We start from the raw sequence: 57,671 nt of genomic DNA on the forward strand, positions 1-57,671 counted from the left end.
GCCAGAGTATAATGGATATAGCATAGTAATTACTAAAGAAGTGATCAAAGAAGGTGCAAAACCTTTATTTATAAAAAATAAAAAAGTTAAAGGCTGAGAATGATTTTAGATCAAATAATTGGATTTTTTTCAAGTGATATGGGGATTGACTTAGGTACTGCAAATACTTTAGTTTTGGTAAAAGATAAAGGTATAGTGATTGATGAACCTTCGGTTGTTGCAGTAGAGCGTGAAAGATATGGTAGGGTTAAAATTTTAGCTGTTGGAAAAGAAGCTAAGGAAATGGTAGGAAAAACCCCAGGTAATATCGAAGCAATCCGTCCTATGAAAGATGGCGTGATTGCTGATTTTGATATGACTGAAAAAATGATCCGTTATTTTATAGAAAAAACTCATAGAAGAAAATCTTTTTTAAGACCTAGAATTATCATTTCAGTGCCTTATGGTTTGACCCAAGTTGAAAGAAAAGCAGTTAGAGAAAGTGCTTTAAGTGCAGGCGCTAGAGAGGTATTTTTGATAGAAGAACCTATGGCAGCAGCTATTGGTGCAAATTTACCTATTAGAGAGCCTCAAGGGAGCTTGGTGGTAGATATTGGTGGTGGTACAACTGAAATTGGTGTTACTTCTTTGGGCGGGCTTGTGATTTCAAAATCTATCCGCACAGCCGGTGATAAGCTTGATACTAGTATAGTAAATTATGTAAAAGAAAAATATAATCTTGTTATAGGTGAAAGAACTGGCGAGGAAATTAAAATCGCTATTGGTTCAGCAGTTCAGCTTCCAAAAGAGCTTTCTATGGTGGTTAAAGGGCGTGATCAAGTAACAGGCTTGTTAAATAGAATCGAACTAACAAGTGAAGATGTAAGAGAGGCTATGCGTGAACATTTAAAAGAAATCGCTGATGCTTTAAAAATTGTTCTTGAAATGATGCCACCTGATCTTGCAGCAGATATTGTTGAAAATGGTGTTGTTTTAACAGGAGGCGGAGCTTTAATACGCGGGCTTGATAAATATTTATCTGAAATTGTAAAACTTCCAGTATATGTAGCTGATGAGCCACTTTTAGCAGTTGCAAAAGGTACAGGTAAAGCTTTAGAAGAAATTTCATTATTACACCAGCTAACGAATGAAGAGTAAAATTCTTAGCGTTTTAATATTATCTTTTTTAGTATTTATTTCGTTTTATTATGGAGATGTAATAAAACGAAATGTTTTAGATTTAAATATTGCTATTGTTAATCAATTTTCTCAAAGTATTGATCTTTTAAAAAACAAATTCAACGAACATTTTAATCAAGCTGAAGAAATTAGAACTTTAAGAGAAAGAAATGCCGAGCTTGAAAAAAATAATATCTACATGAAAAACTTTGCTAATGAGTTAAATAATATTTTAAGTGATAAAAACTCAAGTTTTTATTATCCTAATGTGAGTTTAGTTAAGGCAACTTCTTATGCGCAAATTAGTGATTATCATAAGGTTTGGCTTGATGTTGATTATAAAGGAAAAATCAAAGGTTTAATTTATAATGGCTATACAGCAGGCATAGTCATAGAAAAAAATGGTAGAGCTTTGGGGCTTTTGCAAGGTGATGAAGAATGTATTTTTTCTGTTTACATAGGTAAAGAACAAGCACCAGGTATAGCTCATGGAAGAAATGATTATATTTTAGTTAAGTATATTCCTAAATGGCTTGAGCTTAAAATGGGCGATAAGGTTTATACAAGTGGTTTGGATGAGATTTTCTTTTCAGGAATTCCGGTGGGAGAAATTTTTAAAATAGAAGAAGAAGGTGCTTATCAAAATGCTTATGTTAAACCTTATGCTAAGATGAAAGTGCCAAGTTATTTTTATATGGTAGAAAATTTATAGTAAAAAATTATTTATTTTAATTAATATAAATTATTATTTAGAATTAAATATTACAATAGCTTCTAAGTTTAAAACTAGGAGCTTTAATGAAAAAATATATCAGCAGTTGTTTGGCTATTTGTTGTTTAAGCGGTGCTATTTATGCAAACGAAGTAGAATATGATGCGCAAAAAATAGCAGATATTTTTTATCAACTTAATGCAGACCCTAAAAATCCAAAAGCAAAAGTTAATCATGCAAAGGGCTTTTGTGCTATGGGAACTTTTGAGCCAGCTTTGTCTATCAATAAGGAAGTTGATGTGCCTTTATTAACACAAAAAAGCTTGCCGATTCAAGTAAGATATTCTTTGGGCGGCGCTTTTAAAGATGATAAAAGTAAAACAAGGGGTATGGCTATTAGAATTATTGATCCTAAAGATTCTGCCTCTTGGACTATGGTTATGCTAAATACAGAAATAAATTTTGCAAAAAATCCTAAAGAGTTTGGTCAGTTTTTTGAAATGAGACTTCCTGTAAATGGCAAAGTTGATCAAGAAAAAATAAGCAAGATGATGAAAGAGGTTGATTCTTATAGAAATTTTGCTGCATATACGGATAAAATTGGTATCAGTAAAAGCGTAGCAAATACTCCATTTTTTAGTATCCATACTTTTTATTTTAAACAAGCAAATGGAGAAAATTATCTACCAGCAAGATGGAAATTAGTTCCAAGCGAAGGTGTGGCGTATTTAAATGAGGCACAAATGAAAAGTGCAAGTAGTGATTTTTTAAAAGAAGATTTTCAAAATCGTATAAAGGCTAATAAGTCAGTTGAGTATAAGATGTATTTAGTATATGCAAATAAAAATGATATTACTAATGATACAACGGCTTTGTGGAGTGGTAAACACAAAGAAAGTTTAGTTGGGACTTTTAAAGTTAATGCTTTGAGCAAGGAAGATTGTAATTTTGATGTATATTTTCCTTCAGATATACCTCAAGGGGTTAATCCACCACAAGATCCTTTATTTGATGTAAGAAATGAAGCTTATGCTATAACTTTTGGTAAGCGTCAATAAAATTTAGCTCTTTAAGAGCTAAATTCTTTATTAATTTCAACTTCTAAAAAACTTATATTTGTTATAATTTGGCTAAAAATTCAGCTTAGGAAAATACATGCCAAAAAGAACAGATATAAAAAATATATTATTAATAGGCAGTGGGCCTATCGTTATAGGTCAAGCTTGCGAGTTTGATTACTCAGGAACTCAAGCAGCAAAAACCTTAAAAGAGCTAGGTTATAGAGTGGTTTTGATCAATTCTAATCCAGCTACGATTATGACAGATCCTGAATTTGCTGATGCAACTTATATAGAACCAATTACCAAAGAAAGTATTCTAAGTATAATCAAAAAAGAAAAAATCGATGCGATTTTACCTACTATGGGTGGCCAAGTTGCTTTGAATGTTGCTATGGAAGTTTATGAAAGTGGCGAGCTTGCAGATGTCAAGTTTTTAGGTGCAAATCCTGAAGCGATTAAAAAGGGTGAAGATAGACAAGTTTTTAAAGAATGTATGAAAAAAATTGGCATGGATTTGCCAAAATCTATGTATGCGTATAATTATGAAGAGGCTTTAAAAGCTGTTGATGAGATTGGTTTTCCTTTGATGATTAGAGCTTCTTTTACCTTAGGTGGTGCAGGAAGTGGCGTGGTGTATAATATGGATGAGTTTGCAGAACTTGCAAATACTGCTTTAGCGTTAAGTCCTATCCATGAAATTTTAATCGAAGAAAGTTTACTTGGTTGGAAAGAATATGAAATGGAAGTCATTAGAGATAAAAATGATAATTGTATTATCGTTTGCTCTATTGAAAATGTTGATCCTATGGGGGTTCATACGGGCGATTCTATCACTATAGCTCCTGCTTTAACTTTGACTGATAAAGAATATCAAGCAATGCGTAATGCCTCTTTTGCTATTTTAAGAGAAATCGGAGTAGATACAGGCGGATCAAATGTGCAATTTGCTATCAATCCAACTAATGGTAGAATGATAGTTATTGAAATGAATCCTAGGGTTTCAAGATCTTCAGCCCTAGCTAGCAAAGCAACGGGTTATCCTATAGCTAAGGTAGCTACGCTTTTAGCAGTTGGATTTAGTTTAGATGAGATTAAAAATGATATCACAGGAACTCCTGCTTCATTTGAGCCGGTAATTGATTATATCGTAACTAAAATTCCTCGTTTTACTTTTGAAAAATTCCCAAATGCAAGCACAGAGCTAGGTACTGCTATGAAAAGTGTGGGTGAGGTTATGGCTATAGGGAGAACTTTTAAAGAAAGCATTCAAAAAGCACTTTGCTCACTTGAGAGAAATTTAAGTGGATTTGATACTATAGAATGTGATAAAAATGAGCTTTTGGCAAAAATTCGCCAAGCTAATGAAAAACGTTTACTTTATATAGCACAAGCTTTTAGAGAAGGTTTTAGCACACAAGAGCTTTTTGAGCTTTGCAAAATAGATCCTTGGTTTTTAAATCAAATCAAAGAAATAGTGGAATTTGAAAACCAAATAGATATGGATATTTTAAGCAATAAACAACTATTAAGAAAAGCTAAAACCTTAGGTTTTTCAGATAAAAAAATTGCTAGCTTGATTAATCAAAAAGATAATCTTGAGCTAAGCCAAAATGATATTTATTATGCAAGAATTAAACATAAAATCATTGCTCAATATAGCGAAGTAGATACTTGTGCAGGCGAATTTGAAGCACTAACCCCGTATTTATACTCAAGTATTAATGCAAATGAAGCTACACAAGTAAAAGAAAGTAAAGATAAAAAAGATAAAAAAGTGATGATTATAGGTGGTGGACCAAATCGCATAGGACAAGGTATTGAGTTTGATTATGCTTGTGTGCATGCTTCTTTTGCTCTAAAAGATATGGGCGTAAAAACTATAATGTATAATTGTAACCCAGAAACGGTTTCAACAGATTATGATACAAGTGATATTTTATATTTTGAGCCGATTGATTTTGAGCATTTAAGAGCAGTTATTGATAGAGAAAGACCAGATGGGGTGATAGTGCATTTTGGTGGTCAAACTCCGCTTAAATTTGCAAAACGCCTTAGTGCTTTTGGAGCAAAGATTATAGGAACAAGTGCAAGGGTGATAGATTTAGCTGAAGATAGAAAGAAATTTGCGAAATTTATTGAAGATTTAGGCATAAATCAACCTAAAAATGGCACAGCTATAAGCGTTGAAGAAGCGATTATAAAGGCAAATGAGATAGGTTATCCTGTGCTTGTTAGACCAAGCTATGTTTTGGGTGGTCGTGCAATGCGTGTGGTGCATGATGAGAGCGAGCTTAGACTTTATATGCAAGAAGCCGTAGATGTAAGTGATAAATCTCCGGTATTAATCGATCAATTCTTAGACAATGCAACTGAACTTGATGTAGATGCGATAAGTGATGGAAAAGAAGTTTATGTAGCAGGTATTATGGAGCATATTGAAGAAGCAGGAATTCACTCAGGCGATAGTGCTTGCTCTTTACCTGCTGTAAATATTGATGAAGCTATGCTTGAAATGATTGAGCAAAAAACAAAAGATATTGCTTTAAATTTAGGTGTAGTAGGGCTTTTAAATATACAATTTGCCATTCATGATAATAAACTTTATATGATAGAAGTAAATCCAAGAGCTAGTAGAACTGTGCCTTTTGTGAGTAAAGCTACAGGAATTCCTTTAGCTAAGGTTGCAACGCGCGTGATGTGGCAAGGAAATTTAAGAGAAAGTTTGAAATTTTATGATACCTTTAAAGTGGTAGAGGAAAAAAATGGAATTTTAAGAGCTAAAAAACCAAAACATATTAGTGTAAAATCAGTAGTATTTCCTTTTGCCAAACTTAGCGGAAGTGACCTTGAGCTTGGGCCTGAAATGCGCTCAACCGGTGAGGTTATGGGTGTAAGCAAAGACTTTGAAAACTCTTATGCAAAAAGCCAACTTGCTTCTTCAAATTTCTTACCAGAAAGTGGCAATGTATTTTTATCACTAAGAGAACAAGATAAAAAATACGCAGTAGATTTAGCTAATGAATACATTAAGTTAGGATTTAAAATCATTGCCACAAGTGGAACTTATAAAATTTTACAAGAAGCAGGTTTGGAGTGTGAGTTTGTGCATAAAATTTCTGAAGGGCGCCCAAATGTAGAGGATAAGTTAAAAAATTCTCAAATTCAACTTGCTATTAATACAAGCGATGAGCATAGTTTTAAAGGTGATACTAAAAAAATTAGAGCAAATATTTTACGCTTTAAAACCCCATATTTTACAAACCTAAGAGCAGCGTATGCAGGTGCTAAAGCGATTAAAGCTATACAAAATAAATCATGTCTTGAAGTAAAGAGCTTGCAAGAATACTTAAAAGCATGATTTATCTTGCTCAAACTGATACAACAGCGGGGTTTTTAAGCAAGGACTTAAAAGCCCTTAATACTTTAAAAAAAAGGCCTTTAAGCCAAGATTGTTTGATTACCACAGCTAAATTTAGTGAGCTTAAAAAACTTACAAGAGTGCCAAGTCATTTTAAAAACACTATTAGAAAATCCGAAAAAACTACTTTTTTATATCCTAATTCTAAAGCAATACGCGTCGTGAAAGATTGTGCTCATGAGGAATTTTTAAAAGAGTTTGATTGGCTTTATTCTACTTCTGCAAATCTTCATGGAAAAAAATTTGATCTAAATTGGGCTATGCAAAATGCAGATAAAATAGTAGATGAAAAGTTTTTTGAAAGCGGAGCCTCAAAGATTTTTAAACTTCGAGGCGTTAAAAAAGTTAAGTTACGCTAATTATTCTCCAAGTGGCCAAAATACTTTTGGTTCTTCACCGATTTTTGCTTGTCCATGATACATTCCAAGTTTATCTTTAGTCCAAGCATAGCCAACTTTTCCATTTTTATCTATAGAGATGATTCCACCCGTGCCACCAAGTTTAGCTACTTGTTTGATAGTTTCTTCGGCTGCTTTTTGTACTGAAAGTTTTTTGTATTTATATAAAGACGCAACTTCATGAGCCACAGCCACTCTTATATAAATATCACCTGTTCCTGTGCAAGAAATTGCTACTGAGTCATTATTTGCATAATTTCCTGCCCCTATGATAGGAGAATCTCCAATGCGTCCTGTCATTTTATTTGTAGTACCACCTGTGCTTGTGCCCGCTGCTAGGTTGCCATTTTTATCTAAAGCTATCGCACCTACTGTGCCTAAATATGGCTCAGTACTTACACCAAGATGAGCCTTTGCTTTATCGCTATCTAGTAATACTTCTTTGCTTTTTTTAGCTTCTTGAAGTTGTTTGTATCTGTGCTCTGTGAAAAAATATTTTTGTCCTACTATTTCTAAACCATGTTTCTTGGCTAATTTATCAGCACCCTCACCCGCTATTAAAGTGTGGGGTGTTTTTTCCATAACAAGTCTTGCTGCCTCTATAGGATTTTTAATCGTCCTAGCCATAGCAATTGCACCTGCTTTTAAATTTTTTCCATCCATTAATGATGCGTCAAGTTCGTTAAATCCATCAGAAGTAAAAACAGCGCCTTTTCCAGCATTAAATTCAGGACTATCTTCCATTACTTTAATGGCAGCTATAACCGCATCAACCGAGCTTCCACCTTTTTCAAGTATGCTTTGACCTGCTTTTAAGGATTCTTTCATTACTTTTTCTCTTTTAGCAAATTCGTCCTTAGTAAGCCCTAATCCACTTGTGCCACCGTGTATAACGATAATTGGCTCAAAATCTTTTGCAAAAGCATTATTGCTTGTTAAAAATGCTAAACTAGCTAATACTAATAAAGCCTTTTTACTACCTGCTAAAAATTTCATATATTCTCCTTTTTTGTAAGCTGAAAATTTTATAATAATAAAAATTAAATATAAATTAATATTAGAGAAATATTTAAAAATATTTATAAAATACAATAGCTTTTTTTATTAAAATTATTTTTTGCTTAAATTTTTATTTTGTAATTTTAGTTATAATTTGTGCTTTTGAAAAAAAAGGTAGATTATGATAGAAAGAACAAAAATAAGCTCTAATTTTGGTTGGTTTATGGTAATTTTAGGTGGTTTGGTTGAGTGTTTTTGGGTAAGTGGTTTAAAATACTCTACTGAAATTTGGCATTATGCTTTAACAGCCATTGGGGTTTGTATATCTTTTACATGTTTTTTAAAAGCTTGCGAAAGACTTGAAGTAAGTATTGCTTATAGTGTTTTTGTGGGTATTGGTACAGTTGGTGTGGTGCTTAATGAGATGTTTATTTTCAATGAGCCAACTTCCATTACTAAGCTTGCTTTAATAGCCATTTTACTTTTAAGTATCATAGGTCTTAAAATCATTAGCAAGGAAGCTAAATAATGGAATGGTTTTTTTTATTTTTAGCGACTGCTTTTGAAATTTTTGGTGTGATTATCATGAAGCAACTTGTAAGCACTAAAAATAAGCTTTATCTTTTAGCTTTGATAGTGTGTTTTGGTTTTTCGTTTGGGTTTTTAAGCCTTAGTATGCAAAGCATTGCTATGAGTGTGGCTTATTCTATATGGACAGGAGCTGGAACTGCAGGCGGGGTTATCATCGGAGTGCTTTTTTATAAAGAAAGTAAAAGCTTTTTAAAGCTTTTTTTAATTGCTCTTATCATTGCTTGCACTGTGGGTTTAAAAATACTTTCATAGGCTTAAAATGAAAATATACATTAGTGGTATAGACACAGATGTTGGTAAAACTTATCTAAGTGCTAGAATTTGTAAAGAATTGGGTTTTGATTATTTTAAGCTTATCCAAGCAGGCACGCCAAAAGATAGCGAGGTAGTAGCTGAGTTTAGTCCAAAAACTAAGATTTTCAAAGAAGGCGTGTTTTTAAAAATCCCTGCTTCCCCGCACAAAGGTAGGATTTTAGAAAATTTAAGCTATAAAGCCTTTGATATACAAATTCCACAAAGTGATAAACTCATCATCGAGCTAGCTGGTGGGCTTTTTTCGCCCCTTGATGATGAAAAAACAATGATTGATTATATGAGTGTGTTTAAGTACCCTACGATTTTAGTGGCAAAAGACTATCTAGGAAGTATCAATCACACGCTTTTAAGTATAGAAGCACTAAAACAAAGAGATATTAAAATCCTTGCTTTAATCTTAAAAACCCAAGATACTTTTAGCAAGGATTTTATAAGCAATTACGCTAAAATTCCTATCATAGAATTTGATGATAAAGTGTGCGAAAAACTTTCAAAAATCCTTGAAAATCTCTTTTAAAGACTCCACTACATAAGCAATCTCATCTTCATTTATAACATATGGTGGCATGAAGTAAATTGTATTTGCAAGTGGTCTTAAAAGCAAGCCTTTTTCTAAGGCTCTTTGAAAGACTTCAAGTCCTGCTCTTTGGTATTTGCTTTTTTGTATATCAAATGCACTTACCATGCCTAAATTTCTAAAATTTCCTAAAAAGTCAAATTCTTTTAAACTCTCCCATTGAGTTTTTATAAAGGCACTTTTGATTTTATTTTTTGCTATGATATTTTCTTTTTCAAAAATATCCAAAGTCGCATTAGCTGCTACACAAGCTAGGGCATTACCTGTGTAAGAGTGAGAGTGTAAAAAGGCCTTTTGACTCTCATAACTACCATAAAATTTCTCATAAATTTCATCTTTAGTAAGCACCACTGAAAGTGGTAAATACCCACCCGTGATAGCTTTGGAAAGACATATATAATCAATGCTTTGTGAGCAATAATCAAGTGCAAACATTTCCCCTGTGCGTCCAAATCCTGTGGCTATCTCATCAAATATCACTTGCACACCATAATCTTTAGCAAGTTTAACCGCATCATCTAAATACCCAAGCTCATACATATGCATATTGCCCGCACATTGAAGTAAAGGCTCAAGTATAAAAGCACAAATTTCATGATGATGATTTTTTAAAACGCTTTCTAAAATTTCAAGTTCTTTTGTATAGTCTTTGTTTGTTGGCACAGGTGTTGTGATACTTTTTAAAAGTAAAGGCTCGTAGGTTTTTTTATAAAGCGCTACATCACCAACACTTAATGCACCTAAGGTTTCTCCATGGTAAGAATTGCTAAGCGATAGGAATTTATCCTTTTTGGAGCCATTGTTTAAGTGGTATTGAAAACTCATTTTTAAAGCCACTTCTATGGCTGAACTACCATTGTCTGCAAAAAAGCATTTATCAAAAGGTAAAAGCTCACAAAGTCTTTGCGAAAGCTTTATGATAGGCTCATGTGAAAAGCCTGCAAACAAGACATGCTCTAAACTTTGAAGTTGATCTTTGATTTTTTCATTGATATATTCATTACAATGGCCAAAGATATTTACCCACCAAGAGCTAATGCAGTCTATGTAGGATTTTTCATCAAAATCATACAAATACACTCCCTTAGCCTTTTTTATAGGTATTAAAGGTAAAAACTCATGATCGCTCATTTGTGTGCAAGGGTGCCAAATGTGTTTTAAGTCTAGTTCTTTTAAATTCATTTTTACTTCTTTGATTTTTATTACTAATGATACTACAATTTTTACTCAAATTTATGCTTTAAAATGAAAAAGGATTATTTAGAAAATGTTTATATAATTAGCTTTTATCTTAAATTTAAAGGTAAAGTATGAAAAAAGTTTTGATTATCTTAGCGATTTTATTTTTAAATTTTGCATATTCGCAAGAGGATATACTCGAAAAAGGAATTAAAGCCTATGAGAGCGGTGATTATATAAATGCTATGAAGTATTACAAACAGGCTTGTGATTTGAATAGTGGAATCAGTTGCTCTAATCTTGGTGTCATGTATGAAGATGGAAAAGGTGTTGAAAAAGATAATTTCAAAGCAGTAGAATTTTATCAAAAAGCTTGCAAATTGAATGATAATGTAGGTTGCTCTCACCTTGGGTATATGTATGCAAATGGATATGGTGTAAAAAAGGATAATTTTAAAGCAATTAGTTTTTTTCAAAAGGCTTGTGATTTAAACAATGGTTTTGGTTGTAGTGCTACTGGTGTTATGTATGCAAATGGATATGGTGTAAAAAAGGATAATTTTAAAGCAGTAGAACTTTATGTAAAAGCTTGTAATTTAAATGATAACCTGGGTTGCTTTAATCTTGGAGTTATGTATGAAAATGGCAAAGGTATTAGAAAAGACACTTCTAAGGCTTTAGAATATTTTGGCAAGGCTTGTGATTTAAAAAATGATTTAGGTTGTCAAGCTTACGCAAGGCTTAAACAATAATGCAAATTGCACAAATTTTAGATACATTAAAACAACAAGATAATTTTAGAATTCTACGCTCATTAAAACATGAGGGAAAATATGTCGTTTATAATGGGCAAAAATTGCTAAATTTGGCGAGCAATGATTATTTAAATTTAAGCAATGAAAAAGCATTAAAGCAAGATTTTTTAACGCATTTGAAAGAATTTGAATTTTTTAGTTCAAGTTCAAGAAGCTTGAGTGGAAATTATGCGATTTTTGATGAATTTGAAAGCTTTTTAGAAGCTAAATTAGGCAGAAAAATCTTGCATTTTAACAATGGCTATGCCTTAAATGTTAGCTGTTTGCAGGCTTTAGCAAGTATTAAAAATACTTTATTTTTAGCAGATAAGCAAGTGCATGCAAGTATCATCGATGGTTTAAGGCTTGGTGGGGCTAAATTTATAAGGTTTAAACATAATGATATAAAGCATTTGCAAAGCTTAGTGCAAAAACACCATAAAGAATTTGAAAATATCATCATCGTAAGCGAAGCGCTATTTAGTATGGATGGAGATTTTGCTCCTATAAAAGAATTCATAAATTTAAAAAAAGAGTTTAAAAATATCAAAATTTACATTGATGAAGCTCATAGCATAGGGTGTTTTAATGATGATGGTTTGGGTTATGTGAAATTTTTGGGCTTAGAAAAGGAAGTGGATTTTTTAGTTTTTACCTTTGGTAAGGCTATAGCTTCTATGGGTGCTTGCATGATAAGTGATGAAAAAGATTTTTTTATCAACAAAGCAAGAGCCTTTATATACTCAACTGCTATTGCACCTATCAATGTAGCTTGGACTTTGCATGTTTTTAAGCATTTGCATGAATTTAACGCTCAAAGAAAAGAGCTTTTAGAGTTAAGTGCTTGGTTTAAAAATGCTTTAGCAAGTAAAGGTGCAGTTTTAGGCGAGGCTTATGTGATATCTTTTATTTTAGGGCAAAATGCACTAGCTAGTGAAATTTCACAAAAGCTTTTAGAAAATGGTGTTTTTGCACCTGCTATTAAAGAGCCAACCGTAGCTAAAAATACAGCTAGAATTCGCTTTTCTTTGCATGCTGGTTTAGTGAAAAAAGACTTAAAAAAGGTTTTGGAGGCACTTTGAAAACTCATTTTTTACATGAAAATGCAAATTCATCCGAGTTGATTTTATTTTTTTCAGGATTTTGCTCACATTTTAGCCATTTTACACACTTAAAAAGCGATGTAAATGTTTTAATGGTGTATGATTATACGAGTTTTGATTGGGAAATTAATCTTCATAAATTTGAAAAAATCACTCTTATTGGCTTTTCTATGGGAGTTTGTGTAGCGAGTAAAATTTTAAAAGATATAAAATTTGATAAAAAAATAGCCATAAATGGCACAAATTTACCTATAAATGATGAATTTGGGATTAAAAAAGCCATTTTTAAACTTACGATGAAAAGGTTTGCTTTAGAGGATTTTAAAGCAAATTTGCTTGAAAAAAGAATGAGTTTAAGTGATGAGTTTGACTTTGAAAAAAACGAGCATTTAAAAGCAGAACTTTTAAGCTTATATGAGTTTTGTACTAAGGATTTAAATGAAAATTTCACTTGGGATAAAGCCATAATTAGCAAAGAGGATAAAATCTTTCCACCAAAACATGCTTTTAATTTTTTCAAAGAAAAGGCAATGTTTGTTGATGAGCCACATTTTGCATTTTTTAAATACCACACTTGGGAAGAGCTTTGCAAACTTTTATAAGAGCAAAAGATACTTATAGCGCAAATACACCTGTGCAAAAAGACATGGCTAAAGAGCTTTGTAAAATGATTAGTGAGAATGATTTTAGCGATTTTGAAGCGGTGTTTGAGTTTGGCTGTGGGGTAGGGGTTTTTAGTAAGGCTTTGCAAGAATGTATTAAATTTAAGCATTATTTTTTAAATGATATTTATCCTTTTGAAAATCCTTGTAAGTTTGATGAATTTGGTGTTTTTGATATGAATGAGCTTAAAAATCATCATTTTTATACGAAAAAATTTGATCTTATAGCTTCCAATGCTTGTATGCAGTGGCTAAAGATAGATGAGCTTTTAGAAAATCTTGCAAATATGTTAAATAAAAATGGGATTTTGCTTTTTTCTACTTTTGGAGAAAAAAATTTCATTCAAATAAAACAAAGCACTAATTTATCACTAGAATATTTAACTTTAGAGCAAATTGCACAAAAGCTTTCTAAAAAATTTAAGATCATAAAGGCAAAAGAAGAATTAAAAGAGCTAAAATTTGATCATACTTTAGAGCTTTTTAGACATTTGAAATTAAGCGGAGTAAATGCTTTGGGTGAAAAATTTTTCATAGGCAAGGCATTTTTAAAAAACTATGAAAAAGAATTTCAAAATACCTTGACTTATCATCCTTTATTTTTTATGTGCCAAGTTTATTAAATTTGATAGATATTTTTTTGCTAATTCTTCTCTTAGATAAAGTTTGTTAAAATCACTTATATCCATACATAAAGCAAAAGCATAAATTTGATGAGTTTTTTTATCTTTTATAAAACCTACGATTTGTCCGTATTTTTCTTTACCCCAGCCTGTTTTTGCAAAGAACTCATAATGGCTATTTTCGCTAAGTTTTATTATATTTATAATTTCTTTTTGTATATTTTTAGGATAATCTAATTTTAGATTTGCTAGTTCAAAAAGTAAGTTTGCTTGTTCTTTAAGACTAATTTGTAAAGAATCATCTATCCAAAATTCATCGATTTTACTTATTTTTTGATTACCATAATTAAGTTTATTTAAGTTTTTTTGCATTTTTTCTAAGCCGATTTTTCTAGCTAATTCTTTATAAGCAGGTAGTTGGGATCTTTGCATAGCTAGGGCTAAATTTGCGTCATTTTTCCAAGAGGGTAAAAATACTTTTTCGCCTTTGTAATGATAAAAAATTTCATTAGTATCTTTCACAAAGCCTTCATTAAGTGCGATTAGGGCATTGAAAATTTTAAAAGTAGAGGCAGGTAGGATGCGTTTGTTTGCTTTTTTAAAATCATTACTATAATAATCCTTGCCATCGTAAGCTATAAAAACTCCACTTTCGTTGTAATCTTTAAAAAGATTTTCTAAATTTTCATTTGCCAAAGCAAAAGAGCAAAAAAGACTAAAAAGTAAAAGTATTTTTTTCAATTTATTTCCTTTTTCATTAAAAAATTTTTCAATTCTTGTTGATCTATTATAACAATGTTTTCTTTGATGATTTTAAATCCTGCTTTTAAAAAGAAATTTTTAGCACTAAGGCTAGCAAAAGTATAAATTTCACTATAAGGGTAGTTTTTAAGAGTAAATTCTAATAAAGCTTTGCCATAACCTTGATGAGCATAGTTTGCATGAGTAAAGTAAAGATCGAGTGTTTTTTCTTCTAAATTTATACTTATAAAAGATATGATTTGGTCTTTTTCTTCATAAATAAAGCCTAGTTGATTTTGAAATTTTCTTTCCCAAGCTTTTTGGTTTATATTAATCCATGCATGAATTTGTTCTTTTGTGTAATCATTTTTACAAAGAGTGAATACGCTTTGCTTAAAAAGCTTGATGCAAGAAGCTAAGTCTTTTATATCAAGCTTTCTTATCAAGCACTTTCCTTAAAGCTAAAGAAGCTAAAGCAAGTCCAAAAGAGGCTGTCACGCCCATAAATGAGCCAAGATCTTTACAATGGGCTTCTTCATCTGAAAATACCACATCAAAATCTCCTTTAAATCCTGATTTTCTAAGCTCATAACGGAATTTTTTAGCTAGGGCATCGCCATGTGTTTTAAATATACTTGTCGTTTTAATACGCGTTGGATCAAGCTTTCTAGCTCCACCGGTTGATGAGATAAAAATTTGCTTTTTCAAATCAACCAAATTAGCCAAAGCGACCTTAGCAGGTATATCATCAATCGCATCAATGATTAAATCAAACTCTCTTAGATCAAAACTTTTCAAAAAATCATCATCGATTTTACTAACTATACCTTTGGCATTGTAAATGCGTTCAAAGACCTTAGCTTTTTCTGTGCCTATATTTTCACTATGAAGTTGGCGATTTTGATTAGTAGTTTCAAATTTATCTGCATCGATTAAAGTTAGATTGCTAAAGCCACTTCTAAAAAGCGCGTCAACGCAAATTCCACCAACTCCACCTAAACCACAAACTAAAACTTTAGTATTTTGAAATTTAATAAAATTTTCTTCATTAACAAGCCATTTTATACGCGTGTATCTATCCATTTTTCATCCATTTTTTGAGATTTTTCATTTGATTATAAGCTGTTAGATCAAGCATTATAGGTGTTATTGTGGCATAGCCTTGTTTTAAAAGTGCTATGTCTGAGTCTTTTTCATTTTCATGATCAAGATTAGCAGCAGCTAGCCAGTAGTATTCTACACCTCTTGGATTTGTATTTGAGTGTGCTTCATAACTATAAATTCTTTTACCTGCTTTGCAAATTTTTAAGCCTTGAAAGGCTGTTTTGCTAGAAGGAAAGTTGATATTTAAAAATTCTTTTTTATCTAAAGGAAAGCCTTTTTCAAAGATATTTTTGACTATTTTTTTAGTAAGTTTTAAAGCAAGTTTATAATCAAGCTCTTTTTGATCGTCTTTGTAAAATTGTGATAAAGCAATGGCAGGAATTCCATGAAGCACAGCTTCCATAGCACCTGCGCAAGTTCCTGAGTAAGTTATATCCTCGCCTACATTGGCTCCTTTGTTAATCCCACTTATGACAAGATCAGGCAAACGCTTTTTATATAAAGCATGCAAAGCTAGATAAACACAATCTGCAGGTGTGCCATCATCAAGCTTGTAAAATCTTTTACCAACCTTGTGAAATCTCAAAGGTTTGGTTAGTGTTATGGAGTGTGAGCATGCTGATTTTTCACTAGCAGGAGCTACTATGGTGATTTTAGCTTTAAAATGCTTTCTTAGCATTTTAATAAGCTTTTTTAAACCCTCGCTTTCATAGCCATCATCGTTTGTTATTAAAATTTCTTTCATATTTTTCCTTTTTTTAAATTTTAACACAAGTGATAAAATATTTTTTAAAATAAAGAAAAATTATTAGTGGTGTTTTGTATTATAATTTATTTATAATTATGATAGTATATTTAAATTTAATTCAAGGAGGAAAAATGCAAAAAATTAAATTCATAATGATATTTAGTGCATTTGTAGCTTTTTTTATTGGATGTTCTTCTAAAGAGCAATTTAATCCTTTGGCACGTTCTTTGGGCAGTGTAAATGATATTGATCCTTTAAAAATAGGTAAAAATCCAACGCCACCTGCTAAGCAAAAAACACCAGCTTTGGTAGAAGGTAAACATTTTCCTGCTATACCGCTTGTGCCACCGGTAATTACTACAAATACTTTTAAAGGGGATAATCCCATAAAAGGACCCTTGCCAAGGTTAACTTCGGATAATAAATTTGCTTCGAATGCTTTGTATGAAAATTCAGGCATTGCGAGTGATTTTGTAACTATCATGAATCCAAATGGTGCTGCGCTAACTGTTTGGGCGTTAAATCCAGGCAATTGGATATGGGGTTATAATTTATTTGATAGCAAACCTTTTGGTGATGCAAGAGTGTGGCAACTCATTGAATTTCCTAATAATAAAGTCATGATTAAAAACGCAAAAACTAACACTTGTTTAAATGCTTATGGAAATGGCATTGTGCATTATCCTTGTGATCAAAGTAATTTTGCACAATATTGGGGTCTTTTTCCTATGAGTAATGGTGCTTATCAAATTCAAAATTATGCTACCCAACAATGTATACAAACAACGGTTGGAAATGTAATGGAGGAGTTTTATTTTAACTATTATAGTATTTATTTGACACCTTGTTTGAAATCAAAAGAAAAAAATTTAGATAGACAATGGAGTATAAGTGCACCTGCTTTTCAAACAAGATCACCTTATGCTTATACGGGAGAGTAATAATGAGAAAGATAATATTTTTAATTTTTAGTTTTAATTTATTATTTGGAGCTTTAGAAAATTATAATAGCGGAACTTGGAATTTACAAGGCTCATCAGCTTCTACTGAAAGCAAATGGAATATTAGTATAAGACAGCTTGTAACGGGTGCTAATCCTATGGATATATTAGCTGTTCAAGAAGCAGGAGTTTTACCAAGCGCAGCTATAATGACTCCAAGACAAGTTCAACCTGTGGGAGTTGGAATTCCAATTCATGAGTATGAGTGGAATTTGGGCTCATCAAGCCGTCCAAATTCTGTTTTTATATATTATTCAAGAGTTGATGTTGGGGCAAACCGTGTGAATATGGCTATAGTAAGTAGAGTGCAAGCTGATGAGGTTTTTGTTTTACCACCTCCAACCGTTGCTTCAAGACCTATTATAGGAATTCGCATAGGAAATGATGCGTTTTTTAGCATACATGCTTTAGCAAGTGGAGGTAATGATGGTGGAGCTATTGTGAGTGCTGTGGATAGTTTTTTTAGAAATAGACCAGAGATTAATTGGATGATTTTGGGTGATTTTAATAGAGAAGCAGGATCTTTGGTTTCTTTACTTGATCCAGATTTAAGAGCGCGTACGCGTGTGATCCCTCCAAATACTAATACTCAAACTAGCGGAAGGATTATTGACTATGCTATCACAGGAAATTCCAATACAGCTTCTTTGTATAATCCACCGCCAATCATTGCTCTTTTAGCTGTAGCAGGACTTAGGACTTTTTTAGCTTCTGATCATTTTCCTGTGAATTTTAGAAGACCTTAGGAGTAAATGATGAAAAAAATTGGTATTTTATTTTTTATGGTTTTGAGTTTTTTAAGGGCTGAGGTTAGTTTAGATGAATTAGAAGATTTTACACCTATGTTTGCTATAAGATCTTTAGAAACAGGAATTTCACTAAGCCCTTTTAGATATAGCTCTGAAATATTAGAAGAGCAAAATTGGTTTTTAAAAGAAATAATACTTAGCGATGAGTTAAAAGAAAAAGATAGATATGCCGTGCAACGCCCTTTTGGTTATGTGCAGTTTATAAACCCTAGAGGTGCTGATGTGTGTTTGGCTGTTTTAGATGAAAAAACTTTTGGAACAAAATCTTGCAAGCAAGATTTACAAGATGGACAAATGCAAACGGTTTTTTCTATCATGCCTACTACAAGTTCTGCTGTGCAAATTAGGTCTTTAACGCATGGAGGGGTAAAATGTATGAGCACTTTTTATGAAGCACGCGTGCCTATAGAAAATCGCTTTGGTTTAGATGATTGTACCGTAAATCCTTCTGTACCTATAGAATTAAAAGAATTATTTTTCTTTGCCCCTGCTATCGTTGAAGCAACTCCGCTTTATTAAACTAAACCCGCTTTGCGGGTTTAAACTCTAAGTTAAAATTTGTTAAAATGTCTTTGAAAATTGATATAAGGTAGGTTAATGAAAACCTTTTTAGTTTGTGCCTTAGAGCCTTCAGCAAATTTGCATTTAAAAGAAGTTTTAAAAGCTTATAAAAATGAATATAAAGAATTTGATTTAGTAGGAATTTATGATGAGAGTTTATGTAAAGAATTTAGTCTAAATTCCAAGCCACTTTATAGCTCACATGAGTTTAGTGCTATGGGTTTTATAGAGGTTTTGCCACTCATTTTAAAAGCCAAAAGAGCTATAAAAGAGCTGGTAAATTTAAGTCTTACTCAAAAGATTGATGCGATTTTATGTATAGATTCTCCCGCTTTTAACATACCTTTTGCAAAAGCTTTAAAAAAAGCAAATTCTAAAGTAAAAAGAATTTATTATATCTTGCCTCAAGTTTGGGCGTGGAAAAAAGGTCGCATACCTATCATAGAAAGTCATTTTGATGTGCTAGCTTCTATCTTGCCTTTTGATAGTGAGTTTTTTAGTAAAAGCACTTATGTAGGTCATCCGCTTTTAGATGAGATAAAAGAGTTTAAAAACCAAGAAGATATAAATTCTATACTTTCAAAAAAAGATGATGAAAAAACCATCGCTTTCTTACCAGGCTCAAGAAAAAGCGAAATAAAGCGTTTAATGCCTATTTTTAGAGAATTAAGTACTAAATTTAAAGGTAAAAAAATCCTTTGTGTGCCTGAGTTTAATTTAAAAAGATTAGATCTTTATGGGGATATAAATGGCTTTGAAATTCAAACTAACACCCCAAAAGTGCTTAAAAATGCTGATTTTGCTTTTATTTGTAGTGGTACAGCTACGCTTGAAGCAGCTTTGGTTGGCACACCTTTTGTGCTTGCTTATAAGGCTAAAGCTATTGATGTATTTATCGCAAGATGTTTTGTAAAACTCAAACACATAGGCCTTGCAAATATTTTTTTAGATTTTGCAGGAAAAAGCGAGCTTAATCCTGAATTTTTACAAGAGCAAGTGAATGTGGAAAATTTATATCAAGCTTATCTTAAATACGATTATAAGGCATTTTTTGATAAAGTAGATTTTTTAAAAGAATATTTGCAATTTGCAAGTGCAAAAAATTTAGCTAAAATACTTTATGAAATCAAATAAGGATAAATCATGCAAAAAGAACCTATGAGTAAATATGGCTATGAGAAATTAGAAAAAGAATTAGAACATTTAAAAAAAGTTGAACGCCCAAAAGTAGTAGAAGAAATAGACATAGCAAGAAGTCATGGAGATTTAAAAGAAAATGCAGAATATCACGCAGCTAGAGAAAAGCAAGCTTTTATAGAAGGAAAGATAGCTGAACTTGGGGATTTGATCTCAAGAGCGCAAATCATCGATCCATCTTCTTACGAGCATGATAGTGTGAAATTTGGCTCAACTGTTGTTGTAGAGGATTTAGAAAGTGAAAAACAAAGCACTTATACTTTGGTAGGGGTAAATGAGGGAAATTTAGAAAAAGGCTATATTTCCATTAGTTCGCCTATTGCTAAAGCAATGCTTGGTAAAAAAGAAGGGGATAATTTTAAAGTGCGTTTGCCAAAAGGCGAGAGTGAATTTGAAATCATTTCTATAGAATACAAAGCTTTGGAATTTTAATTTTTGCAAAAAATAATTATAAAAGAAAATGCTGTTTTTATCGCTGATGCGCATGAAAATGAAAATAGACGTGGTTTTTGGGAGTTTTTACAAGCCTTAAAAGATAAAAAAATTCAAACTCCACAGCTTTTTTTAATGGGTGATATTTTTGATCTTTTAATTTATGAAGTAAAAGCCACGCATGATTTTGCAAAAGCTTATATAGCCTTACTTGAAGAGCTTGCTGATGAGATTGAAATCATTTATTTAGAAGGTAATCATGATTTTAATTTAGCTAAATTTTTTAAAAAAGTGAAGGTTTTTAATATAAAACAACAGCCTTTGCTTTGCGAATTTCAAGATAAAACCTTAGTAGAATTAGCCCATGGGGATATTTTTTTAAAACCTTTTTTGCAATTTTGCTTAAAAAGTTTGAGAAATCATTATCTACTACTTTTTTTAAATTTTTTAAATGTTATTGGTAAAGAAAAAATTACTCAAAAAATTTTAAAAAATCAAAATAAAAAACAACTTCTTAGAAAAATTCCTCAATTTGCTACTTTAGTAAAAGAGCGTATAAAGCACTACAATGTAAAATTTATAATAGAAGGACATTATCATCAAGATGTATTTTTAGAATTTGAGGATACAAAATATTTAAATTTACCTACTTTTGCATACAAGAAAAGTTTTTTTGTAGTAAAATATGAACCAGAAATCAGATTTCACAAAATAGAACTTAAGGAGGCATAATGTTTGATGAGAATGTCGTTAAAACAGGTTCAAATGAAATGGAGCTTGTTGATTTTCGCATCTTTAAGCAAGGCCACGATAAAGTCTATGAGGGAATTTATGGTGTAAATGTTTCTAAGGTTAGAGAAATCATTAAAATTCCTTTTTTGACTGAAATTCCGGGAGTACCTGACTATGTGGAAGGTATTTTCGATCTTCGTGGTGTGGTGATTCCTGTAATCAACCTAGCAAAATGGATGCAAATTCAAGAACCAGAAATGACAAATATAAAACCTAGGGTAATCATTACTGAATTTAGTAATGTATTAATCGGTTTTATCGTACATGAGGCAAAAAGAATTCGTAGAATTAATTGGAAAAATATCGAGCCAGCTAATTTTGCTACAAGTGCAGGTAGTTTGGATAAAAGCAAAATAACAGGTGTAACTAGAATTGAGGGTGATGAGGTTTTGCTTATCCTAGATTTAGAAAGTATAGTGCAAGAGCTTGGAATTTATACTCCACAAACTGATATTGAAGATGATAAGATTCAAAAAATTGAAGGTATAGCTTTAGCACTTGATGATAGTTCTACTGCAAGAAAACTTGTTAAAGATTTACTTAATAAAATCGGCTTAAAAGTTGTAGAAGCAAAAGATGGTGTTGAAGGTTTACAAAAACTTCAAGAGTTATATGGGGCATATGGTGATGATTTAAATAAACATCTAAAAATCATCGTAAGTGATGTTGAAATGCCTCAAATGGATGGTTTCCACTTTGCAGCTAAAGTAAGAGAAGATGAGAGATTTAAAAATATTCCTATCGTGTTTAACTCTTCTTTATCAAATGAGTTTATGAGTGATAAAGGTGTTAAAGAAGCAGGTGGTGAGGGGTATTTGGTTAAATTTAACGCAAGTGATTTCTTTGCTGAAATTTCTCGTGTTATTAAAAAACATGAAAAAGGTGAGGAGTAAAAATGGAAGATATTCAAGAAATACTTGAGGATTTTTTAGTTGAAGCCTTTGAACTAGTTGAGCAAATTGACCATGATTTGGTTGAATTAGAAGCAAATCCTGAAGACTTAGAACTATTAAATAGAATTTTCCGTGTTGCACATACTGTTAAAGGTTCATCAAGCTTTTTAAATTTTGATGTTTTAACAAAACTTACTCATCACATGGAAGATGTTTTAAATAAAGCAAGACACAATGAGCTTAAAATTACTCCTGAAGTAATGGATGTGGTTTTAGAGTCTATTGATATGATGAAAACCTTATTAAATTCTATTAGAGATAATGGAAATGATACAGCAATAGGACTTGATATAGCTCCAATTTGTACAAGATTAACCGCTATTTCAGAGGGTGAAAGTTTAGAGTCTGTTGCACCGGCTAAAACTGAAGAGTCAAAAGAAGAAGTAAAAGAAGAGCCAAAGGCTGAAGAACCTGAAGTTGATGTAAATAAACTCAGCGATGATGAGGTTGAGGCTGAAATTGAAAGACTTTTAAAAGTAAGAAAAGCTGAAGACCAAGCAAGACGTGCTGAAAAGAAAAAAACACAAGAAGCTAATCCAGCTCCAAGTAAACCAGCTGCTCAAGCACAAAATGCAACTGCTGAGAAAAAAGTTCCTGCAGCAGGTGGTGGAAGCAGTGGTGCAAATATGGATCAAACCATTAGAGTTGAAGTAAAAAGACTTGATCATTTGATGAACTTAATTGGGGAACTTGTTCTTGGTAAAAACCGCTTATTAAAAATTTATGATGATGTTGAAGAAAGATATGATGGGGAAAAATTCTTAGAAGAATTAAACCAAGTAGTATCGCAACTTAGCATTGTTACTACAGATATTCAATTAGCAGTTATGAAAACAAGAATGCAGCCTATTGCAAAAGTTTTCAACAAATTCCCAAGAGTTGTACGTGATTTGGGTCGTGAACTTGGCAAGCAAATGGAGCTTGAAATTTCAGGGGAAGAAACTGAACTTGATAAGTCTATTGTGGAAGAAATTGGCGATCCTATTATGCATATGATTAGAAACTCGTGTGATCATGGTATAGAAGATCCAGCAACGCGTGTGGCTAATGGCAAACCAGAAAAAGGAACCGTTAATCTTAAAGCATACAATGAAGGAAACCACATTGTAGTGGAAATTGCTGATGATGGTAAAGGGCTTGATGCGGATGCTTTAAAATCAAAAGCTATAGAGAAAAACTTAATCACAGAGCGCGAAGCTGATCAAATGAGCGATAAAGAAGCGTTTGCATTGATTTTCAAACCAGGTTTTTCAACTGCTGCTAAAATTACTAATGTTTCAGGTCGTGGCGTTGGAATGGACGTTGTTAAAACTAATATTGAAAAACTAAATGGTGTGATTGAAATCGACAGTGAACTTGGAAAAGGCACTGTGATGAAGCTTAAAATCCCACTTACTTTAGCAATTATTCAATCATTGCTTGTAGGTACACAAGAAGAGTTTTATGCTATTCCTCTTGCAAGTGTTCTTGAGACAGTTAGAGTGCCAATTGATGATATTTATACCATTGAAGGTAAAAACGTACTTCGCTTAAGAGATGAGGTTTTATCTTTAGTAAGACTTTCAGATGTATTTGGTGTAAAACAAGTGCTTGAAAATACTGATCAAACTTATGTAGTTGTTATAGGTGTAGCAGAAAGTAAGCTTGGTATTATAGTAGATACTTTAGTAGGTCAAGAAGAAATCGTTATTAAGTCTATGGGTGAATATTTACAAAACATCCAAGGTATAGCAGGAGCGACGATTCGTGGTGATGGTAGAGTTACTTTGATTATTGATGTTGCTGCTATGATGGATATAGCTAAAGAGATCAAAGTAGATATTAAAGCACAAATTGAAGCGCAAGCTAAAAAAGTTGTGAAGGAAAAACCAAGCGATTATACAGTACTTATAGTGGATGATTCTAAGATGGATAGAAATATCATGCAAAAATCGCTAGAACCACTAGGTGTAAGTATTATAGAAGCAACTAATGGCGTTGAGGCATTAAATACAATTAAATCAGGTGAGCATGATATTGATGCAGTGCTGATTGATATTGAAATGCCAAGAATGGATGGTTATACCTTAGCAGGTGAAATTAGAAAATATTCTAAATACAAAAACCTTCCACTTGTTGCGGTAACTTCAAGAACTAGTAAATCAGACCGTCTAAGAGGTGTGGAAGTAGGAATGACTGAGTATATTACTAAGCCTTACTCTCCAGAGTACTTAGAAAATGTAGTTAGAAAAAATTTAAAACTAGGATAAGAAGATGAATGATAAATTAAGCCAGGTTTTGCAAAAACAACAAGCGCAAATTGCAGAACCAGATGTGGATAAAGAAGAGGATATTATTCAGCTTGTTGGTTTTGTGGTAGGAGATGAGGAATATGCTATTCCTATTCTTAATATTCAAGAAATTATTAAACCTATAGAATATACTAGGGTTCCAAGTGTGCCTGATTATGTTCTAGGTGTGTTTAATATGAGGGGTAATGTTATGCCTTTGATAGATCTTGCAAAAAGATTTAATCAAGGTAGCTCTAAAATGACACCTCAAACTAGATATATTGTTTTAAAAGGTGTAGCAAATGGAAATCAAACTCCTGCGGGTAATGCGGGTTTTGTGATAGATAGATTAACAGAGGCTATCAAAATTCACAGAAGCAGAATTGATCCGCCACCTGAAACTTTACTAAAAGAAAAAGGTATGATTTTTGGTATAGGTAAAAGAGAAGAAAATATTTTAACTATATTAAAAGCCGAAGCTTTATTAAAGCGTGAGTTTTAATGATAAAGCTTTGTGCCTTTGACTTTGACTCTACGCTAATGGATGGAGAAACCATCGATATTTTAGCACAAGAGTATAATGTCGGTGATGCTGTTAAAAGTATCACCGATAAAGCAATGAATGGTGAGCTTGATTTTTTTGAAAGCTTGAGTGCTAGAGTAGCCTTGCTTGAGGGAATGCCAGTTGATCAAGTAAGAAAGTGCTGTGAAAATTTACCTTTGATGAATGGTGCTAAAGAATTATGTGAGTATTTAAAAAATAAAAATATAAAAATTATTGTTTTTAGCGGTGGATTTCATGAGGGAATTGACTTAATACAAAATAAACTTCATTTTGATTTCGGTTTTGCTAACTTTTTGCATAGTAAAAACGGTGTTTTAACGGGAAAAGTTGGCGGAGAAATTATGTTTAACAACTCAAAAGGTATTATACTACAAAGACTTAAGAAATTTTTAAATTTAAAAACAGAAGAAATTATGTGTGTGGGCGATGGAGCTAATGATATTTCTATGTTTAAAGAATGTGGATTAAAAATAGCTTTTTGTGCCAAAGAAATTTTAAGATCTCATGCAGATATTTGTGTAGATAAAAAAGATTTAAAAGAAATAATAAAGGTAATACAATGAAAAAATTTTCACTATGGTGTGATTTTATAGAAAATGAATTTTTAGATCATGAATTTTTGGATTTAATATACTCAAGAACAATCAATGGTGCTACTTCAAATCCTGCTATTTTTAAAAATGTGATTTTAAACTCGGCTATTTATAAAGAAAAAATCAAAAAATCAAATCTCAAAGATAAAAAAGCCTTATATGAGTATCTTGCGATAGAAGATATAGCTAAGGCCGCAGATAAATTAGCTATTAATTATTATGAAAATAATGATGGTTTTATTAGTATTGAAATTGATCCAAGATTAAAAGATAATACTAGCTTATCTTTGGCTGAGGCAAAAAGATTATACACGCAAATTGCAAAAGAAAATGTGATGATGAAAATTCCTGCCACAGAAGCTTCTTATGAAGTAATGCAAGAATTAATGAAAAATGGTATTAGTGTAAATGCTACTTTGATTTTTGATTTTGAGCAAACTAAAAAATGCTTTGAAGCTTTAAATTTAGGTTTAAAAGAATTTAGAAAAAATAATACCGCAGCCAAAAAAGAACCTCAAGCCGTTATTAGTATTTTTGTAAGCCGTTTTGATAGATTATTAAATAATCAAGTTTTAGATAAAAATTATATAGGAATTCTTACTGCAACAAAGGCTTATAATTATATCATTAAACAAAATGAAGCAAATATTAGAGCTTTATTTGCAAGTACGGGTGTTAAGGGTGATGATTTAGAAAAAGATTATTATATTAAAGAATTACTCTATGATAAAGCTATTAATACTGCACCACTAGATGCTATTAAGGCTTTTAAAGGTAAGCAAATCGTATTTAAAGAGCCTTTGAAAGATGAATGTATAGAGAAAAAATTGAATGCAAATATTTCAAAAGATGCTTTAAGTAAAGCTTGTAAAGATTTGCTTGATGATGGTTTAGAGCAATTTTGCATAGCTTATGAAGATATTTTAAAATCTTTATAAACTTATTTAGCTATAATTAGCGTTTATTTTTTTAGAAAGGAAACAGATGTTAGAAGGTATCGTTAGAGAGAGTATCGGTAGAAAAGCTGCTAAAGCTTTAAAAAGAGATGGTTATCTAATCGCAAACATCTACGGAAAAGGATTAGAAAACATCAATGCTGCTTTTAAAGTAAATGAATTTATTAAAGAAGTACGCAAAAAAACTACTTTAGCTTTTGATGTAAAAGTAGCAGACAAAGTATTAAATGTTGTGGTAGTTGATTATCAAAAAGATCCTGTAACCGCAGAATTAAAACACGTAGATTTAAAAGTAGCACAAAAAGGTGTTATTTCTAAATATATGGTTCCTGTAAAAATCGTAGGAACAGCTATGGGTCTTAAAAATAAAGGTGTTTTAATCCAATCAAAAAGAAGATTAAAAGTAAAATGTGCAGCTGAAAACTTACCAAATTATTTTGAATTAGATGTAACCAAACTTGATGTTGGTGATGCACTTTTAATCCGCGATGTAGTTGTACCTGAGGGTGTAACTATGGTTGATGCTGATAGAGTAGCTGTAGTTGGCGTAGAAAAAGCAAGATAAAATGACCTTAGTCGTAGGACTTGGTAATATAGGAGAACAATACGCCCAAACCCGTCATAATGTAGGGTTTATGCTAATTGACTTAATTTTGAAAGACTTGCAAACAACAAAGCTTTCAAATGCTAAATTTAAAGGAGAGCTTTTTAAAAGCTCTTCTGCTCTTTTTTTAAAACCTTCCACTTATATGAATTTATCCGGAGAAAGCGTAAAAGCTGTTAGTGAATACTATAAATGTGATAGAATTATTGTAATCCATGATGATATAGATTTAAATTTAGGTGCTTTGAAATTTAAAATAAGTGGATCAAGTGGTGGGCATAATGGACTTAAAAGTATAGATAATCTTTGTGGTAATGCTTATGAGAGAGTACGTATAGGAGTAGGAAAAGGACAAGATGTAATTTCTCATGTTTTGGGGAAATTTAAACAAGAAGAGCAAGAAAGTTTAACTAAGGTTTTAGAACATAGTAAAAAAGCCTTATTTGAGCTTTTAAATTCTGATATAGAAAAAATCGCTTCAAAATATTCTTTAAAAAGTTAAACGATGAGTATATTTTTTCGCTATATTTCATCTTTGTATTTAAAATCATTTTTTATTTTATTTTTTTCTTTGACTTTTTTCTTTGTAGCGATTGATTTTTTGCTCAATTTCAATAGGCTACCAAAAAGTGCAAATTTAGAGCTTTTATATATATTTTTCTTAACATGCTCAGCGGCTTCTTATATACTACCTTTAGCTATAGTCCTTGCTTTGGTTTTATGTATTTTTAATATGATACGCTCGAATGAATTTGTTAGCTTATATGCTTTGGGTTTAAGTAAAAATCAAGTGATTTTTTATCCTTTTTTATGGGCTATGTTTTTTTGTTGTGTTTATGTTGGACTTAATTTTAGCTCCTTTGCTTATGCAGATGAATATAAAAGTAATATTCTTAAGCGTGGCGTTGTAGATAGAGAGGGTGGGGAAGTTTTGATTAAATATAATGATAAATTTATTTATATACAAAAAACAAGTTCTCAAACCCTATATAATGTAAAAATCTTTGATGTAAAAAATTTAGACATTCAAAGCATAATCCATGCAAAAACTGCTAAATTTAATGGAGATTCTTGGGATTTGAATGATGCTAAAGCTACTAATGTACCACAAAATTTGATTGTTTCAAAAGAGGGTTTAAGTATAGAAGAATTTAAAAATATTAAAGGTTTAGAAGATTTTTCTCCAAAAATTTTAGAAAGAATTTCTTTAGTAGAGAGCAATCCTTCTTATTCTATTTTAGACGCACTAGAAAGTATGGTAATTTTTGCAAAACAAAATATTTCTACTAATACACTTAGAACAAGCTTGTATTCTTTAGTTCTTACACCATTTTTTGCACCATTTTTAATGCTTATTGTGTATTATTATTTCCCTTTAACAGCAAGATTTTTTAATCTCGCACTTTTAGCTTTTGTATTTTTTGTGTGCATACTTTTGGTTTGGGGCTTGTTGTTTTTATTAACAAGATTGAGTGAAAATGAAATTTTACTTCCAGAGCTTGGTATAATGCTACCAGTATTTATTTTAATGAGTATAGGAAGTTTTTATTATTTTAAACACAAATAACTACAAGTGAGGTTTTTATGGATTATTTAAAACTAGCAAAAGAATATAACACACCATTTTATATTTATGATTTTGATAAAATCAAAGAACGCTTTACAATGTTAAAAGATGCTTTTAAAGCAAGAAAGTCACAAATTTTTTATGCAGTTAAAGCAAATTCTAATTTAAGTGTTTTAAAACTTTTAGCTTCTTTGGATAGTGGGTTTGATTGTGTTAGTGCGGGTGAGATTTATAGAGCTTTAAAAGCAGGGGCTAAAAATTATAAAATTATTTTTAGTGGGGTAGGTAAAAGTGCTGATGAGTTAAAATATGCTTTAGAGCAAAACATACTTTATGTAAATTTAGAAAGCTATGAAGAAATGCTTCTTTTAGAACAAATTGCTAAAGAAAATCAAAAGATAGCTCGTATAAGCATAAGAGTAAATCCAAATGTAGATGCTAAAACACATCCTTATATTTCTACAGGTTTGCATGAAAATAAATTTGGCGTAGATATAGAAAGTGCTAAAAAAATGTATCTTTATGCTAAAAACTCACAATTTTTAGAGCCAGTTGGTGTGCATTTTCACATAGGCTCGCAAATTCTTGATATAAGCAGTATTCATGAAGCTTCTGCGATTGTTGCAAAATTAGTAAAAGAACTTTTGGCTTTAAAAATTAATATTAAATTCTTTGATATAGGTGGGGGTTTAGGGGTTTGTTATAAAGATGAGCAAGAACCAATTTTATATGATTATGCTCAAGGAATTTTAGCAAGTTTACAAGGTCTTGATGTGTGTATAGGTATGGAACCTGGTAGATTTTTAGTGGCAAATGCAGGTGAGTTTGTTACTAAAGTTTTATATGAAAAATTTAATGATAAAAAGCGTTTTGTGATTGTTGATGGGGCGATGAATGATTTATTACGTCCAAGTTTATATAGTGCTTATCATGAAATTAAGCTTTTGGGTGAAAATAAAGAAGAGAGCCTTTGTGATATTGTTGGTGGGGTTTGTGAGAGTGGAGATTTTTTAGCTAAAGATAGAAAACTAGCTAAGACAAAAGCAGGAGATTTGATCATAGTTAAAAGCGCAGGTGCGTATGGTTTTAGCATGAGTAGTAATTATAATACTCGCAATAGAGTATGTGAGCTAGCTTGTGAAAACGGCACAGTAAGAATGATTAGAAAAAGAGAAAGTTATGAGGATCAAATTGCTTTAGAGCTTGATTTTTTAAAGGATTGAAATGTTATTTTTAGATGTACAAGGGACTTTGATTTCAGATCATGATAAAAGTCCTATAGATGGTGCTTTAGAACTCATTAAATCTTTAAATAAAGAAAAAATTCCTTATGTGATTATTACCAATAATACCAAAAAATTAGATTTTTTAAATTATTTGCAAAATTTGGGTTTTGAAATTAATGAAAAAGTTTATATTGATCCTTTTTGTGTTTTAAAAGATCATTTAAAACCTTGTAAAATAGCAGCTTTTGGAGCAAAAGAATTTTTAGATTCACTTCAAGAGTTAGGTTATGAGCTTGATTATAAAAACCCAAAAGTATTTTTACTAGCAAGTTATGATAATTTTAAATTTCAAGATTTTGCTAGTATGATAGAGTATCTTAAAAATGGTGTGCAAGCTATAGCAATGCATGAAAGTAGTATTTATAAGAAAAACTCAAGGCTTTATCCAGGTGTTGGAAGTATTATGTCTATGCTTAAAAATGCATGCGAGTTTGATTATAAGGTGATAGGAAAACCTAGTAAGGCTTTTTATGCAAGTGCTTTAAATTTATTAAAACAACAAGATTGTAATGTGAGTTTTGAAAAGACTTTAATCATTAGTGATGATTTTAAAGGCGATTTGCTTGGTGCTTATGAGCTTGGCATGCAAACAGGCTTAGTTTTAAGCGGTAAAATTTCTAACACTCAAGGTCTTGATACAACTAAACTTAATTTTGTATATGATAGTATTAAGGATTACTACATATCGAGGTTTAAATGAAAGAGATAGAAAAATTACGCAATAAAATCGATACTATCGATGATAAAATTTTGGCTTTACTTAATGAAAGAATGCTTCATGTTAAAGATATAGGAGTTATTAAGCAAAATTTAGGTGGAAGTATTTATAGACCTGAGCGCGAAAGAGCTATTATAAATAGACTTAAAAATTATAATCATGGTTTATTAGATCAAAATGCAATCGAAGCAATTTATCAAGAAATTTTTGCTGTATCAAGAAATTTAGAAATGCCCCAAAGCATAGCTTATTTAGGACCTGAGGGAAGCTATACGCATCAAGTAGCAAGAACACGTTTTGGTGCTATGAGTCGTTATACTCCACTTGCAAATATAGAAGATGTTTTTAAAGAATTAGCTCACAAAGAAGCAAAATATGGAGTAGTACCTATAGAAAATAATACAGCAGGTGCAGTGGGTGTGACGCTTGATTGTCTTGGAAAATATGAAGATGTAAAGATTTTTGCTGAAATTTATATGGACATTCATCATTCTTTTGTAAGTATGAGTGAAAATTTAAAAGATATTAAACGCATATATTCTCATCCACAAGGTTATAATCAATGTAGAAATTTTTTAGAAAGTCATGATTTAAGCGAAGTGGAATTTGTAGCAAGTAAATCCACAGCTCATGCAGCTTACTTAGCTTCGCAAGATGTTACTTCAGCTGCGATTTGCTCTAAAATTGCAGCAAAACTTTATAATGTGCCTATATTATTTGAAACGATTGAGGATAATTTGGCAAATCGCACTAGGTTTTTGATTTTAAGTGATATAAAAATACCTCAAATGCCTCATTGTAAAACTTCTATTTTAGCACTTGCTGCACATAAACCAGGTGGGCTTAGTGATTTATTATATGAGTTTAAAAAAGAGGGGATAAATTTAACAAAACTTGAATCACGCCCTATAAAAACAAGAGAATTTGTACATAGTTTTTATATAGATTTTGAAGGACATATTGATGATGAAAATGTCCAAAGAGTATTAAAAAAAGCTGAGCATATAAAATGGCTTGGATCGTATTTATCAGGAGAAAGTAATGAAATTTAATCCTTTTTTAGAAGCTATTAAAACTTATGAAAGTGGCAAGGATATGGATTTAATTGCTAAAGAATATGGTTTAAAAGAAGTTATTAAACTAGCGAGTAATGAAAATCCTTATGGTACAAGCAAAAAAGCTAAAGAAGCCATTATAAATAATGCACATTTAGCTCATTTGTATCCTGATGATACTATGAGTGAATTAAAACAAGCTTTAGCACAAAAATATGATATCTTAAAAGAAAATCTCATCATAGGTAGTGGGAGTGATCAAATCATAGAATATATAGTGCATGCAAAACTTGATCATTCTAAGGCTTATTTGCAATGCGGGGTTAGCTTTGCTATGTATGAAATTTATGCAAAACAACTAGGAGTTAAGGTTTATAAAACCCCAAGCTTAACCCATGATTTAAATGAGTTGTATGAGTTATATCAAAAGCATAAAAATGAAATCAAAGTAATTTTTTTATGCTTGCCAAACAATCCTTTGGGTGAGTGTTTAGACGCAAGTGAGGTTTTTGAGTTTTTAGAAAAAATTGATGAGGATTGTTTGGTAGCCATTGATGGAGCTTATAATGAATTTGCTTCATTTAAAGATAGTAAAAAGCATATTAATCCTAAAGAATTAATCCATAAATTTCAAAATGCAGTATATCTAGGAACCTTTTCTAAGCTTTATGGTTTGGGTGGTATGAGAGTGGGTTATGGTATAGCTTGCAAGGAAATTATTAATGCGTTTTATAAATTAAGAGCACCTTTTAATGTGACTAATTTGAGTTTAAAAGCTGCTGTTGCTGTGTTAGATGATGATGAGTTTGTGCAAAAAACTTTGGAAAATAATTTTTCACAAATGAAACTTTATGAAGATTTTGCTAAAAATTATAAAATTCGATACATTCCAAGCTATACAAATTTTATTACTTATTTTTTTGATGAAAAAAATAGCACAGATTTATCTGAAAAATTGCTTAAAAACGGTATAATAATAAGAAATTTACAAAGTTATGGTTTAAATGCTGTGCGTATAAGTATAGGTACAGAGTATGAAAATTCAAGGTTTTTTGAAGAGTTTTCTAAAAATTTTTAGTTTGTAGGAAATAAATGGATTATAAAACTATACTGCACCAAGTAGGTCAGCTTTATCAAAATTTAAGTTTAAGACAGCGTATTATCATTGCTGCTTCTATTGTTGTTGTAGTTGGATTTTTAGTATTTTTAACCCTTTTTAGAAGTGGTTCTACAGTAGCTAGTGAGGCTGGATATTCAGTATTGTTTGAAAATGCTAATACTAGTGATTCAGCGATGATAGTAACGCAGCTTGAAAAAAGCGGGGTTTCTTATATTTTGCGTGATGAGGGAACCATTTTAGTACCTAATGAACAAGTGTATAAACAGCGTTTAGCTATTGCTTCTGCAGGGTTATTGCCAAAAGATAATAAAGTAGGTTTTGAGCTTTTTGATAAACAAGAATTTGGCGCAACAGAAGCTGAGCAAAAGGTAAAATACCAAAGAGCATTAGAAGGTGAACTTGCTAGAACGATTGAAAGTTTAGAGCCTATCCATAGTGCCACAGTGCATATTGCTTTTGCTAAAGATACACTTTTTACTCAACAACAAGTCCCACCAACTGCTTCAGTAGCTTTGACGATAAAAGAAGGCTTAAAGCTTAATAAAAAGCAAATTATGGGGATTAAAAACTTAATTGCTTCTTCAGTGACAAAACTCACCCCTGAAAATGTAAAAATCATGGATCAAAAAGGTATTCCTTTAGATGATGAGGGTGCTTTTGAGAGTGATTTAATTGCTGCTCAAATTAAATATAAAAGAGATCAAGAATATGAATTAGAGCAAAAAATTGTTGCTTCTATTGCTCCATTTGCGGGTGGTTATGATAGGGTAGTAGCAAAGGTTAGTATTGATTATGATTTTTCTAAAGAAGAATCACAAAGTGAAGTATATGATCCAAACACAGTCGTGCGTAGTGAGCAAACTTTAGAAGAACATAGAGAAGGCTATAAAGATAAAGAAATTCAAGGTGTACCAGGTGCTGTTTCAAATATCGGTCCTGTAGAAGGTTTAGATGATAAAGGTGCACGCGAGGTTTATACTAAAAACCAAACTACAACTAATAATGAAATTTCTAAAAAAATTACCAATACCACTAAGCAATTTGCAACTGTTAAAAGAATTTCTGCGGCCGTTGTAGTAGATGGAAAATACAAAGTAATTACTGATGATCAGGGAAATATCACAAACGAATACATTCCTTTGAGCGATAAAGAAATTCAAGCTATTGAAAATCTCACTAAAGGCGCTATAGGTTTTAATCTTGCTAGAGGTGATGCGGTTGAAGTAAATAATTTGGAATTTCATAGAACAGCTAAAGTTGAAAATAAGGTTCAAACTTTCTATTCAAGATTTGTTGAGCCATTTATCCCGCCTGTTAAGTATGTCTTTGCTGCGATTTTACTTTTCATCTTTTATAAAAAAGTTATTGTGCCATTTTCACAAAAAATGCTTGCAGATATCAAGCTTGAAGAAGAGATGGAAGGAAAAGACGGGCAAATCATTGACGAGGCTGAAGATGCTATTGAAAAATTCAACGCAGCACGTAAGAAAGTTGAAGAACAACTTGGCTTTGGGGATAATTTTGATGAAGATGCACTTCAATATGATGTCTTGCTCGAAAAATTAAGAGCAGTGGCTAATGAAAAAGGTGAAGAAGTGGCATTATTGTTACAAAAACTTGTTGAAAATGAAGCTGAATTTGGTGAGAAGGATATCTGATGATAAAGCTTAGTGAAGAACAAAAAATGGTCTATGATGACCTTTCTATGCCAGAAAAGGTCGCAATTTTTTTAATTCAACTTGGAGAAGATGTAACGACAGTTTTATTTTCTCATATGGATATTAATGTCATCACTGAAATTTCTCGCTATATCGCTTTAGCAAAAAATGTTGACAAACCAGTTGCTACTGCAGTTTTAGAAGAATTTTATACTTTATTACAATCAAACCAATATCTAAAAAGTGGCGGTTTGGAATATGCAAAAGAAATTTTATTTAGAACTTTTGGCCCTGAAATTGCCAATAAAATTTTGGAAAAACTTACCAAAAGTATGGAAAATAATCAAAATTTTGCTTATCTTTCTCAAATCAAACCACAACAGCTTGCTGACTTTATCATTAAAGAGCACCCGCAAACTATAGCTTTGATTTTAGCTCATATGGATACTACTCAAGCTGCTGAAACTTTGGAGTATTTTAGCGATGAGTTAAGGGCTGAGGTTGTAATAAGAATGGCAAATCTTGGGGATATTTCACCTTCAATTATCAAAAGAGTATCTGCGGTGCTTGAAAGTAAACTTGAAAGTCTTACTTCTTATAAAGTTGAAGTGGGTGGTCCAAGAGCGGTTGCTGAAGTGCTTAATCGCTTGGGTCAAAAAGCATCCAAAACAACACTTTCTTATATTGAGCAAAGTGATGAAAAACTTGCTACAACCATTAAAGATTTAATGTTTACTTTTGATGATATTTCTCAGCTTAGTACTAATGCGATTAGAGAAGTTTTAAAAGCTGCTGATAAACGCGATTTGATGATAGGTTTAAAGGGTGCAAGCGAGGATTTAAAACAAAAATTTATGGCAAATATGTCAACGCGTGCTGCTGAAGCTTTTGTAGAAGAAATGGGCTTTTTGGGTGCTGTACGTGTAAAAGATGTTGAAGAGGCTCAAAGAAAAGTTGTAGAAGTGGTGCAAAAACTTGCAGAACAAGGTCTTATCCAAGTGGGTGAGGCTGATGAGATGATAGAGTAAGATTATGGCTAAATTAACTAATGTAATTTCACCTGAAAATATTTCTGCTCATGTAGTTGAGGGATATCATTTTAAAGTTATGAGTGAAATGTCTTCTAATGAAGAGCAAAAACAAGAAGAAACTCAAACTATAAATCAAACTCCTCTGGCTCAAAATACTACTCAGCAAGCAGTGGAAAATCAAACAGTAGAAACTACCCCACAAGCTCCACAACCACAAATCCAACCTGATTTTGTAGAAGATTTGCTTAAAAAAACTGATGAAATGTCAGGAAATATTATTAAATTACAAATGCAAATAGAAAGTCAAGAGGCTGAATTTAACAATCGCTTAAATACAGAATTAGAACATGCAAAAGAAAAATTTACCAAAGAAGGTTATGAGCAAGCTCAAAAAAATTTTGAAAGTGAATTAGAAGCTTTAAAAGAAAAATACTTAAAAAGTGTAGAAAAACTTGAAAATACAGTGCAAAATTTAAATGAGTTTTTATCTAAAAATGAAAAAGAATTAGCCGATACAGCTGTAATTATCGCAAAAGAAGTGATTGCAAAAGAACTTGAGGAAAATTCCTCACTTATAGCATTAAATTTAGCAAAAGAGCTTATGAATGAGCTTAAAAATGCTACTAAAATAGAATTAAAACTTAGCCCTGATGATTTTGAATATGTAAAATCACATTTAGAACAAGAGCAAAGTAATATCAAATTTAGTCTTGATGATGCGATTAATAAGGGGAGTATTTTAATATTAAGTGATGCAGGCAATATAGAATCAAACCTTAATAATCGTTTGCAAAAAATCAAAAATATGGTTAATGAATGATAGACTTAAATAACTTAAATATTAAAAATATGCAAATTAAAGAGTTAGAAAATTTAGCTAACAATTTGCGTGAAGTTATTATAGACACAGTGAGTAAAAATGGCGGACATTTAAGTTCAAATTTAGGTGTAGTTGAGCTTAGTATAGCTATGCATTATGTTTTTGATGTAAAAAAAGATCCTTTTATTTTTGATGTTTCACACCAATCTTATCCACACAAGCTTTTAAGTGGTAAAATAAATAATTTTCATACTCTAAGACAGTTTAATGGTTTAAGTGGTTATACAAAGCCTGATGAGGGAGATTATTTTGTAGCAGGACATTCAAGCACTTCTATATCTTTAGCAGTTGGAGCTTGCAAGGCTATAAGATTAAAAAACGAAGATCGTTTGCCTGTTGTATTAATAGGTGATGGAGCGCTAAGTGCAGGTATGGCTTATGAAGCTTTAAATGAACTTGGTGATAGAGAATACTCTTGTGTAATCATTTTAAATGATAATGAAATGAGTATATCAAGGCCAATTGGAGCTATTTCAAAATACCTTTCTCAGGCAATGGCAACGCAGTTTTATCAAAAATTTAAAAAACGCATAGAAAATCTTTTAGAGTACTTTCCTCAAGGCGCTTCTTATATGGCAAAGCGTTTTGAAGAAGGCTTAAGGCTTATCACACCTGGACTTTTGTTTGAGGAATTAGGACTTGAGTATATTGGTCCTATTGATGGACATAATTTAAATGAGGTTATTAATGCACTCAATCAAGCAAAAGCTATGAAAAAACCTTGCGTTGTGCATGCGCAAACTATCAAAGGCAAGGGTTATGCATTAGCCGAGGGAAAAAATGCTAAATGGCATGGAGTAGGTGCTTTTGATAGAAGTAGCGGGGAGAGTTTAAAGGCAAATATAAGTAAAAAAAGCGCCACAGAAATTTTTTCAAATACCCTACTGAATTTAGCTCAAAAATATGAAAATATAGTGGGTGTAACTGCTGCTATGCCAAGTGGTACTGGACTTGATAAATTAATAGAGAAATATCCTGAACGTTTTTGGGATGTCGCAATTGCAGAACAACATGCAGTTACTTCTATGGCTGCTATGGCAAAAGAAGGTTTTAAACCTTTTATAGCAATTTATAGTACTTTTATGCAAAGAGCTTATGATCAAGTAATTCATGATTGTGCTATTATGAATTTAAATGTAGTTATAGCTATGGATAGAGCAGGAATTGTAGGAGAAGATGGAGAAACTCATCAGGGTATTTTTGATATTAGCTTTTTAAGTGCTATACCAAATATTACTCTAGCAGCTCCAAGAGATGAGGCTATGATGGAAAATATTATGGAGTATGCATATTTTCATCAAGGCGTTTTTGCTTTTCGCTATCCTAGGGGTAATTTTTTATTAAATGATGATTTTAATCCATGTGAGATAAAACTTGCTAAAGCTCAAATTTTATCTAAAGTACAAAGTGATAAAGTATTTTTAGGTTTTGGTCAAGGTGTGGCTAAGGCAAAATTAGCTTTAGATAAACTTGGATTAGATTATGCGAGCTTAATAGATTTGATTTTTGCAAAGCCTTTAGATGAAGAGCTTTTAAAAGAGTTGGCAAAAGATACAAAAACTTGGTTTGTTTTTTCAGATAGTGCTAAAATAGGTGGAGTGGGAAGTTTGATTGCAAATTTTTTACAAAAAGAAAATCTTTATCATATAAAACTAGCAAGTTTTGAATTTGAAGATCAATTTATAGCCCATGGCAAAACAAGTGAAGTGGAAAAATTTTTAGAGCTTGATATTGATTCATTGTGTCAAAAAATTAAAATTTATTAAAAGATAAAAAATATCTTTTAATATAATCATTTTTTTATAAAAAAAGAGTTATACTATAAGTAAAAATATTTGGAGAATAGACTATGGAACTTATTCAAATGCTTAAAAATTGTGATTTAAAAGCTACTCCACAAAGACTTTGTATTTTAAAAATTTTAAAACGCCACGAGCATCCTAATATAGAATCTTTGTATGAAAGTATTAAAGAAGAATATCCTTCTATCTCATTAGCTACGGTATATAAAAATTTAAATACCTTAAAAGAACAAGGTTTGGTAGTAGAAATTAATACTCCAAATCAAAAAACTTGTTATGACATTTATGAATATCCACATATTCATGTAATTTGTAGCAAATGCAATCACATAGAAGATGTGCACTATGAAGATAGTGGGATTAATAAATACCAAGAAGATCTTGAGAAAAAGATTGGTAATATTATTGATTATCTTGGCGTATTTGCTTATGTGAATGGTTGTAAATTTTGCAAGTAAAATGATTTGTGAAGTACAAAGACGCTTTTTAATTGAAAACGATGATTTTATCAAAATTTTAAAAGAAGAAAAACTTGCTTATTCTAAGGATAAAATACGTGTATTTTTTACACGTATAAATCCTTTTTGTGATATCAAATATAAAAAAATCAATCAAGATTATTATCAATTTACATTTTATAAATTACATGATATTTTAGATAAAAAAACTCATAAAATATCTAAAAAAGAATTTAAACATCAAAAAAGTAAAAATGCTATAACCAATATAATAAAAAAAACAAGAATTAGTTTTGAGCTTGATAATACCCAATTTTTCCTTTATAATTTTAAAAACAATTTAAAAAATTTGGTCATTTTAAAAGTGATTTTTTCCGCCGTTGAAGAAGCAAAGCGGTTTGATTTACCTCATTTTTTTAAAAATTATAAAGAAATTACAGATGATGAGAATTTTTATAGTAAAAATTTAGCATTATATGGGGATCTTTCTAAAGTTTTTGATAGTGCTAGATGTATTAAAATTTTAGATAAACAAAAAGATATTAACTTGCATTTTCCAAATCAAATTCAAAGTTTTTCAGCTGGTAAAATTTTACTTTTTGTTCTTTTAAAAAACTTAAAAAATGACAGATTAAATTTTTTAAAAAATTCAAGTGAAAAAAACTTGGAACAATGTTTTATAAGCCTTAAGCAAATTTGTTTTTGTTTTGATGTTTTTGATACTCTTTTTGAAAAAAATATTCAAAATAAGCTAAAACAACAATTTTCATTTTTGATAAATCAAATTAATATGAAAAAATACCATGAGTTTGAATTAGAAAAATATATTTTTATTTTAAGCGATGAAAAAATTAATGATATTTTTCTTGATATGGATTTTATTTTAAAAAATGATTATGAATTTTATCAAGGAAAAAATCAAATTTTAAAGTCTTTAATAGCTTTTAAACTAAGAAAAGAATTAGTTTTTTTAAAGAAAAAAATTGTAAAATCTCAAACAAATCTTGAAGAAGAATTAGAAAAAATAAAATTTTTATTATGCTATTTTGCAACTATGTTTGAAGAAAAAAGCATTAAAAAGTTGAAAAATTATTTTAAGTATAAGCATTTAGACCAAAATTCTTATGATGAAAATATAATAAAACAAATTGAAAAAAGCATCAAAAAATTAAAAATATATAGTTAGGAAAAACATGCAAAAACAAGAAAAAATAGTTAAAATGTTTGATGATATAGCACCAACTTATGATAAGGCTAATAGAATTTTAAGTTTTGGAAGTGATGTGAGTTGGAGAAAAAAAGCTTGTTTGGATGTTTTTAAATTTTCTAATAATGAGCTTGATATTATCGATGTAGCTTGTGGTACGGGCGATATGATTATAGAATGGCAAAATCAAGCCTTAAGAGCAAATAAAAATATCATTAGTGTAAAAGGGGTTGATCCAAGTGCGGGCATGCTTGAAGTGGCTAGGAAAAAAATTCCTGATGCGACTTTTGTACAAGCAAAAGCACAAGAACTTCCACTCGAAAATGAAAGTGCAGACATCATAAGTATAAGTTATGGCATACGCAATGTGGTAGATAGAAAAGAAGCTATAAAAGAATTTGCAAGAGTGTTAAAAAAGGATGGGATTTTACTTGTACTTGAATTTACCAAAAGAGAGCAGGGTGGTTTTATAGCTGCTTGTAGGGATTTTTACTTAAAAAATATTTTGCCAAAAGTGGGTGGATTTATCAGTAAAAATTATAGTGCTTATGAGTATTTGCCAAATTCTATAGAAGATTTTTTAAGCAAAGAAGAATTTATTAAAGAATTGAGTGTGCACTTTGAAATGCTAGAGTATAAAAGCTTTAGCTTTGGTGTTTGCTCTATGTTTATTGCAAGAAAAAAATGAAAGTTTCAGAACTTAATTTAAAGGCTAAAAGTTTATTAGAATTTCATCTTGATGATATAGAGCTTAGTGGAGAAATTTCTAAAATTACCATTCATAGTTCAGGACATTGGTATTTTGATTTAAAAGATGAAAAATCAAGCATAGCTTGCGTGATGTTTAAAGGCTTTAATCAATTTGTTCAAGCTAAACCTAAGGTTGGCGATATGCTTGATCTAAGAGGTTATGTGAGTTTATATGAAGCAAGTGGTAGGTATCAATTTATCGCTAAAAGTATGCAAAAAACAAGCCTTGGGGATTTAGAAGCTAAATTTTTAGCCCTAAAAGAAAAGCTTGAAAAAGAAGGTTTGTTTGATACAAATGTTAAAAAAAGCATTGTTAAATTTCCTAAAAAAATAGGCATAATCACTTCTTTTACTTCAGCAGCTTTGCAAGATATGCTAAAGCTAATTTCACAAAAGGAATACAATCTTTGTAAAATAACTATTTTTAATGCTCTAACTCAAGGACAAAGCGCTCCAAATTCTTTGATAAATGCTTTAAAAAAAGCCAATGAGTATAATTTAGATGCGATTATTTTAGCAAGAGGTGGCGGGAGTAGAGAGGATTTGTTTTGTTTTAATGATGAAGAACTTGCAAGATGTATTTTTTCTTTAAAAACACCTGTTGTTTCTGCTATTGGACATGAGATTGATTATGTTATTAGTGATTTTGTAGCAGATTTAAGAGCGCCAACTCCAAGCGCAGCTATTGATATGATTTTTCCAAATAAACTAAGCTTAGAACAAGGACTTGATGAGCTTGCTATGCGTTTTAAAAACCAAATGTTAAATCATCTTAAATTTTATCAAAACAAAATCGATCACTTGCAAAATTTAGCCAAAGCTAAATCTTTAGAAAATGCTTTTTTTCTTAGAAAACAAAAACTTGATTTTTTACAAAGTCAACTAAAGAGTGTTTTAAATTTAAAATTATTAAATTATGAAAACAAACTTAATAATTTTGAAGAGCTTTTAACTCAGCATAAAAATTTCTTTGATAAAAGTAAAAATTTGATAAATTTACAAAAAGATGGCAAAAATATCTCTCTTGAAAAACTAAAAAAGGGAGATATTATAAAACTTTGCTCAATAAATGAGAGCAAAGAAGCCCAAATACTATAAAAAGGAGACAAAATGAGAGTAATGAATTTTAGTGCAGGTCCTTCAAATCTACCTGATGAGGTTTTAAAAGAAGCACAGGAGCATTTGTTTGATTATCATGGCAAAGGCTTTTCTATTATGGAAGTTTCTCATCGTGGAAGGGTTTTTGAAGAAGTGCATTTTGAAGCTATTAAAATGGCAAAAGAGCTTTATGGTGTAAATGATGATTATGAAGTGCTTTTAATGCAAGGTGGGGCTAGTTTGCAATTTGCTATGATACCTATGAATTTATATATGGGTGGAGTTTGTGAATTTGCTAATACTGGTGTTTGGACTAAAAAGGCTATTAAAGAGGCTGAAATTTTAGGAGTAAATACAAAAATAGTAGCAAGTAGCCAAGAAAGTGAGTTTGATCATATCCCACAATTTGAATTTAGCGATAATGCAGATTATGCTTATATATGCTCTAATAATACCATTTATGGAACTCAGTATAAAAGCTATCCAAAGACTAAAAGTCCTTTGATAATTGATGCTTCTAGTGATTTTTTCTCTAAAAAGATAGATTTTTCTAATGTTGCTATGCTTTTTGGTGGAGTGCAAAAAAATGCAGGAATTTCAGGACTTGCTTGTGCATTTATCCGCAAAGATATGATAGAGCGTAGTAAAAACAAAAATATACCTAGTATGTTAAAATACAGTGTTTATGCTGAAAATAATTCTTTATTTAATACTCCAGCAACCTTTGCTATATATATGCTTAATCTTGAAATGAAATGGCTTTTAAATCAAGGCGGCTTAGATAAAATCAATGAGCAAAACATACAAAAGGCTAAAATTTTATACGATGTAATTGATGAGAGTAATGGTTTTTATAAAGGTCATGCTAAAAAAGAGGATAGATCATTAATGAATGTCAGTTTTAATATAACTCATGATAAAAACTTAGAACCAGTTTTTGTAAAAGAAGCTGAAGAAAATGGTATGATAGGTCTTAAGGGGCATAAAATTTTAGGTGGAATTCGCGCTAGTATTTATAATTCTATCAGCATTGAAAAGGTTCAAAAGTTAAGTGAATTTATGAAAGATTTTGCTAAAAAACATGCTTGATTAGGTAAAAAGAGGATTTTTATGAATAATGACAAAATAAATATCATTGGTGCTAAAGAGAATAACCTTAAAAATATCAACCTAGAAATTCCTAAAAATAAACTCATAGTTTTTACAGGACTTAGTGGAAGTGGTAAATCCACTTTAGCTTTTGGTACGCTTTATGCAGAAGGACAACGTCGCTATATTGAGAGTTTAAGTGCTTATGCAAGGCAGTTTTTAGATAAAGTGGGTAAGCCAAATGTTGATAAAATAGAAGGTTTAACTCCTGCTATTGCTATTGATCAAAAAACAACTTCTAAAAATCCTCGATCAACTGTTGGAACTATTACTGAAATTTATGATTATTTAAGACTTTTATATGCAAGGATTGGCTCACAACATTGTCATCAATGTGGCCAAAAAATTTCATCTATGAGTGCAGCAGATATCGTAGGTGAAATCTTAAAGCTTCCAAAAGGAGCTAAAATCATCATTTATGCGCCGTTGATTAAAGAAAAAAAAGGAACTTTTGCAGATCTTTTGGAAAATTTAGTCGCAAAAGGCTATGTTAGAGCACAAATTGATGGAGTTTTAACGCGTCTTGATGAGGATATTGAGCTTGCTAAAACCAAAAAACATACAATAAAACTTGTAATAGATAGACTTCAAGTACAAGATGATATGTTAGCAAGACTTGCAAGCGATATAGAAAAAGGGCTTAGTGAGAGCTTTGGTGAAGTGGAAATTGAAGTTTTAAATAATGAAGAATTAAACATACCTAAGCATTTTCATTATAGTGAGCATAATGCTTGTTTTGATTGTAAAATTTCTTTTCCTTTGCTTGAGCCTTTGAGTTTTTCTTTTAATTCTCCAAAAGGCGCTTGTCCAAGTTGTGATGGTCTTGGTATAAGATATACGCTAGATATGAAAAAACTTATCAATGAAGAATTAAGCTTAGAAGCAGGAGCTATAAAGCTTTTATATGGGTTTAATAAAAGTTATTATTATAAGTTTTTAATGGCCTTTTGTGAGCAAAATGATATCAGGGTAAAAATTCCATATAATGAGTTAAGTGAAGAAGAAAAGCGTCTAGTGCTTTATGGTAATGCTAAGGAAATTAACTTTTTATGGAAAAGACATCGCTTAAGTCGTAAATTTGAAGGTGCTGTTAAATATGCCTATGAAATGTTAAAAGATGAAAAAGATTTAAGCGAGTATATGAGTGAAAAAACTTGCAAAGATTGCAATGGTCATCGTTTAAGAGCTGAAAGTTTAGCTGTAAAAGTAGCTGAGAAAAATTTGGGTGAAATTTTAGATATGAGCATAGAAAATACCACTGCATTTTTTTCAAAAGAAGCTAATTTTGCGTATTTAAGTGAACAAGAAAGATTGATAGCTAAGCCTATTTTTAAAGAAATTAATGAAAGATTGTTTTTTCTTTATGATGTAGGACTTGGGTATTTATCTTTAGGGCGTGATGCAAGAACCATTAGCGGGGGTGAGGCTCAAAGAATTCGTATAGCATCTCAAATTGGTAGTGGTTTAAGTGGAGTGATGTATGTTTTAGATGAGCCTAGCATTGGTTTACATGAACGAGATACAGCAAAACTCATTAAAACTTTAAGAAATCTTCAGCAAAAGGGTAATACTTTAATCGTAGTTGAGCATGATAAAATGACTATAGAAGAAGCAGATTTTATCGTAGATATTGGTCCAAATGCTGGTAAATTTGGTGGTGAGGTTGTATTTAGTGGAACTTATAAAGAATTGTTAAAAAGCAAAAGCCAAACTGCCCTTTATATGAGTGGCAAAAAGCAAATTGCTCATCAAAAAAATAGAGAACAAAAAGATTTTATTAGTTTAAAAGATGTGAGTATTAATAATATTCAAAATTTAAGTGTAGATTTTCCATTACGCAATCTTGTAGCAATTACAGGCGTTTCAGGAAGTGGTAAAAGCTCATTAATTTTACAAACTTTGCTTCCATTTGCGAAAGAAGAGCTTAACCGCGCTAAAAAAGTTAAAAAACTAAGTGGGGTCAAAATAGAAGGTTTGGAAAAACTTGATAAGGTGATTTATCTTGATCAAAGTCCTATAGGAAGGACTCCACGTTCAAATCCTGCTACTTACACAGGTGCTATGGATGAAATTCGTAATCTTTTTGCAGCTACCAAAGAAGCTAAAATGCGAGGTTATAAAGCAGGGCGTTTTTCTTTTAATGTTAAAGGTGGAAGATGTGAAAAGTGTAGTGGAGATGGTGAAATTAAAATAGAAATGCACTTTTTGCCTGATGTGATGGTAACTTGTGATGTTTGTAATGGCAAAAGATATAATGATGCAACTTTAGAGATTAAATATAAAGGTAAAAGCATAGCTGATGTTTTAAATATGAGTATTATTGAAGCAAGTGAGTTTTTTACTTCTGTGCCAAAGATAAAGCAAAAACTTGATACTTTGGTAAAAGTTGGGCTTGATTATCTTACCTTAGGACAAAATGCAACTACTTTAAGTGGCGGAGAGGCTCAGCGTATTAAGCTAGCCAAAGAATTAAGCAGAAGCGATACAGGAAAAACTCTTTATATTTTAGATGAACCTACAACAGGACTTCATTTTGAAGATGTTAATAAGCTTATTTTAGTTTTGCAACATTTAGTCGATCTTGGAAATAGTGTGTTTGTGATAGAGCATAATTTAGATGTGATTAAAAATGCTGATTATATCATCGATATGGGACCTGAAGGTGGAGTTAAAGGTGGTAAGGTTATAGCTAAAGGTAGCGTGGAAGAGCTTGCAAAAAATCATGAAAAAAGTGGTTCTTATACGGGGTATTATCTAAATTTAGAGTTAAAAAACACAAAAAAATAAATTGGTTGAAGTTATCCTTCAACCATAAATTTCACCTTTTTTATACTCATAAATACTTTGCATATCTTTATCGCCTCTTCCTGAAAGATTTACAACTATCACACTTTTTTTCTTTAAAGTCGGACAAAGTTTTTCTAGATAAGCTAATGCATGTGAGCTTTCAATGGCAGGTATAATACCTTCTTCTTTACATAATAATTTTAAAGCATTGATACACTCATCATCGCTAATAGCATGATAACTTGCTCTTTTACTTTCTTGTAAATATGCGTGCAAAGGACCTATGCCAGGGTAATCAAGCCCAGCAGAGATGCTAAAAGTATGAGCAATGTTTCCTTTATCATCTTGTAAAACCTTAGTTTTCATACCATGGATAATACCTTCTTTACCTTTAGTAAGTGTGGCTGCATGATAAGGTGTATCTTTGCCTAAACCTGCTGCTTCAACGCCTATGAGTTTAACTTTTTCATCTTTTAAAAATGCATGAAAAATTCCAGCAGCATTGCTACCACCTCCAGCTGCTGCTATGATGTAATCAACTTTTTTATTTAATTTTCTAAGTTGCATTTTACATTCTTTACCTATAATACTTTGAAAATGCGTAACAATTTGCGGATAAGGATAAGGTCCTACTGCACTTCCTACTACATAAAATACTTCTTTGGTATTTTTAACCCAAAAATTTAAAGCCTCATCTACTGCATCGCTTAAAGTTTTACTTCCACTTTCTACCGCATGAACTTTTGCTCCTAAAAGCTCCATTTTATAGACATTTAAGGCTTGTCTTTTTACATCAATAGCCCCCATAAATATCTCACATTCAAGTCCCAAAAGTGCTGCTGCAGTAGCGGTTGCAAGCCCGTGTTGTCCTGCTCCGGTTTCTGCAATAATTTTTTTCTTATTCATTTTCTTTGCCATTAAGGCTTGAGCTATGGCATTGTTGATCTTATGAGCTCCTGTGTGAGTTAAGTCTTCTCTTTTTAAATAAATTTCATGATTATAAAGCTTGCTTAAATTTTTAGCATGGTATAAAGGCGTAGGTCTTCCCACATAATTAGCTAAGAGTTCTTTTAATTCTGTGTTAAAATCTTTATCTTTTTTGAGTTTTAAAAAAGCTTTTTCTACTTCATCTAATGCTATTTTTACTTCATTTGGCACAAATTGCCCACCAAATTTTCCATAATATTTTTTCATAATATTTCCTTAAAATGATTTATAATATAAAATCAAAAATGATCAACTAAAACTAAAAATGTAAAATAAAAATGATTGAAAATGTAGTAGCAGGCTTAACGCCAAGAAAAAGAAGCTTTGTTAAACGAGTATTCTAAATTTAGTTTAGAAATTTTTTTCCTTTCCATAGTTTTTCCTTTTAAAAAATTGCCAAATGACTTTACATTCTAAGATAATTGTTATTAAAAATTCTTTAAAATGATAGTTTGGAAAATAAATACTAAGAAAATTTGTAATGTTTGATTTTTTATATAATGACATAAGCTATATAGGGCTTTTTATAGTATGTTTTCTCTCTAGCACTCTTTTGCCTATGGCAAGTGAGGCTTTTGTGCTTGCCTTTGTGAAATTAGATTTTAATGCTTGTATGATTTTATTTGTTGCAAGTTTGGGAAATACTTTGGGTAGTTTAAGTACTTATGCATTAGCTTATTTTGGAGAGAGTCAAATTTTAGAAAAATATTTTAAAGGCTCTTTGTATAAATTAGAAAAAATCAATGCAAACTTTAAAAAATTTGGCTCTTTGTATGCTTTTTTTACTTTTTTGCCCATAGTGGGAGATCTTTTTGCACTAGGGCTTGGATTTGCTAAGTATTCTTTTTTAAAAGCAAGTATTTTTATAGCCTTGGGTAAATTAAGCCGTTATGCTTTTGTAATTTTCATAGCAAATTCCATTTAAAAGTCTTGATTTTAAAAGATTTAAAAGTCTAGCATTATCAATATCTTTTAAAACTTTTATAGCATTTTTTAATTTATGATTTTTCATAGGCATTTTTGCATCTTTAAAACACCTTATCGTGCTTCCTCTAGCAAAAGTACTATCACAAATGACATCTACTAAATACTCATCAAAATTTGCTAAATTAGGATCAAGCATATAAGCAATAGTTAATGCATCATGTATCCATGTGCCATTTGTACCTCTTGTTTTGCTTGCATAATCAATCCAAATTCTTAAAGTTTGTATTAAAAAATCACAAAGAGGATTTTGATTTTCTAAAGCATTTAAATCTTCATGTGTGAGCATAGTTTGCATTGTTGCATTATAAGGAACAAGTGTGATTTTAGCTCTTGAGTTTAAAACTATACTAGCAGCTTCAGGATCAAAGCCAAAATTTGTATCTTTGATATGATAAGGCATATCAAAACTTCCACCCATGATAAAAATTTCTTTCACATTTTTATCAAAGTCTTTAAAAAGCTTCATCGCTATGGCTATATTTGTTAAAGGTCCTATAGCACAAATGGAAATTTCACCCGGGTTTTGCATAATAAGCTCACCCATTTTCATACAAGCATTTGGGCTTATGTTTTCTAAGATTTTTATAGGTTTTATATGATCCCAAAGATGAGTAAGCTTAAACTCTTCTACGCTTTTATCTAGTCTTTGTCTCCAAAAATGACTATCTTCACATAAAGCTTCATGGGCACCTAAATACAAAGGTATATCTAGATTAAGCTTATTTAATAAATCTTTAGCAACACTATAAGCGGTTAAAGCTTGTACATTACCACTTAAAGTGCTAATCATTTCAAGTTTGATTTCTTTGGAGGCTAAAATAAGTCCAAGGGCTAAACCATCATCGGTATTAGCCCCTGCTACGCCATTACCTATATCAGTATCTAAAATAAGGCGTATCATATCGCATCTTCTATTAAATTTAAATCCCTGCCTCTAGTTTCTGGTGCAAAGAAAGTTGTGATAAAACCAATTCCTGCAGTGATAACAAAATACAAGGCTATTGGCCACCAAGTACCATAATAAGCAAGCAAAGCTGAAGCTATCATAGGAGCAGTTCCTCCTGAAAGTATAGAGCCAAATTCTTTTGCTAGCGCCATTTTAGTATAACGATTTTTTGCTCCAAAAAGTTCTACACCCCACGCAGCTTGCACACCAAAAATCCCTAAAGATGCCAAAGACATACCTACGATGATAGTTAAAATTACAATAATTTCATTTTTACTATCAAGTAGCATAAAAGCAGGGAAGGCATAAAGCATTAAAAGCAAGCAAAAGGTTCTATAGGTAATGCGTCTTCCAAATTTATCACTTAAATATCCTGCTAAAGGTATAACTAAAAATCCCACCAAAGAAGCGATAACAACAGCAGTTGTGGCTACTGATTTATCAAGAAGTAAAATTTTAGTTACATAACCTACTATAAAGCCTTGTGCAAGATAAGATGGTCCATTTTCTCCTATTCTTATACCCACCATAGTCCAAAACGCACGACTTTTTTGCCAAAAAGTTCTTTCATCTTTTTTCATATGTGCTTCATTTTCATGACGAATTTTTAGCATTAATTCTTTTTGTTTTTCAAAAACAGGAGTTTCTTTTACATTTAAACGCATATAAACAGCAAAAAGTGCTATAAAAATACTTCCTATAAAAGGAATTCTCCATCCCCATTCTTTAAAACTAGCATCATCCATACTTGTAACTAAAAGCCACACAAAAGCTGCAAGTAAGGTTCCACTATTTGATCCAAGAGCGATGATAGAAGAGATTAAACCTCTATGTTTGCTAGGAGCGTATTCTCCAAGCATGACAGTCCCACCCGAAAGCTCAGCACCTGCACCAAAGCCTTGCATAAAACGCAAAATAACCAAACATATAGGAGCCCAAATTCCAATTACTGCATAACTTGGTATAAAACCAATTAAAGTAGTTGAAATACCCATTAATGCAATGGTGCTCATCAATACATTTTTTCTTCCGTATTTATCTCCTAAATATCCAAAAAATAAAGCTCCAATAGGTCTAGCGATAAAACCTATACCATAAGTAACAAAACTAAGTAATAATGCTATAACAGGAGTTTGTTCAGGAAAGAAAACTTCTGAAAAAACAGTAGCTGCAGCTAAGCCATAAAGTGCAAAATCTGCATATTCCATAGCAGTTCCTAGCCAACACGAAAACACAGCCTTTTTGAAGGCTTTTTTTCCTTGTGGAGTTTGAAAATTTTCATCCGCGATTGATTTTGTTTGCAAGATTAAACCTTTATTTGAAATTTCAAAATGATAATTTTATCTAAAATGCTTAAAATGGAAATTTAATACTTTTTACCGACTTTTAAATAATTTTGGGCGATAATTATTATTATTTTTTAATATAGGAAACAAATGAAAACTTTAACCATAATTGATACTTTTGGCTTTTTCTTTAGACTTTTTTATGCTTTAAAGGGTTTGAAAAATTCAAAAGGCGAGCCTAGTAATATGATTAGCGGTTTTGCTAATTTTATTTATAGTTTGAAAAATGAACATCCTAGTGATATGATTATTTTTGCTCTTGATAGTAAAGGAAAAACTTTTAGAAGTGAAATTGATCCAAATTATAAAATCAACCGCACTCCACCTCCACCTGATTTATTAGCTCAAATTCCAATTTGTATTCAAATGATAGAAAAAATGGGTTTTTCAAGTTTTTCTTGCGAAGGATATGAAGCTGATGATATCATCGCATCTTTGGTTAAAGAGTGTGAGAATAAGGATATTTTTATAAGAATTATTACTCAAGATAAAGATTTGTATCAACTTATAAAAGATGATAAAGTTAGTATTTATAGTCCTATTTCAAAAAATGATTACAATGAAGCAGGATGTTGGGAAAAATATGGGGTAAAACCTAGCCAAATAAGAGATTTTTTAGCTCTATGTGGAGATAGCTCGGATAATATCCCAGGGGTAAAAGGAATTGGTGCTAAGGGTGCTAAAAATTTACTTGATGAGTTTGAAAGTATTGAGGGAATTTATGAAAACTTAACACTAGTGCGTAATGAAAGAAGTCGTAATTTATTGCTTGAGGGCAAAGAAAATGCCTTTTTGAGTAAAAAACTTGCTTCTTTGTATGAAAATTTAGATGTAAAAGATATGCTTTTAAATTGTGAGTATCCAAAAGATGAACCTTTGCTTAAGATTATGGATATTTTAGAGCATTATGAATTAAATGCTTTATTGAAAAAACTACGCACTAATCCTACTAATAAAGATAAAAATTTAGGATTTAATGCAAGATTAATTTTAGATGAGAAAGAATTATTTGAAATTTTAGAAAAAATTGATGATCAAAGCATTGTTGCTTTTGACACTGAAACTACGGGCTTAGATACCAAAGAAGCAAAGATAGTAGGGTTTAGCTTTTGTTTTCATGAAAGTGAAGCCTTTTATGTGCCACTTGCGCATGATTATTTGGGAGTTTGTAAGCAAATTTCTATGCAAGTGGCCAAAAAAGGCATAGAAAAAATCTATCAAAGCATGGTTATAGGTCATAATCTTAAATATGATTTTGAGATTATAAAAAATAATTTTAATTTACTTCCTCCAAAAAATTATGCTGATACTATGATACTTGCATGGCTTAAAGAGCCAAGTTTGCGTGTAAATATGGATGATTTAGCAAAAAGATTGTTTGATTATGAGACTTTGCATTTTGAAGATTTGGTAAAAAAAGGAGAAAACTTTGCAGGAGTGGACGTAGAAAAAGCTTGTAAATATGCAGCCGAGGATGCTTATATCACTTTAAGATTTTATTTGTATTTTTTAAAAAATTTAGAAAAGCCTTTGTTTGAGCTTGCACAAAAAAGTGAGTTTGAATTTATCAAAGTGCTTATTATGATGGAAAATAACGGCATTAAGCTTGATACTCAAAAGCTTGAAAGCTTAATGCAAAGTTTTAATCAAGATATCAAAATATTAAGTGAAAAAATATATGATTTAGCAGGTGAAAAATTTAATATCAACTCTCCTAAACAAGTAGGGGGTATTTTATTTGAAAAACTAAAGCTACCAAGTGGTAAAAAAAGTAAAACAGGTTATTCTACTGATGAAAAGGTTTTAAATGCTATTTTAGATAACCATCCGATTGTAAAAGAAATTTTAGCTTATAGAGAGCTTGCAAAATTAGTTTCTACTTATTGTGAACCTTTGTTAAAATTAGCTAAAAAAGATGAAAACTCAAGAATTTATTCAAGCTTTTTACAAACAGGAACAGCTACTGGACGCCTTTCATCAAAGGATCCAAATTTACAAAACATCCCTGCGCATGGTCAATATGCTAAAGATTATAAATCCTGTTTTGTAGCAAAAGAAGGATTTAGTTTTATTTCACTTGATTATTCACAAATTGAGCTTAGAATGCTGGCGCATTTTAGCGAAGATGAAAAGTTGTTAGAGGCCTTTTTAAATGATGAGGATATTCATGCAAAAACTGCTATTATGATTTTTAATCGTAGTGATTATGAGACAAGAAGTATTGCTAAAAGCATAAATTTTGGTCTTATTTATGGTATGGGTTATAAGACTTTGAGTCAAAATTTAAAAATAGAAGCAAAGTTAGCTAAAGAATATATTGAAAAATATTTTGAGAATTTTACTAGCATTAAAACCTATTTTGAAAAGGTAAAAAATGAAGCTAAGCAAAATGGTTTTATAAAGACTTTGCTAGGTCGTAAGCGTTATTTTGACTTTGAAAATGCAAAGCCTATGCATGTGGCGATGTATGAAAGAGAGAGTATTAACTCTACACTTCAAGGCTCTGCTGCCGATATAATAAAACTTGCAATGATAGAAATTGCAAAAGATTTAGATGAAAATAAACGTTTGATTTTACAAATCCATGATGAGCTTATTTTTGAAGTAAAAGATGAACTTTGTGAGGAATTTGCAAAAAATGCTAGTGATATTATGGAAAATATTGTAAAATTAAAAGTTAAATTAAAAACTTCATCAAGTATTGCCAAAAATTGGGGCGCATTAAAATAAGGAGAATAATTAATGGATCTTTCAACCATACTTGGGATGGTATTAGCTGTTGTTAGTATTTCTGTGGGGGATATTTTAGAGGGTGGTAACCCTTTACATGTTTTGCATTTAAGTTCATTTTTAATCGTGGTTCCAACTGCGGCTTTTTGTGCGATGACAGCAACTCATAAAAAATTTGTTAAAGCAGCTTATAAAGAATTAAAACTTGCCTTTAAAGGTGCGGGGGTAAATTTAAGTCAAAGGATATCTGAGCTTGTAGAATACTCTATCATAGCAAGAAGAGATGGGCTTTTGGCTTTAGAGTCAAAAACTAATGAAATTGATAATGAGTTTTTAAAAGAAACCATGATGATGATGGTTGATGGCAAGAGCGTAGAAGAGATTAAAGAAAGCATGGAAATCCAAATAGAGGAAATGGAAGAATATTACAAAGAAACGGCAGAATACTGGATCCGTTTTGGTGAGACTTGTCCTACTATGGGACTTGTTGGTGCGGTTATGGGGCTTATGCTTGCTTTGCAACTTTTAGATGATCCTCAAGCTATGGCAGCAGGTATTGCAGGAGCATTTACTGCAACGGTAACTGGAATTTTTGGTGCTTATGCTTTATTTGGACCTTGGGGTCATAAAATCAAAGCTAATGCTCATGAACTCATTAAAGAAAGGATAGTTATCTCGCATGCTATAGTAAGTATTGCAGAGGGAGCTAACCCTAGGGATTTAGAGGCTAAATTGTTTAATTATCTTGGACAAGGTGAGCCTAGAATTTCTCAATTTGATAAGTAAGAGTTAAAAAATGGGAAAAAAACATAAATGTCCAGAATGTCCAGCAGGTGAAAAATGGGCTGTGCCTTATGCAGACTTTTTAAGTTTGCTTTTGGCGCTTTTTATTGCTCTTTGGGCGATTTCTGAAAGTAACCCCGCTAAAACTGAGGCTTTAAAAACTGAATTTGTTAAAATTTTTGAATTTACTGCTTCAAATCCTTTAGAAAAAGAAAGTGAAGTGCATAATAAATACAGTGCACCATCTAATGCAAATGTTGAAGAGCTTGAAAAGCTTAAAAAATTAAGTATCACCCAACAAGAAAATATAGAAAAATTAAAAGCAGCATTAGATCAAAGAGAAAATAATATAGTTTTAAATTTGCCTGCAAGGGTTGAATTTGCTAGGGGTAGTACACAAATTGATTCAGCTGATGTGCAAGATTTTCTAAAACGTATTAGCGAAGTTTTAAAAAGAATGCCAAAACAAGCTCAAATAGAACTTAGAGGTTATACTGATGCAAGTGATAAAGATCCTAAGAGAAATTTTGATTTAGCAAGTAAAAGAGCTCAAGTTGTGGCTGATTATTTGATTACTAGAGGAATTAATCCAGCTCAGCTTATAGTGGTTAGTTTTGGTGAAAATTATCCTTTGAGCGCAAACAAAGAAGATGAAATAAACAATAGAGTTGAATTTTATATCCGCGTAGATTCTTCAGATAATCAAACTAGAAAGTCAGTATTAGATCAAATTGGAGCTTTTAACAACAAATAAGTTTTTACTTATTTGTTGTTATTTTCTCCGCCAAAACGAAGCAATGCTGAACCCCAAGTAAAGCCTCCGCCAAAAGCATCAAGCAATATTAATGAACCTTGTTTTAAACGACCTTGCTCGTAAGCATCATTCATTGCCATAGGAATTGAAGCAGCTGAGGTATTGCCATATTTTTGAACAGTAACTACACATTGTTCATCTTTGAAGTTTAATTTTTCTTGTACGGCCTTGATAATTCTTAAATTAGCTTGATGAGGTATAAAAAGATCAATTTCTTTGCTTTTTATATCGTTTTTTGCAAGAATTTCAATAACATCATTACTTAGGGTATTCACAGCGATTTTAAATACTTCATTCCCCTTCATTTGCATGGAAAGTGGAGAGCAGATACTACTTTTTTGAGCTCTTTGAGTCATTAATAAATCTCCAAATTCCCCATCACTTGCAGTATGAGTATCTATAATAGGAAAATTATCATCTAATGACACAACCCCAGCCCCAGCTCCATCACCAAATAGCACGCAAATACTTCTATCAGTATAATCCATAATAGAACTAATTTTTTCAGCTCCTATGATTAATACATTTTTTTTAGTACCACTTTCAACCATAGATTTTGCAAGCTCTAAAAGATAAATAAATCCTGAGCATGCGGCAGAAATATCAAAAGCGGTGATATTTTTTAAGCCCAAATTATGAGCGATTTTACATGCAGTTGATGGCATGGTAAAATAATCAGGGCTTAAAGTAGCTACGATGATCGCATCTATATCTTGAGGATTTAAATTAGCTCTTTGTATGGCTTTAATAGCTGCTTTAGTACCAAGATCGCTTGTATTCTCATCATCATTTGCTATGTGTCTTTGTTCTATACCAGTTCTTCTTAATATCCATTCATTACTAGTTTGAACCATTTTTTCTAAGTCAAAATTACTCAGAGTTTTTGTAGGGATATAAGAAGCTATACTTTTTAAGGAAGCTTTAGTTGATTTCATAATTAGAAAGTTCTTTTTCTATAGTTTGGTTTATATTTGATTGTGTGAAATTTAATGCTTGAAAAATAGCATTTTTTATAGCTTTTGGACCACTTTTTCCATGACTTATAATGACACATTCTTTTACACCCAAAAGCGGAGCTCCACCGTATTCTTCATAGTCAATATGAGTTTTTAGTTCATTAAAAGCTGGTTTTGCTAAAAGATAGCCTAGTTTTGCTAAAAAAGATTTTTGAATTTCTTGTTTTAGAAGCTTTGTGATAACACTTGCTACACCTTCGCCGGTTTTAAGTAAAATATTCCCATTAAATCCATCACATACTAATACATCTATAGTACCATTAAAGATATCTCTACCTTCGGCATTTCCGACAAAATTTGGAAGTTGCTTTAAGAGTTGATGAGTTTCTTTGGTAAGCTCATTTCCCTTACATTCTTCTTCGCCATTTGATAGTAAAGCAACTCTAGGTTTGGCAATTTTTAAAATCTCTTTAGCATAGGCTTCACCCATAATAGCAAATTGAAATAAATGCTCACTTTTACAATCAACATTTGCTCCAACATCTAGTACAAGTGTTCTTGAATGGATATTTGGCATTAAAGTAGCAATTGCAGGTCTAGCAATATTTGCTAATCTTCCAAGCCTTAATGTAGCTAAACTCATAGTAGCTCCACTATGCCCAGCAGAAACAACAGCTTTTGCTTTTTGATTTCTTACTAAATCAATGGCTTTGTAAATAGTACTATCTTTTCTTTTTAGTGCATCTGTGGAATTTTCATCCATAGCAAACACATCAAAAGCTTCTTCGTATTCTATGTATGAGTTTAATTCTTGAGGAATCAAGGTTTTTAGTTTTTGAGGATCCCCTACCAAGATAGCTTTAAATTCACGCTCTTTTAGAGCTTGAATCACACCTTCTATGATAGGTTTTTCCCCAAAATCACCACCCATTGCATCAATAGCAATGCTTGTCATCGTTATTAATATTCCTTAGTTACTGGATTTACACGGTGAGGCATTTTATAGCTACCATCTTTGTCTTTTATAGGCATAGGTAAGGTAACTTTATAATGAGTTCTGCGTTTTGCTGCACGAGTTTTACTCACTCTTCTCTTAGGTACTGCCATTTTTTACTCCTTTATTGATTTAAACATTTATTACAATAAAAATAATCACTTAAATAAGATTGTAACTCACTTGTGGCAAGTTCTATTAAATCTATATGAGAGTCAAAAAACTCCATAGTATCACTTAAAGTATTATTTTCATCTTTAAAAATTCCATCGCTTGCAAAAAGCTCTATATTTTGATCGATTTCAAACTCCATTTCATCGCCACATCGATCACAGTTTCTATAAGTAAATCCTTTGAAATTAGCTTTTATTTTTGCTAATTTTGGATTGACTTTTGTAATAGTTCCTTCAAAAACTATATTATCAAGATCTAGCTTAAAAGGATAAGCCACAGAGCTAAGTTTTGCAAAGGCAATTTTCATTATAAAATTTCAGTTTTTGAAAAGAAAAATTCTATTTCAATTTTTGCATTTTCTAAGCTATCACTTCCATGAATCGCATTTGCATCAATACTATCTGCAAAATCTGCTCTAATAGTACCAGGAGCTGCTTCTTTTGGATTTGTAGCACCCATTAATTCTCTGTTTTTTAACACTGCATTTTCGCCTTCTAAAACAGAAACCACAACCGGACCACTGATCATAAATTCAACTAAATCTTTAAAAAAAGGTCTGTCTTTGTGTACAGCATAAAATTCTTGCGCTTCTTTTTCTGAAAGCTGTATTTTTTTTGTTGCTGCTATTCTTAGACCATTGTTTTCAAAGCGTGTTAAAATTTGACCAATAACACCTTTTTTTACTGCATCAGGTTTAATAATAGAAAGTGTTTTTTCCAAAATCGTCCCCTTAATTTAAATAAGTTTTATATTTATAAAAAGAGCTAATTATATCAAAAAATGCTTTAAATTTATATAAAAGTTTAGAGTTTATAGAAGGGTTTGTAAGTAACTTGAAATCAAGATACTTACATTAAATTTATTAAGCAAATACTGGAGTTGAACCGTCTCTTAAATCACTACCGATGTTATCACGACTTGGTTGACCACCTACTACATCACTCCATACAATACAACCATCAGTTGGGCAAGCACTTGCACAGGCTGGTTGATCATTGTGTCCTACACATTCAACACATTTATCTGCATAAACATAATATCTGTCTTCGCCCTCAGGATTATTTGCATCATCTACGATCGCACTTACTGGGCATTCATCTATACAAGAACCACATGCTATACATATATCAGTAATTTTAACTGCCATTTTTTACTCCTTAATATTAAATGTTAAATGCAAGATTATCAAAATTGTGTTAATTTTATTCTTAAAATCTATTAATTTTGATAATAAAATTAAATTATGGATAATTTTACACAATTAATAAATTTTTAAATTTACAAATGATATTATTTTGTTACAAATAAAATTTATTAATTAGGAGATAAAAAATGATAGTTACTAAAAAAGCTATTGACTTTACAGCACCAGCTGTATTAGGAAATAACCAAATAGTTGAAGATTTTAATCTTTATAAAAATATAGGACCAAAAGGCGCGGTAGTATTTTTCTATCCAAAAGACTTTACTTT

61 protein-coding genes (2 of these 61 running past the window's edge) are annotated in these 57,671 nt (G+C 31.2%); 46 read left to right on the forward strand and 15 right to left on the reverse strand.

Annotated elements, in window-relative coordinates; all coding sequences use genetic code 11:
• From clpX to CAMP5082_RS04505, 6 genes are all read left to right on the forward strand, one after another.
• Positions 1–97: the 3' end of an ATP-dependent Clp protease ATP-binding subunit ClpX gene (gene clpX, locus CAMP5082_RS04480; protein ID WP_039619273.1), read on the forward strand. It extends 1,133 nt beyond the left edge of the window; the window shows 97 of its 1,230 coding nt (coding positions 1,134–1,230); its start codon lies off the left edge, out of view; it ends in the stop codon at positions 95–97.
• Positions 98–99: 2 nt separating this feature from the next.
• Positions 100–1,137, forward strand: coding sequence for a rod shape-determining protein (locus CAMP5082_RS04485; protein WP_012662095.1), 1,038 nt, complete (start codon positions 100–102; stop codon positions 1,135–1,137).
• Positions 1,127–1,870, forward strand: coding sequence for a rod shape-determining protein MreC (gene mreC / locus CAMP5082_RS04490; protein ID WP_337206024.1), 744 nt, complete (start codon positions 1,127–1,129; stop codon positions 1,868–1,870). The genes CAMP5082_RS04485 and mreC overlap by 11 nt, the downstream gene beginning before the upstream one ends.
• A gap of 86 nt (positions 1,871–1,956) precedes the next feature.
• Positions 1,957–2,928: a catalase gene (locus CAMP5082_RS04495; protein ID WP_337206025.1), complete on the forward strand. Its 972-nt coding sequence runs from the start codon at positions 1,957–1,959 to the stop codon at positions 2,926–2,928.
• Positions 2,929–3,025: 97 nt separating this feature from the next.
• Positions 3,026–6,289 carry a carbamoyl-phosphate synthase large subunit gene (carB, locus tag CAMP5082_RS04500; RefSeq protein WP_214125215.1) on the forward strand — a complete coding sequence of 1,088 codons (3,264 nt, stop codon included), beginning with the start codon at positions 3,026–3,028 and terminating at the stop codon, positions 6,287–6,289.
• The gene (locus CAMP5082_RS04505) at positions 6,286–6,708 is read left to right on the forward strand and encodes a Sua5 YciO YrdC YwlC family protein (RefSeq protein WP_263702316.1); all 423 of its coding nucleotides are present in this window, start codon (positions 6,286–6,288) and stop codon (positions 6,706–6,708) included. Before carB ends, CAMP5082_RS04505 begins: the two co-directional genes overlap by 4 nt.
• On the opposite strand, the gene CAMP5082_RS04510 is transcribed toward CAMP5082_RS04505, so the two are convergent.
• Positions 6,709–7,743, reverse strand: coding sequence for an isoaspartyl peptidase/L-asparaginase family protein (locus CAMP5082_RS04510; RefSeq protein WP_337206026.1), 1,035 nt, complete (start codon positions 7,741–7,743; stop codon positions 6,709–6,711).
• A gap of 184 nt (positions 7,744–7,927) precedes the next feature.
• Here CAMP5082_RS04510 and CAMP5082_RS04515 point away from each other — a divergent pair, with 184 nt between their 5' ends.
• From CAMP5082_RS04515 to bioD, 3 genes are read left to right on the forward strand one after another with little or no spacing between them, the layout of a single operon-like run.
• Complete coding sequence (locus CAMP5082_RS04515; protein WP_039627086.1) at positions 7,928–8,275, forward strand: DMT family transporter; 348 nt, start codon at positions 7,928–7,930, stop codon at positions 8,273–8,275.
• On the forward strand, positions 8,275–8,589 hold the full coding sequence (locus tag CAMP5082_RS04520; protein WP_039619256.1) for a DMT family transporter: 315 nt from the start codon (positions 8,275–8,277) through the stop codon (positions 8,587–8,589). The genes CAMP5082_RS04515 and CAMP5082_RS04520 overlap by 1 nt, the downstream gene beginning before the upstream one ends.
• A 7-nt stretch (positions 8,590–8,596) precedes the next feature.
• Entirely contained in the window at positions 8,597–9,169 is a 573-nt protein-coding gene (gene bioD, locus CAMP5082_RS04525; RefSeq protein WP_337206027.1) for a dethiobiotin synthase, read from the forward strand.
• On the opposite strand, the gene CAMP5082_RS04530 is transcribed toward bioD, so the two are convergent.
• Positions 9,143–10,411: an adenosylmethionine--8-amino-7-oxononanoate transaminase gene (locus CAMP5082_RS04530; protein ID WP_337206028.1), complete on the reverse strand. Its 1,269-nt coding sequence runs from the start codon at positions 10,409–10,411 to the stop codon at positions 9,143–9,145. The two genes, bioD and CAMP5082_RS04530, sit on opposite strands and share 27 nt — an antisense overlap.
• A gap of 128 nt (positions 10,412–10,539) precedes the next feature.
• On the opposite strand from CAMP5082_RS04530, the gene CAMP5082_RS04535 reads away from it, so the two are divergent.
• The 4 genes from CAMP5082_RS04535 to CAMP5082_RS04550 are packed head-to-tail and all read left to right on the forward strand — an operon-like array spanning position 10,540 to position 13,590.
• Complete coding sequence (locus CAMP5082_RS04535) at positions 10,540–11,160, forward strand: tetratricopeptide repeat protein (protein WP_337206029.1); 621 nt, start codon at positions 10,540–10,542, stop codon at positions 11,158–11,160.
• A complete protein-coding gene (locus tag CAMP5082_RS04540; RefSeq protein ID WP_337206030.1) occupies positions 11,160–12,284 on the forward strand; it encodes an aminotransferase class I/II-fold pyridoxal phosphate-dependent enzyme in 1,125 nt (374 codons plus the stop codon). Before CAMP5082_RS04535 ends, CAMP5082_RS04540 begins: the two co-directional genes overlap by 1 nt.
• Positions 12,281–12,907, forward strand: coding sequence for a pimeloyl-ACP methyl esterase BioG family protein (locus CAMP5082_RS04545; protein ID WP_337206031.1), 627 nt, complete (start codon positions 12,281–12,283; stop codon positions 12,905–12,907). The genes CAMP5082_RS04540 and CAMP5082_RS04545 overlap by 4 nt, the downstream gene beginning before the upstream one ends.
• Positions 12,892–13,590 carry a methyltransferase domain-containing protein gene (locus tag CAMP5082_RS04550; protein WP_337206032.1) on the forward strand — a complete coding sequence of 233 codons (699 nt, stop codon included), beginning with the start codon at positions 12,892–12,894 and terminating at the stop codon, positions 13,588–13,590. Before CAMP5082_RS04545 ends, CAMP5082_RS04550 begins: the two co-directional genes overlap by 16 nt.
• On the opposite strand, the gene blaOXA is transcribed toward CAMP5082_RS04550, so the two are convergent.
• Genes blaOXA through surE form a run of 4 tightly spaced genes read right to left on the reverse strand, consistent with a single transcriptional unit; the run spans position 13,564 to position 16,180 of the window.
• A complete protein-coding gene (gene blaOXA / locus CAMP5082_RS04555) occupies positions 13,564–14,331 on the reverse strand; it encodes an OXA-493 family class D beta-lactamase (RefSeq protein ID WP_337206033.1) in 768 nt (255 codons plus the stop codon). The genes CAMP5082_RS04550 and blaOXA overlap by 27 nt on opposite strands.
• Positions 14,328–14,777 carry a GNAT family N-acetyltransferase gene (locus tag CAMP5082_RS04560; protein WP_337206034.1) on the reverse strand — a complete coding sequence of 150 codons (450 nt, stop codon included), beginning with the start codon at positions 14,775–14,777 and terminating at the stop codon, positions 14,328–14,330. Before CAMP5082_RS04560 ends, blaOXA begins: the two co-directional genes overlap by 4 nt.
• Positions 14,761–15,414 (reverse strand): ThiF family adenylyltransferase, encoded by a 654-nt coding sequence (locus tag CAMP5082_RS04565; RefSeq protein WP_337206035.1) that lies wholly within the window; start codon positions 15,412–15,414, stop codon positions 14,761–14,763. The genes CAMP5082_RS04560 and CAMP5082_RS04565 overlap by 17 nt, the downstream gene beginning before the upstream one ends.
• Positions 15,407–16,180 (reverse strand): 5'/3'-nucleotidase SurE, encoded by a 774-nt coding sequence (gene surE / locus CAMP5082_RS04570; RefSeq protein ID WP_337206036.1) that lies wholly within the window; start codon positions 16,178–16,180, stop codon positions 15,407–15,409. The genes CAMP5082_RS04565 and surE overlap by 8 nt, the downstream gene beginning before the upstream one ends.
• Positions 16,181–16,314: 134 nt before the next feature.
• Here surE and CAMP5082_RS04575 point away from each other — a divergent pair, with 134 nt between their 5' ends.
• From CAMP5082_RS04575 to uvrA, 28 genes are all read left to right on the forward strand, one after another.
• Complete coding sequence (locus CAMP5082_RS04575; RefSeq protein WP_337206037.1) at positions 16,315–17,124, forward strand: cytolethal distending toxin subunit A/C; 810 nt, start codon at positions 16,315–16,317, stop codon at positions 17,122–17,124.
• Between the two features lie 2 nt (positions 17,125–17,126).
• Positions 17,127–17,930 (forward strand): cytolethal distending toxin subunit B family protein, encoded by an 804-nt coding sequence (locus tag CAMP5082_RS04580; RefSeq protein WP_337206038.1) that lies wholly within the window; start codon positions 17,127–17,129, stop codon positions 17,928–17,930.
• Between the two features lie 9 nt (positions 17,931–17,939).
• Positions 17,940–18,512, forward strand: coding sequence for a cytolethal distending toxin subunit A (locus CAMP5082_RS04585; RefSeq protein ID WP_263706720.1), 573 nt, complete (start codon positions 17,940–17,942; stop codon positions 18,510–18,512).
• Between the two features lie 78 nt (positions 18,513–18,590).
• The gene (lpxB, locus tag CAMP5082_RS04590) at positions 18,591–19,688 is read left to right on the forward strand and encodes a lipid-A-disaccharide synthase (protein ID WP_337206039.1); all 1,098 of its coding nucleotides are present in this window, start codon (positions 18,591–18,593) and stop codon (positions 19,686–19,688) included.
• A gap of 9 nt (positions 19,689–19,697) precedes the next feature.
• Complete coding sequence (gene greA, locus CAMP5082_RS04595) at positions 19,698–20,183, forward strand: transcription elongation factor GreA (RefSeq protein WP_337206040.1); 486 nt, start codon at positions 19,698–19,700, stop codon at positions 20,181–20,183.
• 3 nt (positions 20,184–20,186) lie between these two features.
• Entirely contained in the window at positions 20,187–20,915 is a 729-nt protein-coding gene (locus tag CAMP5082_RS04600) for a UDP-2,3-diacylglucosamine diphosphatase (protein WP_442863324.1), read from the forward strand.
• Complete coding sequence (locus CAMP5082_RS04605) at positions 20,915–21,868, forward strand: chemotaxis protein (protein ID WP_337206041.1); 954 nt, start codon at positions 20,915–20,917, stop codon at positions 21,866–21,868. Before CAMP5082_RS04600 ends, CAMP5082_RS04605 begins: the two co-directional genes overlap by 1 nt.
• A gap of 2 nt (positions 21,869–21,870) precedes the next feature.
• Positions 21,871–24,177 (forward strand): hybrid sensor histidine kinase/response regulator, encoded by a 2,307-nt coding sequence (locus CAMP5082_RS04610; protein ID WP_337206042.1) that lies wholly within the window; start codon positions 21,871–21,873, stop codon positions 24,175–24,177.
• 4 nt (positions 24,178–24,181) lie between these two features.
• The gene (locus CAMP5082_RS04615; RefSeq protein ID WP_039668837.1) at positions 24,182–24,700 is read left to right on the forward strand and encodes a chemotaxis protein CheW; all 519 of its coding nucleotides are present in this window, start codon (positions 24,182–24,184) and stop codon (positions 24,698–24,700) included.
• On the forward strand, positions 24,700–25,326 hold the full coding sequence (serB, locus tag CAMP5082_RS04620) for a phosphoserine phosphatase SerB (protein WP_263706718.1): 627 nt from the start codon (positions 24,700–24,702) through the stop codon (positions 25,324–25,326). Before CAMP5082_RS04615 ends, serB begins: the two co-directional genes overlap by 1 nt.
• Positions 25,323–26,294: a transaldolase gene (locus CAMP5082_RS04625; RefSeq protein WP_263727651.1), complete on the forward strand. Its 972-nt coding sequence runs from the start codon at positions 25,323–25,325 to the stop codon at positions 26,292–26,294. The genes serB and CAMP5082_RS04625 overlap by 4 nt, the downstream gene beginning before the upstream one ends.
• A 46-nt stretch (positions 26,295–26,340) precedes the next feature.
• Positions 26,341–26,877 carry a 50S ribosomal protein L25/general stress protein Ctc gene (locus CAMP5082_RS04630; protein WP_133319540.1) on the forward strand — a complete coding sequence of 179 codons (537 nt, stop codon included), beginning with the start codon at positions 26,341–26,343 and terminating at the stop codon, positions 26,875–26,877.
• 1 nt (position 26,878) lies between these two features.
• Positions 26,879–27,418 (forward strand): aminoacyl-tRNA hydrolase, encoded by a 540-nt coding sequence (gene pth / locus CAMP5082_RS04635; RefSeq protein ID WP_337206043.1) that lies wholly within the window; start codon positions 26,879–26,881, stop codon positions 27,416–27,418.
• Positions 27,419–27,421: 3 nt separating this feature from the next.
• A complete protein-coding gene (locus CAMP5082_RS04640) occupies positions 27,422–28,483 on the forward strand; it encodes an LptF/LptG family permease (RefSeq protein WP_263679478.1) in 1,062 nt (353 codons plus the stop codon).
• A gap of 17 nt (positions 28,484–28,500) precedes the next feature.
• Positions 28,501–29,706 carry a diaminopimelate decarboxylase gene (gene lysA / locus CAMP5082_RS04645; RefSeq protein ID WP_337206044.1) on the forward strand — a complete coding sequence of 402 codons (1,206 nt, stop codon included), beginning with the start codon at positions 28,501–28,503 and terminating at the stop codon, positions 29,704–29,706.
• Position 29,707: 1 nt separating this feature from the next.
• Positions 29,708–30,469 carry an HAD-IIA family hydrolase gene (locus CAMP5082_RS04650; RefSeq protein ID WP_337206045.1) on the forward strand — a complete coding sequence of 254 codons (762 nt, stop codon included), beginning with the start codon at positions 29,708–29,710 and terminating at the stop codon, positions 30,467–30,469.
• Positions 30,466–31,539, forward strand: a complete 1,074-nt coding sequence (pheA, locus tag CAMP5082_RS04655; RefSeq protein WP_070255253.1) for a prephenate dehydratase — start codon at positions 30,466–30,468, stop codon at positions 31,537–31,539. The genes CAMP5082_RS04650 and pheA overlap by 4 nt, the downstream gene beginning before the upstream one ends.
• Complete coding sequence (gene hisC / locus CAMP5082_RS04660; protein ID WP_263663922.1) at positions 31,529–32,620, forward strand: histidinol-phosphate transaminase; 1,092 nt, start codon at positions 31,529–31,531, stop codon at positions 32,618–32,620. The genes pheA and hisC overlap by 11 nt, the downstream gene beginning before the upstream one ends.
• A 14-nt stretch (positions 32,621–32,634) precedes the next feature.
• Positions 32,635–34,320, forward strand: a complete 1,686-nt coding sequence (fliF, locus tag CAMP5082_RS04665) for a flagellar basal-body MS-ring/collar protein FliF (protein WP_337206046.1) — start codon at positions 32,635–32,637, stop codon at positions 34,318–34,320.
• On the forward strand, positions 34,320–35,348 hold the full coding sequence (fliG, locus tag CAMP5082_RS04670; RefSeq protein WP_012662055.1) for a flagellar motor switch protein FliG: 1,029 nt from the start codon (positions 34,320–34,322) through the stop codon (positions 35,346–35,348). The genes fliF and fliG overlap by 1 nt, the downstream gene beginning before the upstream one ends.
• 4 nt (positions 35,349–35,352) lie before the next feature.
• Positions 35,353–36,171 (forward strand): flagellar assembly protein FliH, encoded by an 819-nt coding sequence (gene fliH / locus CAMP5082_RS04675; protein ID WP_263706706.1) that lies wholly within the window; start codon positions 35,353–35,355, stop codon positions 36,169–36,171.
• Positions 36,168–37,997, forward strand: a complete 1,830-nt coding sequence (gene dxs, locus CAMP5082_RS04680) for a 1-deoxy-D-xylulose-5-phosphate synthase (RefSeq protein WP_337206047.1) — start codon at positions 36,168–36,170, stop codon at positions 37,995–37,997. The genes fliH and dxs overlap by 4 nt, the downstream gene beginning before the upstream one ends.
• An 83-nt stretch (positions 37,998–38,080) precedes the next feature.
• Positions 38,081–38,491 carry a peroxide-responsive transcriptional repressor PerR gene (gene perR / locus CAMP5082_RS04685; protein ID WP_337206048.1) on the forward strand — a complete coding sequence of 137 codons (411 nt, stop codon included), beginning with the start codon at positions 38,081–38,083 and terminating at the stop codon, positions 38,489–38,491.
• Position 38,492: 1 nt separating this feature from the next.
• A complete protein-coding gene (locus CAMP5082_RS04690) occupies positions 38,493–39,677 on the forward strand; it encodes a hypothetical protein (protein ID WP_337206049.1) in 1,185 nt (394 codons plus the stop codon).
• A 7-nt stretch (positions 39,678–39,684) separates the two neighbouring features.
• Positions 39,685–40,386: a bifunctional demethylmenaquinone methyltransferase/2-methoxy-6-polyprenyl-1,4-benzoquinol methylase UbiE gene (gene ubiE / locus CAMP5082_RS04695; RefSeq protein ID WP_337206050.1), complete on the forward strand. Its 702-nt coding sequence runs from the start codon at positions 39,685–39,687 to the stop codon at positions 40,384–40,386.
• Positions 40,383–41,546: an exodeoxyribonuclease VII large subunit gene (xseA, locus tag CAMP5082_RS04700; RefSeq protein WP_337206051.1), complete on the forward strand. Its 1,164-nt coding sequence runs from the start codon at positions 40,383–40,385 to the stop codon at positions 41,544–41,546. The genes ubiE and xseA overlap by 4 nt, the downstream gene beginning before the upstream one ends.
• Positions 41,547–41,558: 12 nt before the next feature.
• Positions 41,559–42,635 (forward strand): phosphoserine transaminase, encoded by a 1,077-nt coding sequence (gene serC, locus CAMP5082_RS04705; RefSeq protein ID WP_337206052.1) that lies wholly within the window; start codon positions 41,559–41,561, stop codon positions 42,633–42,635.
• A gap of 21 nt (positions 42,636–42,656) precedes the next feature.
• Positions 42,657–45,482: an excinuclease ABC subunit UvrA gene (gene uvrA, locus CAMP5082_RS04710; protein ID WP_337206053.1), complete on the forward strand. Its 2,826-nt coding sequence runs from the start codon at positions 42,657–42,659 to the stop codon at positions 45,480–45,482.
• A gap of 18 nt (positions 45,483–45,500) precedes the next feature.
• On the opposite strand, the gene trpB is transcribed toward uvrA, so the two are convergent.
• Positions 45,501–46,679 (reverse strand): tryptophan synthase subunit beta, encoded by a 1,179-nt coding sequence (trpB, locus tag CAMP5082_RS04715; RefSeq protein ID WP_039619183.1) that lies wholly within the window; start codon positions 46,677–46,679, stop codon positions 45,501–45,503.
• A gap of 271 nt (positions 46,680–46,950) precedes the next feature.
• Between trpB and CAMP5082_RS04720 the strand changes: the two genes are divergently transcribed.
• Positions 46,951–47,394, forward strand: coding sequence for a YqaA family protein (locus CAMP5082_RS04720; protein ID WP_337206054.1), 444 nt, complete (start codon positions 46,951–46,953; stop codon positions 47,392–47,394).
• Here CAMP5082_RS04720 and CAMP5082_RS04725 read toward each other — a convergent pair.
• Positions 47,350–48,354 carry a nucleoside hydrolase gene (locus tag CAMP5082_RS04725; protein WP_337206065.1) on the reverse strand — a complete coding sequence of 335 codons (1,005 nt, stop codon included), beginning with the start codon at positions 48,352–48,354 and terminating at the stop codon, positions 47,350–47,352. The genes CAMP5082_RS04720 and CAMP5082_RS04725 overlap by 45 nt on opposite strands.
• Positions 48,354–49,706: an MFS transporter gene (locus CAMP5082_RS04730; RefSeq protein WP_258109029.1), complete on the reverse strand. Its 1,353-nt coding sequence runs from the start codon at positions 49,704–49,706 to the stop codon at positions 48,354–48,356. The genes CAMP5082_RS04725 and CAMP5082_RS04730 overlap by 1 nt, the downstream gene beginning before the upstream one ends.
• A 132-nt stretch (positions 49,707–49,838) precedes the next feature.
• On the opposite strand from CAMP5082_RS04730, the gene polA reads away from it, so the two are divergent.
• Genes polA through motB form a run of 3 tightly spaced genes read left to right on the forward strand, consistent with a single transcriptional unit; the run spans position 49,839 to position 54,015 of the window.
• The gene (gene polA / locus CAMP5082_RS04735; RefSeq protein ID WP_337206055.1) at positions 49,839–52,478 is read left to right on the forward strand and encodes a DNA polymerase I; all 2,640 of its coding nucleotides are present in this window, start codon (positions 49,839–49,841) and stop codon (positions 52,476–52,478) included.
• Positions 52,479–52,490: 12 nt separating this feature from the next.
• Positions 52,491–53,264 carry a flagellar motor stator protein MotA gene (gene motA, locus CAMP5082_RS04740; RefSeq protein ID WP_337206056.1) on the forward strand — a complete coding sequence of 258 codons (774 nt, stop codon included), beginning with the start codon at positions 52,491–52,493 and terminating at the stop codon, positions 53,262–53,264.
• 10 nt (positions 53,265–53,274) lie between these two features.
• Positions 53,275–54,015, forward strand: a complete 741-nt coding sequence (gene motB / locus CAMP5082_RS04745; protein WP_263663936.1) for a flagellar motor protein MotB — start codon at positions 53,275–53,277, stop codon at positions 54,013–54,015.
• Between the two features lie 8 nt (positions 54,016–54,023).
• Here the strand turns inward: motB and CAMP5082_RS04750 are convergent, their stop codons facing one another.
• The 6 genes from CAMP5082_RS04750 to CAMP5082_RS04775 form a co-directional block, all read right to left on the reverse strand.
• A complete protein-coding gene (locus tag CAMP5082_RS04750; RefSeq protein WP_337206057.1) occupies positions 54,024–55,010 on the reverse strand; it encodes a beta-ketoacyl-ACP synthase III in 987 nt (328 codons plus the stop codon).
• Positions 54,997–55,986 (reverse strand): phosphate acyltransferase PlsX, encoded by a 990-nt coding sequence (plsX, locus tag CAMP5082_RS04755; RefSeq protein WP_263663938.1) that lies wholly within the window; start codon positions 55,984–55,986, stop codon positions 54,997–54,999. Before plsX ends, CAMP5082_RS04750 begins: the two co-directional genes overlap by 14 nt.
• 5 nt (positions 55,987–55,991) lie before the next feature.
• Positions 55,992–56,138, reverse strand: a complete 147-nt coding sequence (gene rpmF / locus CAMP5082_RS04760; protein ID WP_012662034.1) for a 50S ribosomal protein L32 — start codon at positions 56,136–56,138, stop codon at positions 55,992–55,994.
• 11 nt (positions 56,139–56,149) lie between these two features.
• Positions 56,150–56,506 carry a hypothetical protein gene (locus CAMP5082_RS04765; RefSeq protein ID WP_337206058.1) on the reverse strand — a complete coding sequence of 119 codons (357 nt, stop codon included), beginning with the start codon at positions 56,504–56,506 and terminating at the stop codon, positions 56,150–56,152.
• A complete protein-coding gene (gene ndk, locus CAMP5082_RS04770; RefSeq protein WP_337206059.1) occupies positions 56,506–56,919 on the reverse strand; it encodes a nucleoside-diphosphate kinase in 414 nt (137 codons plus the stop codon). The genes CAMP5082_RS04765 and ndk overlap by 1 nt, the downstream gene beginning before the upstream one ends.
• A 142-nt stretch (positions 56,920–57,061) precedes the next feature.
• Positions 57,062–57,346: a DUF362 domain-containing protein gene (locus CAMP5082_RS04775; protein WP_173786825.1), complete on the reverse strand. Its 285-nt coding sequence runs from the start codon at positions 57,344–57,346 to the stop codon at positions 57,062–57,064.
• A 185-nt stretch (positions 57,347–57,531) separates the two neighbouring features.
• Between CAMP5082_RS04775 and CAMP5082_RS04780 the strand changes: the two genes are divergently transcribed.
• On the forward strand, positions 57,532–57,671 hold the 5' portion of the coding sequence (locus CAMP5082_RS04780) for a peroxiredoxin (protein WP_264284920.1). The gene runs 457 nt beyond the window's last position; the window shows 140 of its 597 coding nt (coding positions 1–140); its start codon is at positions 57,532–57,534; the stop codon falls past the right edge of the window.

Source organism: Campylobacter sp. LMG 17559, from assembly GCF_024723605.1.
In the GTDB taxonomy this organism is placed as follows: domain Bacteria; phylum Campylobacterota; class Campylobacteria; order Campylobacterales; family Campylobacteraceae; genus Campylobacter_D.

Coding starts and splice junctions, on each gene's coding strand:
- CAMP5082_RS04485 (WP_012662095.1), top strand. CDS start 100: ATGATTTTAGATCAAATAATTGGATTTTTTTCAAGTGATATGGGGATT.
- mreC (WP_337206024.1), top strand. CDS start 1,127: ATGAAGAGTAAAATTCTTAGCGTTTTAATATTATCTTTTTTAGTATTT.
- CAMP5082_RS04495 (WP_337206025.1), top strand. CDS start 1,957: ATGAAAAAATATATCAGCAGTTGTTTGGCTATTTGTTGTTTAAGCGGT.
- carB (WP_214125215.1), top strand. CDS start 3,026: ATGCCAAAAAGAACAGATATAAAAAATATATTATTAATAGGCAGTGGG.
- CAMP5082_RS04505 (WP_263702316.1), top strand. CDS start 6,286: ATGATTTATCTTGCTCAAACTGATACAACAGCGGGGTTTTTAAGCAAG.
- CAMP5082_RS04510 (WP_337206026.1), bottom strand. CDS start 7,743: ATGAAATTTTTAGCAGGTAGTAAAAAGGCTTTATTAGTATTAGCTAGT.
- CAMP5082_RS04515 (WP_039627086.1), top strand. CDS start 7,928: ATGATAGAAAGAACAAAAATAAGCTCTAATTTTGGTTGGTTTATGGTA.
- CAMP5082_RS04520 (WP_039619256.1), top strand. CDS start 8,275: ATGGAATGGTTTTTTTTATTTTTAGCGACTGCTTTTGAAATTTTTGGT.
- bioD (WP_337206027.1), top strand. CDS start 8,597: ATGAAAATATACATTAGTGGTATAGACACAGATGTTGGTAAAACTTAT.
- CAMP5082_RS04530 (WP_337206028.1), bottom strand. CDS start 10,411: ATGAATTTAAAAGAACTAGACTTAAAACACATTTGGCACCCTTGCACA.
- CAMP5082_RS04535 (WP_337206029.1), top strand. CDS start 10,540: ATGAAAAAAGTTTTGATTATCTTAGCGATTTTATTTTTAAATTTTGCA.
- CAMP5082_RS04540 (WP_337206030.1), top strand. CDS start 11,160: ATGCAAATTGCACAAATTTTAGATACATTAAAACAACAAGATAATTTT.
- CAMP5082_RS04565 (WP_337206035.1), bottom strand. CDS start 15,414: ATGGATAGATACACGCGTATAAAATGGCTTGTTAATGAAGAAAATTTT.
- surE (WP_337206036.1), bottom strand. CDS start 16,180: ATGAAAGAAATTTTAATAACAAACGATGATGGCTATGAAAGCGAGGGT.
- CAMP5082_RS04575 (WP_337206037.1), top strand. CDS start 16,315: ATGCAAAAAATTAAATTCATAATGATATTTAGTGCATTTGTAGCTTTT.
- CAMP5082_RS04580 (WP_337206038.1), top strand. CDS start 17,127: ATGAGAAAGATAATATTTTTAATTTTTAGTTTTAATTTATTATTTGGA.
- CAMP5082_RS04585 (WP_263706720.1), top strand. CDS start 17,940: ATGAAAAAAATTGGTATTTTATTTTTTATGGTTTTGAGTTTTTTAAGG.
- lpxB (WP_337206039.1), top strand. CDS start 18,591: ATGAAAACCTTTTTAGTTTGTGCCTTAGAGCCTTCAGCAAATTTGCAT.
- greA (WP_337206040.1), top strand. CDS start 19,698: ATGCAAAAAGAACCTATGAGTAAATATGGCTATGAGAAATTAGAAAAA.
- CAMP5082_RS04605 (WP_337206041.1), top strand. CDS start 20,915: ATGTTTGATGAGAATGTCGTTAAAACAGGTTCAAATGAAATGGAGCTT.
- CAMP5082_RS04610 (WP_337206042.1), top strand. CDS start 21,871: ATGGAAGATATTCAAGAAATACTTGAGGATTTTTTAGTTGAAGCCTTT.
- CAMP5082_RS04615 (WP_039668837.1), top strand. CDS start 24,182: ATGAATGATAAATTAAGCCAGGTTTTGCAAAAACAACAAGCGCAAATT.
- serB (WP_263706718.1), top strand. CDS start 24,700: ATGATAAAGCTTTGTGCCTTTGACTTTGACTCTACGCTAATGGATGGA.
- CAMP5082_RS04625 (WP_263727651.1), top strand. CDS start 25,323: ATGAAAAAATTTTCACTATGGTGTGATTTTATAGAAAATGAATTTTTA.
- CAMP5082_RS04630 (WP_133319540.1), top strand. CDS start 26,341: ATGTTAGAAGGTATCGTTAGAGAGAGTATCGGTAGAAAAGCTGCTAAA.
- pth (WP_337206043.1), top strand. CDS start 26,879: ATGACCTTAGTCGTAGGACTTGGTAATATAGGAGAACAATACGCCCAA.
- CAMP5082_RS04640 (WP_263679478.1), top strand. CDS start 27,422: ATGAGTATATTTTTTCGCTATATTTCATCTTTGTATTTAAAATCATTT.
- lysA (WP_337206044.1), top strand. CDS start 28,501: ATGGATTATTTAAAACTAGCAAAAGAATATAACACACCATTTTATATT.
- CAMP5082_RS04650 (WP_337206045.1), top strand. CDS start 29,708: ATGTTATTTTTAGATGTACAAGGGACTTTGATTTCAGATCATGATAAA.
- pheA (WP_070255253.1), top strand. CDS start 30,466: ATGAAAGAGATAGAAAAATTACGCAATAAAATCGATACTATCGATGAT.
- hisC (WP_263663922.1), top strand. CDS start 31,529: ATGAAATTTAATCCTTTTTTAGAAGCTATTAAAACTTATGAAAGTGGC.
- fliF (WP_337206046.1), top strand. CDS start 32,635: ATGGATTATAAAACTATACTGCACCAAGTAGGTCAGCTTTATCAAAAT.
- fliG (WP_012662055.1), top strand. CDS start 34,320: ATGATAAAGCTTAGTGAAGAACAAAAAATGGTCTATGATGACCTTTCT.
- fliH (WP_263706706.1), top strand. CDS start 35,353: ATGGCTAAATTAACTAATGTAATTTCACCTGAAAATATTTCTGCTCAT.
- dxs (WP_337206047.1), top strand. CDS start 36,168: ATGATAGACTTAAATAACTTAAATATTAAAAATATGCAAATTAAAGAG.
- perR (WP_337206048.1), top strand. CDS start 38,081: ATGGAACTTATTCAAATGCTTAAAAATTGTGATTTAAAAGCTACTCCA.
- CAMP5082_RS04690 (WP_337206049.1), top strand. CDS start 38,493: ATGATTTGTGAAGTACAAAGACGCTTTTTAATTGAAAACGATGATTTT.
- ubiE (WP_337206050.1), top strand. CDS start 39,685: ATGCAAAAACAAGAAAAAATAGTTAAAATGTTTGATGATATAGCACCA.
- xseA (WP_337206051.1), top strand. CDS start 40,383: ATGAAAGTTTCAGAACTTAATTTAAAGGCTAAAAGTTTATTAGAATTT.
- serC (WP_337206052.1), top strand. CDS start 41,559: ATGAGAGTAATGAATTTTAGTGCAGGTCCTTCAAATCTACCTGATGAG.
- uvrA (WP_337206053.1), top strand. CDS start 42,657: ATGAATAATGACAAAATAAATATCATTGGTGCTAAAGAGAATAACCTT.
- CAMP5082_RS04720 (WP_337206054.1), top strand. CDS start 46,951: ATGTTTGATTTTTTATATAATGACATAAGCTATATAGGGCTTTTTATA.
- polA (WP_337206055.1), top strand. CDS start 49,839: ATGAAAACTTTAACCATAATTGATACTTTTGGCTTTTTCTTTAGACTT.
- motA (WP_337206056.1), top strand. CDS start 52,491: ATGGATCTTTCAACCATACTTGGGATGGTATTAGCTGTTGTTAGTATT.
- motB (WP_263663936.1), top strand. CDS start 53,275: ATGGGAAAAAAACATAAATGTCCAGAATGTCCAGCAGGTGAAAAATGG.
- CAMP5082_RS04750 (WP_337206057.1), bottom strand. CDS start 55,010: ATGAAATCAACTAAAGCTTCCTTAAAAAGTATAGCTTCTTATATCCCT.
- plsX (WP_263663938.1), bottom strand. CDS start 55,986: ATGACAAGCATTGCTATTGATGCAATGGGTGGTGATTTTGGGGAAAAA.
- rpmF (WP_012662034.1), bottom strand. CDS start 56,138: ATGGCAGTACCTAAGAGAAGAGTGAGTAAAACTCGTGCAGCAAAACGC.
- CAMP5082_RS04765 (WP_337206058.1), bottom strand. CDS start 56,506: ATGAAAATTGCCTTTGCAAAACTTAGCTCTGTGGCTTATCCTTTTAAG.
- CAMP5082_RS04775 (WP_173786825.1), bottom strand. CDS start 57,346: ATGGCAGTTAAAATTACTGATATATGTATAGCATGTGGTTCTTGTATA.